Origin of the sequence: Helicobacter sp. 12S02232-10 (genome assembly GCF_002272895.1) — a bacterium.
Taxonomy (GTDB): Bacteria; Campylobacterota; Campylobacteria; order Campylobacterales; family Helicobacteraceae; genus Helicobacter_J.
In genome coordinates this window covers 1-57,671 of the sequence record NZ_MLAQ01000006.1, presented here as the reverse complement: position 1 = coordinate 57,671, position 57,671 = coordinate 1, and the positions used below count along the sequence as shown (strand labels likewise).

Genomic DNA, 57,671 nt, shown 5'->3' with positions numbered 1-57,671 from the left:
GGTCCCGATACAAAGAGATATGCCACCAAAAGTTCCAAACAACTTGGGCAAACTCAAAAATGCATAAGGGGCGTGAAGATTTAAAAAATGCTCGTAAAATGCGCCTAAAGATGTCGCCACAAAACAAGACAAAAAACCATAAAATGTAAAATGATGAAATATTTTTCTAAGACTAGAACGCTCATCTTTTGGGTATGTACACCCATCATTATTATGTCCTCCCAAATATTTCAAAGAAAATGCATCAAAAAAAGCTTGGCAAATAGAACTTGAGGTAATTTCTTCTTTTTTTTGAATATGAGAAAAAAATCTTACAAAACCCGCTCCCAAAGCGCAAAAAACAAATACCCCGACGATACCAAAAGTCCATACCATCAGATGATAAGGAACAATCCTGTAAAAATCTCCTTCATAGTCCCCTAAAGGAAAATCCGCACGATGCGATAAGAATGCCATAAAAAATACTGCAAAAATACAAGCAAGCAACACGATAGAGACAAAAAAGCCATTTTTTTCAAAAACTTTCCCAATCCATCGAGGATAAGCAAATTTTTGATAACTCATTGCCCTAATATCGCTAAATTGACTTGGTATATTCACATTAAATTCGTGCGGTGGTGCATATTGACAAGCATAGAAACACTCCCCGCACTGATGGCATAAATTTGCCAAATAATCAATATCTTTCCATTCAAAACTTCTTCTTTTTTCCATAGCCGGAAAAACGGCACAAAAACCTTCACAATATCTACACGAATTGCAAATAACACAAGAATTTTTCGCTGACTCATAAATTTCTTTTTCATCAAAACCAATTTGCTTCATTTTTTTCCCTCAAAAGAATTTTGCCGCATTTTCTCCGGCTATTTTTCCAAACACTGAACCTATAGACATTCCAAATCCTGCTACATACCCTTTGGATAAAATATTGCCAGCCATTATTTCTCCGGCTGCAAAAAGGTTTTTACACACACTCCCATCTTCTTTCACAATTTGAGCATTTTTGGTCACTTTAACGCCCAAATAAGTAAAGGTTATTCCTGGACGTAAGGGGTAACAATAAAAAGGAGGTGTATCGACTTTTTGCGCCCAATGGGTTTTTTCAATTTCCAATCCTTTGGTTTTACACCCATCCAAAATCATATGATCAAACTTAGAGGGGACTACGCTGTTATTATAATCAGATACGGTTTTTTCCAAAGCGTTCTTATCTAACTTCAAAATCTCTGCCAAATCTGCAATACTTGAAGCCACTATCGGCGGAAACAAAGAAGGCATATATTTATCCAAAACCTTTGAATCAGTTATACAATAAGCAATCTGATCTGGCTGATTAGCAACAAGTCTCCCCCAAATCGCATATCTCTTGGGCCAAAAATCTTCCCCTTCATCATAAAATCTTTGAGCATTCTTATTAACTACAATCCCCAAAGAAACGCAATCTACTCTTGATACAATCCCTCCATCATATTTAGGTGCTCTTGCATCAATGGCAACCATATGCCCTTGCGTAGGATCTCCTAGAATTTTGGCACCCTCTTTTTTCAAAACTTTAAGCATCAACCCTTGATTATACCGAGTCCCCCGAATCAAAAAATTATCTGCCCTTGCTCCCCACGCTTCTTTAAGCCAAGTGAGATTGGATTCAAAGCCACCTGAAGCGATCACATAAGATTTTGCTTTGATTTTTTTGGTTTCGCCTGTTTTTTTATTTCGAACCAAAATATATTTGCAAATATCATCTTGAATACACAAATCTAAAGCCTCACACTCATAAACCACCTCAATACCAAGCCGTTTGGCTGCGTGGTAATAAGCGTTAAGCAAAGCCTTTCCGCCTCCTAAAAAAAAAGCATTTGTCCTTCCCAACTGGAGAGTGCCTCCAAGACTAGGTTGGAATCTCACTCCGTAAGATTTGGCCCATTGAACGATCTTTGGAGTTTGAGAAATCACAAAACGGGCATATTCTTCATTCGTCTCCCCCTCGCTCACGCGATATACATCTTCATAAAATTCATCTTCAGTATAACTCCCGCTTAAAACATCTGTAGGTTCGGTATGCATCGAACGAAGATTTCTAGTATGCTGGGAATTGCCTCCTCTCCAATCCTTTGGCGCAGTTTCCAAAACAAGTACTTTGCCCCCGTTTTCTTTTGCCGATAATGCCGCACAAAGTGCTGCATTTCCTCCGCCTACAATCAAAACATCACAATCAAGCTGTTCCATAATGCTATCCTTGCTTTCAAGCACAATTTATGGCTTTTAAAATTCACACTGATAGATTAATATTTTTTAGCTTAATGTATTCTTTTGTATTCAATAAAATACAATTAATATTCACTCTCTTTGCGGCGGTGATAAACCCCACCTTTTCTAAAAAGTGTCCAACTTGCCAACAAGCTACACAAAGCCGCTATACTCAGCCAAATGCCAGGCATAGCACTATTACCTGTAGTATGAATCAGATAGGTTGAAATCGCAGGCGTAAAGCCTCCAAAAATTGCTACTGCAATCGAATACGAAAGCGAAAAACCAAGCGCCCTCACCTGAGGAGGCATAATTTCAGAAAGTCCGACAACCATAGCTCCGTTATAACTCCCAAAAATAAAACTGAACCATAACTCAACAATTACAAGATTGGTAAAGCTAATATGATGGACCAAAAAATACATCATTGGATAAGCGCTAATAAGGTTAAGAAACGTAATGACCATCAAAATCGGTTTTCTCCCGATTTTATCGCTCAAAGCCCCTGCAACAGGCAGCCAAAAAAGATTACTAAGCCCCACAATAGCAGTCACGATAAAACTATCAAGTCTAGAGAGATGCAACACTCTATTGGCAAAAGTAGGCGTGTAGGCAGTAATGAAATAAAAAGTAACCGTCGTCATCATTACAAATAAACTCCCCAAAACTACAACCTGCCAATTTTCGACCATATTTTTCAACATTGCGCTCAATTTTTTAGGGGCTTGATGCGCTCTTGCTTTGAATTCAGGGGTTTCTTCCAAAGTACGTCTAATGATGAATAAAAAAGGTACAACCAAGCAACCAAAAATAAAAGGAATCCTCCATCCCCACTCACTCACAATCTGATCACCCAAATAATAATGCAAGACAACTCCAAAAATTCCTGCTGCAATTGTGGCAACTTGTTGAGAAGCACTTTGCCAAGAAACATAAAATCCTTTTTTATCAGCCGGAGCAATTTCGGCAAGATAAACGCTTGCACCCCCTATTTCAGCTCCTGCACTAAACCCTTGCAAAAGCCTCCCGATAACCACAATCACAGGTGCCAAAATTCCGATTTGTTCATAACCAGGACAAACTGCTATTGTAAGCGTACCCACTGCCATTAAAGAAAGTGTTATTAAAAGTCCTTTTCTCCTCCCGTGCTTATCCATATACCCTCCGAGTATAATCGCTCCGACAGGTCTCATCAAAAATCCCACGCCAAATGCCATAAAACTCATCATAATAGAAGCAAACTGGCTGCTTGAAGGGAAAAAAACTTGCGCAATAAAACTGGCATAAAACCCATAAACTGCAAAATCATACATTTCCAAAAAATTGCCACTAGCAACCCTGAAAATAGATTTTGCATCCTTAATAGCTTTGCTTTGAGACTTATCCATTAAATACTCCTAGTGTATTGATTGATTATGATGTTGAAAAAAACAATCTATCAACTCTGATATTTTTTTACTTAAACTATTCTAAGAATACAAAAAAATAGCTATCTATATTTACCAAACTTTACATTTTTACAAGTAATAATCAAGCAAATTTCAAAAATTTAATCTGTATAATAAAACCAAAATAAATAAAAATGCTTTTAAGGAAAATAATGCCACACGAAACAAAAAAAGCAATGAATTCTGGCGAACAAGCTTATCGCTACATCATCGAATCCATAAAAAACGCAACACTACTGCCTGGATGCCGGATCAGAGAAAATGATTTAGTCCAAACGATAGGACTTAGTAGAACACCTATAAGAGAAGCAATCAATCTGCTGATCAATGAAGGATTGATTACAAATGACCAAAAACGCGGGTTTATCATCACCGAACTTGATCAAAATATGATTGCTCAGCTTTATGAAATGCGCGAAGTTTTAGAAGGAGCAGCCGCCAGATTGGCCGCTCAACACGCTTCAGATGTTGAAATCAGTATTTTAGAAAATATCGTCGAAGACCAAACCCGAGCAAAGACTCTCCAAGACATTGCCAAAAACAATAAAATTTTTCATAGCACCCTCTATCAGTGCGCTCACAATAAATTTCTTTTAAAAACCATTCAAGAACTTGAAAATTCTCTGCTCCTTTTGGGAAGCACAACACTCAAAGATCCCCAAAGACAACTCCAATCTCACCAAGAACATCTTGATATTTTAAATGCCCTTAAAAACAGAAACTTGCAACAAGCAAAAGAATGCGCCGAATTTCATATTAGACAAGCTTATAAAATCCGTTTAGATAGATTTTTGCTTAAAAAAAAATTAAGCTCTAAGCATTTTTAAGCTAAATTGCAAAGAATAAAATTACATTCAAAGGTTTTTTAATACAATGAAATACTTGCTCTCTCTTTTATATCCTTTGGTATTCTTCCTAATCTGGGGATGTGCGAGCTATCAAGGAAAAATCGAGCATTTCAATAAGCTCTATTATGAAGAAAATCAAGAAAAAGCTTATGACTTTTCAAAAAAATTCATCAAGAATGATTTATTATGGGAAATTCAAAACGGTATCAATGCCTTTGTCATCGGAAAATATGAAGAATCTCTAAAAACACTTGATGAAGCTGAAACATTATTAAATAAAAATCAAGCACAAAATATTTTTTCAAGCTCTTTCGATAATATCGGTGCGACTCTGATTAATGATAATGTCAAAAGCTATCACGGGAATATCTATGAAGGTATCTTGATCAACTATTACAAGGCATTAGATGCTATGGTTACAGGAGATGAGGCAAGAGCAAGAATAGAGTTTAACCGCGCCAACGACAGACAAAGGCGAGCCAAAGAATACTATCAAAAAGAAATTCAGGCCGATTTAAAGAAAAATAAAGACAATCAGACCAAAAAAAACACCTCATCTGAAAAACTCGATACAAATACCTCTCAAGAACAAGTTGATTCTATATTAAACTCACAATATTCAAATCTGAAGCACTTTAAGGCCTATGACGGATTTGTAAATCCACTCATATCCTATGTTTCAGGCTTATATTTTTCTCTTCAAAAAGACCCTAAAGGGATTGATTTGCTCAAAGAATCCTATGGGATTAATCATTCAGATATTATCGGAGAAGATCTTGTATTGTTTCAAACACATTCTGCTTCATCAAAAAAATATACTTGGATTATCATTGAAGATGGAAAATCCTCTTCAAAAAAAGAATTTACAATTGAAATGCCTCCTATTGTAGTGGATAAAAAAATTTATTATTTTAAGATATCTGTCCCTGAACTTGAAGACGGTGTCAATTTTTACACTTCTTTTAAATTGAAGGCAAAAAATGCCAAAAAATTTGATGAAATTTCGATATTTGATGGAGTCATTGCAAACGAATTTTCCAAACAACTCCCCTATATTCTCACAAGAGCAATTATTTCTGCAGGCTATAAAACTTCTCTTCAAATTACACTGAATGAGCTTTTTGGAGATATAGGCGGAATCGTAGGGGCATTGTTTTCTGCCACTACAACTTTTGCAGATACGCGAATTACGACCGTTTTCCCTCATAAAGTCTGGCTGACCCGACTTCAAAATTATCAAGGAAAAGTTATATTAAAAGGAAATGAGAAAAATATTTTTGATTTTGAATTGATTGATTGTAAGCAAAAAGATCCCTTAACCCAAACAGCACAAACAGATCATTTAAAAATTTGCAAAAATACTGACAATCTCATCTATATAAGAACTACAAAAAATAATATAATACCAAAATTACTTATCGGAGAAAAACAATGAATTCTAAACTTATTACCATTGCTTTTATAAGCGCATTTATCCTAGCAGGTTGCACTTCCAAAGTAAAATATATCGATCCAAAGGATTCCAAAGAATATACAGGCATCGGATTAGACTATCACGATATTGAGGATGCTGCAAGTAAAAGCGTTCAGTCTCTTTTGCAAAGCGGTTATGTTAAAAATCTAGGCACACAAAAAAGTCCGAAAGTCTTGGCAATCTCTGATGTCACCAACGATACAATGCAAAATTTCAGCACTGAAGAACTGACAAGAAAAATCACTCGCGATATGAGAAACAGTGGAAAATTTATCTTAACAATGGCAATGTCAGGAAGCGGAGGAACAACTGACAAAATGCTCAAACAAGCTAGAGATGCACGAGATAACTCTGAATTCAATCAATATACCGTTCAAGAAAAAGGAAATTTAATTGCGCCTGAACTCTCACTATCAGGAAAAATAGTTCAGCGCAACACAAAAATAGGTTCAAAACAACGCGTTGATTATTATTTTCTTTTGACGCTTACAGACATCAAAACCGGCTTAGTTGTTTGGGATGATGAAGTCAATATTATCAAACTTGGCAGCAATAAATCCGTTGCGTGGTGAGTTTTTTAATGCTCAAACCGCTTTCAAAACTTTTTTGCGTCGCTTTTTTTTTCGTCGGATGTATGAATGTGTCAGGCTCTCTCACGCCCCCTTCTTGGTTCGTCTCCATTCCCAATGACAATACAGCCCTTTATGGGAATGGAATTGGAAAGTCTTTGGAAGAATCCAAACAAAATGCCATCAATGATTTAGCTTCAAGCATCAAAGTTAAAATTAATTCAAGCATTTCTCTTACCAATACCCAAACAGATCAAAACGAACACTCTGAAATATTTCAAAATATTCACCTGTCTATAGAAACTATTGAGCTCCAAGATATTAAACTTGTGCATAGCGAATACAAAAATGCCCAATACTATTCCCAAGTCAAAATCTCCAAAAAGACCCTCCTTCAAACACTTAAAAAAGAATACCAAACTCTGTATGAAGAACTTCACACATTTCAAAACAGTCATTGCAAATCTCTGTCTATTAGAGATAAAAACACATTGCAAAGCTTGTTAGCAAAACTTGATTCTTTAGAACAAAGCATTATCGCACTAAACCCCACCTCCTCTCTTCCCTCATTTAAGATTTACAAAGATATTTTAAACCAAAACTCCCCACTTCCAAAAGCTGTTCTGATTTTTTCTCCAAATAGTGATCCTGAAATTGTCAATATCTTAAGTGCAGAATACGCAAAATTTATCAGGAATACCGATGAAAAAAATACTCACACAATTAAAAATAACATTTCAGTTCATCCTCAAGGAAATCAAATTAGCATTTCTTTGGAAGCAGATATTTATGATTGTCAAAATAATGTGATTTTTCACACCAAAATCCAATCTGTCCAAAACAACAAAACAGATGCCTTAAATCGGCTTAAAGTCCAACTCTATAAAAAACTTCAAGAATATTCTCAAATCAAAAAAAATCCAATTCCCCAAATTTAAGCTTATTTTTCCAAGCACTCAAATTCTGATATAATGAAAATAAAGGAAGAAAATGCAAGTTTTTCAAAAAACAATTCAAATTTTTTTTATGTGTGGGCTTTTTTTCGGATTTTTAAATGCTCAAAAAGCCCTTATGCTAGGCATAGATTTCGGAGACAATATCAATAACGAAAATTTTCTCAAAGCCACAAGCACACTTGATACCCAATCAGGTTTTAACCCCTCTATCGGACTCAAGATGGGTTACCAATATTACTTTAGAAATTTTTTGGGATTTAGAGCATATGTAGGGGCAAATTATGTCAATATGAAAAAATCAATTACCTACAATCACGCCGGCGGATTGGGTCCCATCTCAAGCAAAGGAAATATGGAGTATTCGGGTTTTAGTTTTAGCGGGAATATTGACGTGCTTCTAAAATACGACTTTACAAAAAATTTTGCTCTAGGCATTTATGGGGGTATAGGCTATGAAGGAACTTTTTTTAAAGACAGCAAAGTAGCCATCACAGCCGTTGATCCAGGTGCTCTGGAATTGTTTGGAAACGTTAATCATATCAATGGAAACGGATTGATTTATAATCTTGGCTTCCACACACTTATTGCTCAAAGCCATCAATTTGAAATAGGAGTTAAATTTGCCCCATATAACATAAACAGCCGTTCGAACCTATCCAACAGAATCGGTGATATAAACAATCTAGGTTTGCATTCGCAAGTAAAAATGGGAACCCTTGCATTTATAGGTTATCGCTACTTGTTTAATCTAGATTAAGAAATAAAATTTTTCAAATCTTAATCGGCATAAGAGATAGCTAGACTTTCCTAATTATCCCTGATATTCTCTGATCTTCTTGATGATTCCTACAGATGCACTCAACAACGCTTCATTCAATGCAGGATGGATATAAAGCATTTCTTTCAAATGTCTTATATCATTATCAATATTCATAACAGCCAAAATCTGATGTATCATCGTAGCACTCTCATAACCTATCAAATGTGCCCCCAATATCTCATAAGTATGCGGATCAACCAATAATTTCGTTCTACTGAAAGACTCTTTTAAGCTCATTGCTTTTGCACTAGCGAGCCAATTGTGTGTATAGGATATATATTTAATTCCAAGTTCTTCGGCTTTTTTAGCACTAAGCCCAACACTAGCAATCTCAGGATAACTGAAAATTGCGTGAGGAATGTATTTAAATTCTAAAGGAATATTTTCATTTTCCAATAGAACCTTTGCCAAATGATTTGCCTCATAAGCTGCAGTATGCTGGAGCATATTCTTACCGCTTGCATCCCCAATCACATAAACGCCTTTTGCATCCGTTTCAAAATATTTATTTCTTGTTATATATCCCCTAGAATCCAGCTTTATATCCGTATTTTCTAATTTTAAAATATCAGCATTACTCTCTCTGCCAATGGCATAAAGCAAAACATCAACCCTTAATTTATCCTTGATGCCATCAGTATTTTTCATAACGATATCAAACCCATTGTTACAAAATACTGCTTCATCAATAAAGGTTTTAAATCTCACATCAATATTTTCAGAATATTCTTTTGTAAAAATATCGATTATTTCTTCATCTTCATTTTTAAGCAATCCCTGACCCCTTACAATTTGAATCACTTTAGTTCCAACAGCGCTAAAAAAATTACCTAACTCACAAGCAATCGCTCCTCCCCCCACAATCACCATTGACTTTGGCATCTCTCTTTTAAAAGGAAAAATATCATCGCTTGTAAGAGCATTTTCAAAAGGTGGCTTCATTGGACGACTGCCCGTGTCAATGATGATTTTATCGGCACTCAAGGAAATATTTTTTCCAAAATTATCACAAATATTTATAATATGATTTTGAATAAAGCTCGCACATCCCCTATAAATATCAACATTTTTAAGGCGTTCTTGGTATCTGAAATCTACTTGTTCTATATAATCATTGACTTCTTCAAAAATTTTCTTAACATCAATATTTTCAATTTTTGCATCTATAAAATGTTTTTTACAGGATTTAATCTCTCTTATCTTGTTGGCATACCCAATCAAAAGCTTTGAAGGCACACAGCCTTTATTAGGACAAACTCCTCCGAGTTTATCTTTTTCTATAATCGCCACTTTTTTGCCCAATTTTGCCGCTCTTATTGCAAAATTACTTGCCCTTCCCGATCCGATAACAATAAAATCATAATGTTCCATACATATCCTTTGATGCCCAAGATTGGCATCTTTAAAAGTGGGATAAAACCTACTAAAGCTTGTTTTTAATAGCCATCAAAATCTACAATATTACTCTCTTTATTGTCTCTTTTGTTTATATTTGAAATCTTAAAATTTCAGGCAATGATTGGCAGATTTTATCAAACAAATCCTGCCATAAGGTGCAAAAAAATCAAGGGCATAAGAAGAATCAATAATCTTATCCTTTCCACCTAGATAGATTTCAATTTCAACGCCGTGATTGATTACCTCACGCAAGATTGACCCTTCCCAGACATATTCCAAAAGCTCTTCAAGCTCGCTTAAATTACCCAAACGGGTATAAGGCATTATCTTTTCATCTACTCCAGCTATACGCAAAAAATTTTCCACATAGCTTTTAGGATCCTTTTTAAAGGCATTGATTTGAAGTTTTTTGTAAGCTTGAGATTTATTTTGAAAAATTGCAGGAGAAAGCAAGATCAAGCGATTGACCCGTAAACACTCGCGTATTCTTTGGTAAGCCAAATCCATAGCTTTCTGTGCCCCAAAACTAAAGCCACAGATGTCATAAATACCTCTCTTGATGAGAAAAGATTCAAAAAGAACTTCCTCATTATGAAAACAAAACCCGCTAAAATACACGAATAATTTCCTTGATAGCATCCTTACTTAATTTTTCTTTTTCAAGCAATTTTTTAGCAAGCAAGAGAATGCTTTCTTTAGAGTTGGCAAGAAATTCGCGCTGTTCTTCATAAGCAAGCGTGAGGATTTCAGAGATATCTGCATCAGTAGTGATAATACGGCTTGCCATTGCGTATTCTTCGCACATTTCTTTGGCAATTCGGCGGGCTTTTTTGATGTCTTCGCAAGCATTCGTATGTTTTTCTCCAAAAATAAGCTCCGAAGCAATAATGCCACTTAAATAAACTTTTATTTTATTGTTCATTTCGCTTCTGCTTAAAACTTCTTTATCAATATCAAGAATAAAATCTCCTATAAGCGTCACTTTATCAAACTCAACATCAAGCCAATATGCACTGATGGCTTTGGCAGACTGATAAAGCGCAAGAATATTTTTTTCTTTTTCACTAAAACTTTGGATCTTTTTTTTGCCTAAGGCAACTTTATCTTTAGTCTCTAAAACATCTTTCAATTGAATGAGATCGCTTTCCCTTCTAAGGGCATTTAAGGCGCTTTCATTTACCAATGAAGCAATCATTGCCCCACTAAATCCCACGCACATTGCAGCGACTTGAGGCAAATCTAGATCGTGATTTTTATCCTGAAGATAAACTTGCAATATCTGAACTCTTTCTTCTAAATCAGGTAATCCAACATAAACCCGCCGATCAAACCTGCCACTCCTAAGAAGAGCTTCATCAATGACTTCGATTTTGTTCGTCGCTCCAATCACAATCACTCCCCCACTCTCTTCAAAGCCATCCATTTCAGTCAAAAGTTCATTGAGCGTGGCCTCTCTTTCATCATTACGATTGCCACCCCTTGCCTTACCAACCGCATCAATTTCATCAATAAACACAATTGATGGTGCCGTCGCTTTGGCTCGTGAAAAAAGCTCGCGCACACGCTTAGGTCCCATACCCACATAAATTTGAACAAAACTGCTACCACTCTGATAGAAAAACGGAACTCCAGCTTCTCCTGCCACTGCTTTTGCAATCATTGTTTTGCCCACACCCGGCGGACCAATAAGTAAAACCCCTTTAGGCAAAGAAATTCCTAATTCTTGATATTTCTTGGGATTTTTAAGATAATCAATGATTTCAAAAAGCTCTTCTTTAACCTCTTTAATCCCTGCGACATCTTTAAACCTTACTGATGAGTTGATGGGGACTCCTAACGAGTTAGCTTCTTCAATCTTTTCAGAACCCTCACTCAAGGAACTGGTTTTTGCAAGAGATGTCACAGAAAGAGATCGAGAGTTTTTTTTAAACGTCAAAAATAATGCCCTTACAAGGACCGAAACCCCGATCAATATTAAAATAAATACACCGATATCTGAAAAAATTTCACCAAAGGCGATATGATTTTTTAATTCTATAGGAATATTCTCAAGGTTTGAAAGCTTAAAGGCAATTTTAGCAGTTTTGTAGTATTTAGTTCCAGTGTCTAAATAGATATAATCATCATCAGCAGAAACGCTCTTAAAATTCCCACTTTTTAAAAATGTTTCAAAATCACTTGCACTTACAAGCTCAGAATTATCCTTAAATAACAGGAACACAACTAAAATCGTTGCAACCAATAAGCTGACAATTCCAATCAAGAGATTTTTAGATTTCAACGCTATTCACCTCATCTAAAACTTGATAATCTTTTGTTTCTAGCCATTTTGAGGCAAGAGGAACACGAGCACGTATTCTGATTTTGTTAAAATACTCATCTAGTCCGCTATAAACCCCATTTTCTCCACTCTCAACCAAAATACGAAGTGGTTTGTCTTGCTCTTTAAGATTTCTTCTAAAATCAAGATTTTTTGATTTTACCCAAGCATTCAAAAGATGTAGTCTTTCTTTAGCAACATTATGATTAACGACAGGTTTCATAAGGGCAGATGGCGTATTGGATCGAATACTATAAATAAAGGGATGTAGATGAGTCAAAGGCAAGGTTTTAGCATTTTCAAAAGCTCTTTGCCAAACCTCTTCATCTTCTCCAGGATGTCCTAGGATAAAATCCGTACCTAAAGCAAAGCCTTTTTGGGCGATACGCTCTAAAAGCTTGCAATCTTTTTCAAATCGATTGTGCCGATTCATTTTCTCTAGCATTGAATCTTCGGTATATTGAAGCGCGATATGGAGATGTTTTTCCAAAAAATCGCTGTCCAAAAGCTCTAAAAAATCCTCTCCGATTTGACTTGGCTCTAAGCTCCCTATACGGATGCGCTTTATTCCATCAATGCGCGCAATCGCCTTTATCAGCGCAACAATGTTACTTCCTCTGTCTGTCCCATAACTGCCGACATTGGTTCCTGTAAGCACGATTTCAGAAACGCCTGTATCACGTAACACTCTGACTTGCTCTAAAATTTTAGCTTCATTCATACTTCTGGCTTTTCCACGCACAGAGGGTATTATGCAATAACTACAGGCAAAATCACAACCCTCTTGAATCTTAATAAAAGCGCGCGATTTTCCGACAAATTCACTCACAATCGTCTCATCTAGATGCATTGCATTCAAATCATCATCATAAAAAAATTTCTCATTTTGAGTTAAAAAATAATCAATTTTTTCCTTTTGAGCGTGTCCGAAAACGCCAAAAACAATATCTTTTTGAAAAAGGTTTTTTCCCTGAGTTTTCACCCCACAACCAGTGAAATAAACTTTTTTGCCAATCGTGCGCAAACGATTGGCATAACTCCTCACACCACTATCAGCCCCGTTAGTCACAGTGCAGGAATTAATCACGACAATATCGGCACTTTCTTCGTTCTGGGCATAATCAAAGTTTTTAAGATTTTCTCTCATAACTTGGGTATCAAAAAGATTGGTACGACAACCAAAAGTTTTAAAAAATACCTTTTGCCTCATTCTCAATCCTTTTCTTCATCTTGGATCAAAGATGTTCCGGATTTGACAGGCTTATTCCCAAATCCATCGGTTCCATCTTTTATGAGTTTGGTAGTAGTATAGGAAATAAAAATATCGGGTTCTTTTAAGATATTTTCGATAATCTCGGTTGAAATCGTGCTTCGTAACGTCAATGTCGCATAAGCATTAGTCTGATACCAAACTGATATTTTGATCCCATTATTCTCAATCATACTGAATGTCTTTGGTTCAACGCTGTTATTCCTCAAAGAATACTTATCGCGCATTTTATTGAGTTGTTTGCGAGTAATTTCAGTATAGCCTCTCGAATATTTCGTTGCAGCATCAGAAGCAATTTCAAGAGCCTTTTTATAATTAGAATCAAAGGTAATGGTAAAATCAATCCCATCCCAAACAGTTTTCATTCCGCCGTGAGTGTAATTGGAAAACATCGTAGTAAAAATATAATTATTGGGAACAAAAACAATTCTACCTGCACGACGACTTTCCATATAAGTAGTTAGCGTAACATCCTCATACATCGTGATACGCAACATCGAAATATCAAGCACATCACCTACATAAACATTCCCATCTTTAGCAATACGAATACGATCGCCAACATGAACACTCCCACCGATGATAATCACAGACCATCCCAAAATGCTCATAAATAAATCTTTCATTGCTATCGCCAAGCCTGCAGAAGCAAAACCCAAAACTGCCACCAAATAAGTGACATTTTCCAAATAAGCAAATAAAAGAATCAAAATAATGATGCTGATATTGAAAAAGTTGATGATTTTACTTGCAGTATAAGCACGTTCGTTGTCGTGAATATAGCGACGCACAAAGACCTTTAAAATCAAAGCAAAACCAATGCTAATAAGAATAGCTAAACCAATATATATCAGCTTAAATATCTGTGTTTTAATCTGGTAAGAAATCTTTTGAATTGCTTCATCACTCTCTTTACTATAAATGTCTATAGTAGTTTTTAAAATATTTTGAGTGCTTTGAAGTTCAAATCTTTTGGTTTGAGTCTGATAGATCGCTTCGGCGTTTTCTTTGGATTTTTCTAAAGTATCAAGACTATTTAAAAGCGAATATTTTTTATCCAAATCTTTTAGAGCATTTTCAAGCACGCTTTGATTCTTTTTGAGGATTAATTTTTGATTCTCAAGGCTTTTGATGAAGGAAATACCTCCAATAATGGCGATAGGATTAGTTATATCGGGAATATTTTGAATCTGAGGTTTTTCGATCAATTCTTTAAAAGGATTTGTCCGATATTCTTCCAAAAGCTCTTTTTGGCGTTGCAACGTCTCAAGTCTATGGGTGAGTATGCTAATTTTAAACATATCAGGATTTTTAATACTTTTGAGATTCTTGAGTTCTTTTTGAATATTTTGGATTTCTGTATAAATTTGATTATAGGTTTCAAAATTTGCATATTTTTTAAGCCAAATATTATTATTTGAAGAAAGTTTTTTATCCAAAGCAGCGATTTGGGATTTGAGCGTATCAATTTCAGCAGGATTGGGCGTGGCATATAAAAAACCTATCAATAAAACAAATAAAAAAATAATTCTCACTTTTTACTCCATTTTTCCAATACCCTCATCACAACCTCTTTTGGTGCATTTTCGGTTATTATTAAATTTCCGATACCTGCAGGCAAAACGAACTTGATTTTTTGAAAACAGGATTTCTTGTCTAAAAAAAACTTATCATAAAACATTTGAATATCTTGAATTTTATAATCCAAATCCAAGCCATATTTCTTCAAAAGAGCAGCAATTTCAGAGGACTCTTCAAAACTAAGATAACCCAATGCAACAGCCAAATCATTTGCCATCAACATTCCAATGGCTACTGCCTCACCGTGCAAAAATAAAGAATAATTCGTTTCATTTTCGATCACGTGAGCAAAAGTATGTCCATAATTTAAGCCCGCTCTTACGCCTTGCTCTTTTTCATCAGAAGAAACTACTTTGGCTTTGATACGCACACTCTTTGAGATAGCAGTTTGTAAAGAATCAGGAGTGCTTAAATCGCAATTTTGCAACCAAAGAAAAAAATCTCTCTCAAAGCAAACTGCCATTTTAATGATTTCAGCAACACCTGCTCTAAATTCCCTTTCAGGAAGCGTAGATAAAAAGAAAGGATCAATATGGACGGCTTTGGGTTGGTGAAAAACACCTACTAAATTCTTGCCAAAATGATTATTAATACCTGTTTTCCCACCCACAGATGCATCTACTTGTGCCAAAAGCGTGGTGGGAATAGCAATAAAATCAATCCCTCTTTGATAAATAGCACTTGCAAAACCTGTTATATCGCTCACAACTCCCCCACCTAGAGCTATCATCAAAGATTTTCTATCAAGTCTTGAATTAAAAGCAGTTTCAAGAATTTGACCTAGTGTCTCAAAGTTTTTATAACATTCTCCATCAGGAATAATGCTGATATAAACCTCATCTGCAGAAATATTTTGGAGTAGCCTGTCCAAATGCAAGCCTGCAATTTTGGGATTGCTGATAATGAGAACTTTGCCTTGATGGATTATTTTTTGAAGCGAACCGATGAAAACAGGGTATTTAGCCTGTGAAGCATAAACAATTATTTCTTCCATCATTACTCCATAATCGGGATAAAAATTTGAGGGTTATTATCAAGCATAAAAGATATTTTTTCCACTTTTGTCGATAAAAACCAAAAAAATCTCGTGCGCGTGATGCATTCTTCAAATGGCAAAAACTGAAGTACGGGTCGTTTTGTTTCTTTTAAAAATAAAACAGGATTTTTGGAATTGGTGCGATTTACCCTAATTTTTTTATCAAAAATACGCGAAAGATTTTCATAATCTTGCGTGATCTGAACTTGATAATGTCCATCGGGTTCAAAATCATACAAAAGTACTTCCAAATTCATTTGAATGGAAATATCAAAGATAATCGAAGAAATGTTTTCCCCCTCATTCATCTCTTCATTGAGTACCACTACGCTTTCTTTGACCTCTTCTAAATCTCTTGAACTCGTCTTTAAAACGGGTGTAGCGATATTAAATAGAGCTTTACGCGAATGGCGGGTGTCAAAAATCTCTTTTCCTATCACAACCAAACCGATTTTTTTTTCACTATCTTCTTTGAGTTTGGTGATAAAATCCAATCCGCCATAGTCTAAAGATACGCTCACATCACTTTGATCCAAGCATTTTATCTTTTGAAGCAAGTCTAAATTAGCAGGGTTTAAAACCCGAATGTAAAGCTTGCCACTTTTTATATGGCGATGAAAATGCAATGCTTGCTCAATATCCCTCATAACAGCCTTTTCAGATTGCAAAAGCGTATCCACATAGACATAGACATCTCTGCCAAAAGGAGCGGGAAATTGACCAATATCACTTTTTATCTGGCGATAGACGTTATCTAAAACTTTAGGATCGCCTGCAACAAGCAAAATATCTCTTGGTTGGATTACCATCGAATAATTGCTCAAAAGAAACTCACCACGGCGATAAATCCCTACAATTTTATAATTTTTTTGCTGGATAGAGCCTACGTGACGATAAGCAAAAACGCTCCCGAAAGGAACGCCAATTTCCATAACTTCCCCTTGCTCCAATCCAAAACCTTGCGGTATCAAAGGAACATTAGGAAGCCTTGCTAATATCCTTCCAGCAATAATTTGAGCTTCCTCCATTAAAACCACTTTTTCATCTTCAAGAATTTTTGGGAGATTAATCTCATCTTCATAAGCACTCAAAACAATGCGGATATCTTTATACCTGCTTTTAATGATCTCATAAACGATTTCCCGCTCTTTAGGGTCTTCCATAATGATAAACACATCACTGACATCCGTATCCATTAAACTCAAAAGTCTGTAAGAAGAAGTTGGGTCAAAAACTTGAAAATTAAATGTGCTGGGGATTTTGACAGGAATGAAGCTTTCATCTTTTGAAACAACAATGTAGAGATTATTACTAAAATACTTCTCTAGCACTGTATTCAAAAACTTTTTTGCTACAATTCCATCAACAATCAAAACAATTTTTTTCAAAATACCCCTTTAAAATATTTTCCCTTGATTAAAAAAGCTTTATGATTATACCAAAAGGTTTAAAATATGAATTTCAGAATCGATGCTATTGATAAACAAGCGCGTGCTACCACCATCAAACTCCCACACTCCGAAGTCCAAACTCCTATTTTTATGCCTGTAGGCACGCAAGCGTGCGTGAAAGGCTTGGATGCTTTGGATATTAAAAATCATCTAGAAACCAGCATTATCCTTGCAAATACCTATCATTTATACTTAAGACCGGGTGAAGAAGTCATCAAAGCTTTGGGAGGCTTACATCAATTCACGCGATATAAAGGGAGTTTTCTAACTGACAGCGGGGGATTTCAAGCGTTCAGTTTAGGCAAAAATATGAAAAAATATGATGAGGGCATTGCATTTAAATCCCATATTGATGGAAGCGCACACTTTTTTACCCCTCAAAAAGTCCTAGATATTCAATATGCGCTCAACAGCGATATTATGATGGTACTAGATGATTTGATCGGTCTGCCTGCCCAAAAAGAAAGGATCGCTCTCTCGGTACAAAAAACCACTCGATGGGCAAAAGAAAGCTTAGAATATCACATTTCCCAAAAAAAACGCGGGCAAGGCAAGGATAATCGGCTATTTGCAATCACTCAAGGTGGGACGGACAAACAAATGCGAATTCAAAGTGCAAAAGAACTTTGTGCTTTAGGAGAATTCGATGGATATGCCATCGGAGGACTTGCTGTCGGCGAAGAAGCACAAGAAATGTATGAAACCATCGAATGTACAACAGAGCATTTAGATCCAAATAAACCCCGATATCTAATGGGAGTAGGCACACCTGAAAACATCATCGAAGCTATCGAACGGGGGGTAGATATGTTTGATTGCGTAATGCCTACGCGAAATGCTAGAAATGCAACCCTTTTTACCTCATCAGGAAAGATTAGCATTAAAAATGCCAAATATAAGCTTGATGATTCGCCCTTAGATGAAAAATGCGATTGCTACACTTGCAAAAACTATTCAAAAGCTTATCTAAATCATCTCTTTAAGGCAAATGAAATCACTTACCATAGACTTGCAAGTATCCATAATCTGAAATACTACCTCAACCTTGTCAAAGGCGCAAGAAAAGCGATAATTAAAGGAAAATTTTCTGAATACAAGAAAGAGTTTTACGCTCTTTTAAACCCTGAAAATTAATTGACTTTATCACTTTTTCCTTTACACAAAAGGCAATTTGTGTAAATGCAAATAGATTTGTCAATAGAATCGCTTAATTTTTCAAGCTTTCTAGCAATATTGATTAACTCATCACTCGATTGAATCGCGATGTATTCGCTCATACCAATTTGTTTTCGGATCTCTTCTCTATCTTCTTGACTGAAATTTTTTTCTTCTAAATGCTCCTTAATATCTGTGCTAATGTCAAGGATTTCATTATGAATCTGTTCGCTAAGTTGTTTGGCCAATAAAGAACTTTCTTTAGTCTTTTGAATGCGATTGATAAAATCATTAATATTTCTCTTGGCCTGGGCTAATTCGGTATTTTCATCAATCTGAATATTAGAAGTGCTGTTTATACTCAACTCTTTAAAGTAATTGACAAAATTCTTTATTTGATTCTTGACCCAAAAAGCTGTGAAAAGAAGTCCGAGAATTACGGATAAAACCATTATTACAGCAACATATTGGAAAATATTGAATATCCATTCAGTTTTACTACTTGCTTTCTCATAAATTTCATAAAGTTCTTTGAGATTTTGAGTGACCAAAGTTCCGTATTGCTTAGTGCGCTCTAAAGAGTTAAAAAGAGTGTTCTGATTGGCTATGACTTGACGGATATTAGTAGCATATTCCTGCCAAAAATCATAATTTGCCTTGATAGCATTATAGAGAGGTTTATTCTGTTTATAAGAAGAATGGGTATAAAAACTTGAAATAACGAAATTGTATTTTTCAAAACATTTCAAAAAATCCTTATAGATGCTTTCATCGTGACTCACATTATAAACTGCCAACTGATAGGAAATACGCTGGCTAAGCATCCTTTGCTTACCTGCAATGTTGATTTCTTCTTGAGAAAAATTTGCTTTGAGCATTTTTTTGACAACATCATCACTCATATCCAAAAGTTTTTTGTTATTTTCAAAAAGAAAATTTTTATTTTTGTACAAGCTTGTCGTAGCAATTTGATAGGTATCAATGCTGTTATTTAAAATCTGCCATTGGGTGCGTAAATCTTCAAAAAGCATTTGCGCCCTTTTTTTATCCAACCAAAAAAAACTATAAACCCCATTTCGATAATACAAAGCATTGAATTTTTCTTCAAAAATTTGTATTTCGCGATTGAGTTCATCAAAATTGCTGCTATTTTGATAATTGTTTAAAAACACTTCCTTAACCATTGTTTGAGACAAGCGTGTCTCAAAAGCAATTTGATTCAAGATACTACTGAGGGCAAGATTTCTTTTATTTAAGTAAATATTAATGATTATGACTAAAAAAACCACAACAAAAGCTACCACTGCGATCGCAGAAAGTCTTGAAGAAATGGGTCTCTTAAAAGATAATTTCATTTTTTCCTCTTATATTTTATAAATTTCTTGGAGTCTAATTTTATCTACAATCGTTACGTTTCCACCATCATCGGTCCCAATAATTTCATCTTGTTTGAGTTTCTTTAAAATTCTAGAGAGTGTCTCAGGCTGAATATTAAGCTGGTGAGCAATCTCTTGGCGCTGCGTTGAATTGAAACGATAAAGATATTTATCAAGCATATAGGCAAGCTTTGCCATCGCATCAAAAATAATATCACGATTGATGATTTGATTGAGTATTTGATTTTTGAAAATAATTTGCTTGGTTAGATTTTGAAAAAAAGTGACTTCGCGTTTAGCTGCTTCAAGGAGTTTTTTGGCATCAATGCTTAATATTTCACTATCTTCCAAAATAGAAGCATTTCCAAAGGTTTTAATTTCTTCAAAATCAATATCGTTAATAAGTGAAAAATCATCGTGATCATCGTGAGTGGAATGAATACTATAAAGATATTTTTTATTCCCGAAACGATCAAATTTATCAATGCTTACAGCTCCACTGAGTAAAAATAAAAATTGCTCTATTTTTTGTCCCTCATAAAATAAAATAAAATCCTTGGGATAAGATTTTATTTTACTGAAAGTATAAATTTCAGACAAAAAAGAATCGTTCATATTTTGGAATAAAGAAAGTGTCCTTAATTTTTCTATCAAATGATTAAGCTCCTTTATAATCATTTTTTAAAATAAAATCAAGGATATTTAAAATATCACCATAATCAGATGAATAGATTTTTGGAAAAAAAGATTTATTTTGAAGCTCGACAAACAAAAGTGATCTTAACATTTTATCTCCCTGTCTGCCTGATTCAAAAAAGAATTCAGGCGTTGATAACCATTACGATAAAATGAATTATAGACTAAAATCTTCCATCAAATTGAAATTCAAATATTTGTAAATATTTTCTTTCTTTCCTTGTAATTTTTCAGGTACTAATTTAAGATACTCCTGCGCGCTTGGTAATCTTCCCAAAAGCGCACAAACCGCTCCAAGTTCCGCACTTCCCAAATAAACTTGCGCTCCTTTTCCCATACGATTATCAAAATTTCTTGTAGAAGTAGAAAAAACAACCGCATTATCTTTAACTCTAGCTTGATTGCCCATACAAAGACTGCAACCAGGTATTTCCATTCTAGCCCCCGCAGCTCCAAATATAGAAAGATAGCCTTCTTTTGTGAGTTGTTTTTCATCCATCTTCGTAGGTGGGGCGATCCAAACTCTTGTCGGAGAAGCTCCTACTCCCTTGACTATTTCGCCAAATGCTCTAAAATGACCAATATTAGTCATACAACTGCCGATGAAAACTTCATCGATATGGTGAGGTCTTTGAGGGTTGGATAAAATTTCACTTAATGTCGCCACATCATCAGGATCATTGGGGCAAGCCAAAATTGGCTCTTTAACATCAGCCAAATCAATCTCAATCACAGCAGCGTAGTCTGCGTCCTTATCAGGTTGTAAAAGCACAGGATTATCTATCCATTCACGCATTTTATTTGCACGGCGTTTTAAAGTTTCTGCATTTTGATACCCATCTTGGATCATTTTTTCAATCAATTCGATATTGGAGCGCAAATATTCAATAATCGGTTCTTTATTGAGCAAAATACTGCAAGCTGCAGCACTTCTTTCCGCACTTGCATCACTTAATTCAAATGCTTGTTCAACCTTAATATCTCCTAAGCCCTCAATTTCTAAAATACGCCCGTTAAAAATATTTTTCTTGCCCTTTTTTTCTACGGTCAATAATCCTTGCTTGATCGCATAATAAGGAATGGCATTAACCAAATCCCTCAAAGTAATCCCAGGATTTAAGGTTCCTTTAAAGCGTACCAACACGGATTCGGGCATATTCAAAGGCATTGCACCTGTTACAGCAGCAAATGCCACAAGCCCGCTTCCAGCAGGAAAACTAAGACCTATGGGAAATCTTGTGTGGCTATCTCCTCCTGTCCCTAAAGTATCAGGCAAACACATTCGATTGATCCAAGAGTGGATAATACCATCTTTTGGACGAAGTGCCACACCTCCGCGAGAAGTCATAAATTCAGGCAAAGTAGCCTGCAAACTTACATCTGCAGGTTTTGGATAAGCAGCCGTATGACAAAAGCTCTGCAATACAAAATCTGAACTAAAGCTCAAACTTGCCAACTCTTTCACCTCATCTCTAGTCATCGCTCCAGTAGTATCCTGACTGCCCACAGTCGTTGCTTTAGGCTCACAATAAGCACCAGGACGAATCCCTGTAACCCCGCAAGCTTTACCAACAATCTTTTGAGCTAAAGTATAGCCCTTTCCGGTATCTTTAGGAATTTCAGGTTTGGCAAATACATCAGATTCTCCCAAGCCCAAAAATTTTCTTGCCTTATTTGTTAAACCTCTACCGATAATTAAGGGGATTCGACCTCCTGCCCTCATTTCATCAAAAATGGTATTGGGCGTAAGCTCAAAAGAACTGATTGTCTTTCCATCAAGCTCAATCACGCCCTTATAGGGATAGATTTTTATCACATCCCCTTCTTTCAAATTTTTGACATCTGCAATAATGGGTAAAGCTCCACTATCCTCGCAAGTATTGAAAAATATAGGTGCAATCACACCTCCAATCACAACACCTCCAGTTTTCTTGTTGGGAACATAAGGGATTTCGTGACCAAAATGCCACATAATTGAATTGCAAGCTGATTTTCTTGAGCTTCCTGTTCCAACAACATCCCCTACATAAGCAACAGGAATGCCTTTAGACTTAATGGCTTGCAGGCGTTTTTCGTATTCAGGCACACGACTTTTAAGCATTGCTTTAGCGTGCAAAGGGATATCGCTTCGTGTGAAAGCATCTGATGCCGGACTCAAATCATCAGTATTGGTCTCTCCATCAATCTTTAAAACACATATTTCCATCACTTCAGGCAATGCTTCCTTGTTCAAAAACCATTCTGCATCCGCCCAAGATTGAATGATTTCTTTAGCTAAAGGGTTGTTTTGGCTCAGCTTGGCTACTTCATCAAACGCCTCATACACAAGCAATGTATGTTTTAAGGCATTGGCAGCTTCTTGGGCTATTTTTTGATCTTTACTTTGAATGCCTTCGATTAAAAAAGCAACATTGTAACCTCCAAGCATTGTGCCTAGATATTTAATGGCTTCCAAAGCGGAGAAATCATCACATTTTATTTCTCCTTTAGAAACTTTTCCTAAAAATTCCGCCTTGATCTTTGCCCCTTCATCGACACCTGGACTTACGCGGTGGATCAAAAGTTCCTTTGCAAAATCCTTGTCTGACTTGGTGGCTGAAGTATTTGTCAAAATCCCAATAACTTCCTTTACCTGCCCCGCATTCAAAGGAAGCGGGGGAATCCCTTCGCGCTCCCTTAAATCTTGCGCTTGTTTGTAATCACTGATAAAATCTTGCATCGCAATCTCCTTATATTTTTAAGCCGATAATTTTTATTTTAGACGAGTATATAATAATCAAAATTTGCTTAATAATAAAACAATCGCAATGAAGCTCTTTTTGCTCAAAATGTATCAAATCGTTACATAAAATCTCTTGTCCTTTAACGCTCAAACGCCTGATGCTTTTCTTCTAATGCAAAATACCTTTGGATTTTACATTCCAAATCTTCTTTTGCCTTTTGCAAATCCAAAGCCATTTCTTCAATGGTTTTTAACGCATAAGTATCAGGATTTCCAAGAGTGTTTTCCAAAGACTTGATAATCTCTTCTAATTTTTCAATTTCAAAAGGAAGCACTTCAAGCTCTCTGGCTTCCTTGTAGCTTAACTTTGTCGCCTTTTTAGGCTTTATAGAGAGCTTTTGGTCTTTAAATTCTTTTTGCAAATCCTCATATTCCTCAAGTTCCTTACACATATCTAAATATTGACTATAATCTGTATAAATCTCCTCACAAATCCCCTCTCCCTTAAAAACAAGTAGCTTCTGGGCGATTTTATCGACAAAATAACGATCATGACTGACAAAAATCACTGCACCTTCAAAACTTCGCAGATATTCTTCCAAAATATTAATCGTCGCAATATCTAAATCATTTGTCGGTTCATCTAAAATCAAACAATCATATTTTCTTGCAAACAAGAGGGCTAAAGCAACTCTGTTTTTTTCTCCTCCACTCAAATAAGCAATCTTTTTATCCAAAAATTCCTTTGGAAATAAAAAATTTTTCAGATACCCAAAAACGTGGATATTTTTTCCCCTAACTTCAATATGATCGCCTCCATTGGGGCAAAAAGTCTCAAGCAGGTTTTTATCTTCATCAAGCATTTTTCTATGTTGGTCAAAATACCCAATTTTCATCTCCCCTCTTTTGATAATGCCCTCATCTTGCTCAATCTCACCCAAGAGAATTTTAAGCAACGTGCTTTTGCCACTGCCATTTTTGCCCACAATTGCAATTTTATCTTTTTGTAAAATTCTTAAAGAAAGATTTTTAATCAAAAATCTATCCTCTATTTTCTTAGAAATATTTTCACATTCAAAAAGCATCTTTCTAGCATTTATGCTTTCTTGGCGATTAAAATGCTTCTTTTCCCTTTCAAGCTCAAGGCGCATTTTGGCAATGATTGCAGGATTGCTCTTAGCTGTCTCTCTCATTTGCAAAACTCTGGCTTTCCGCCCTTCATTGCGTTTTCTTCTAGCTTGCACACCTTTTTGAAGCCACTCTTCCTCGCTTTTTAAGAGCTTAAGAAGATGTTCTTGTTCTTTGGCAAGATGATTTAAGATTTCCTCTTTTTTTCGTAAATAATTTCCATACCCCCCATCAAAACTCAAAAGTTTCCCCTCATCAATCTCTACGACCCTATGGGCAAGACTTTCAATAAAATAGCGATCGTGACTGATAAACACGACACTGCAAGCAAGATTTTTTATCATTTCTTCCAAAAACTCGACTGCCTGAACATCCAAATGATTGGTAGGCTCATCAAGAATCAGAATATCTGCATTTTTTAACAGCAATCCTGCAAGCGCTAAACGCTTCTGTTCGCCCCCACTTAAAGTATTTGCCAAACGATCAGAAATCGCTTTCATATCAAAACGCTCTAAAATTTCTTCCACCTTATTGTCCAAATCCCAAGCCTTATGTCCATCTATAAAACTGATAAGTTGGCCTTGTTCCTCTGAAATTTCGTTTTTAATAGCAGGATTTTGGGTCATTTCAAGATTGATCACTTCAAGTCTCTTGTGAGCTTCTTGAAGCTCTTTAAGGCTTTCTTGACAAACCTCTTTCACGCTCATTAAAGGATCAAAAATAGGATTTTGAGGTAAGCTTAAAATCTTAAGATTATTTCGAACAATACGCTCCCCGCTATCTTGCTCAATCTCGCCTGAAAGAATTTTAAGCAATGTGCTTTTGCCACTGCCATTTTTACCCACAATTGCAATTTTTTCGCCTTTATGAATCGAAAAATCAATATTTTTTAAAATCACTTTATAATCATATTGTTTGCAAATATCAAGCAAACTTGCCAATACCATTTAAAAACTCCAAATTTACTAAGATTAAATGAAAAATCATACCAAAATATAAATTGCTGCAAGATCAAATAATTTTTGAAAATCTCAAGTTTTATTATAAAATCTCATCAAAAAAAATTCTAAGTATAATAAAAATTTATCTCCTATATTCAAATGAATATAGGAGATAATAGCGTTATTTATTTTCCGTAACCTTATAACAATTTATACAATGATTATGATTCTTGGCTAAAATTTTCAAATCCAAGCCAACAGGAGGTCGTATGCGTTTTGGAAAAATAGATTATATCAATCTTTTACCTTTTGATGTTTTTATCAAGGCATACCCAATGAATTCGGGATTTAAAAAATTTTTACAATTAAAAAAATCGTATCCCGCTAAACTAAATAAAGATTTTTTGTTTCAAAGAATTGATGCTGGATTTATTTCTTCTATCGCCGGTTATTATTCAGCGCTTAAACATAAAACGACCAATTCCGCCATCATTTCAAAAGGAAGTGTATGGAGTGTCATCGTTATTCCCAATCCCCAAGCTGAAGATTATCAGTCTGCGACCTCAAACGCTTTATGCAAAGTCTTAGGACTAAAAGGAGAAGTACTTATTGGGGACAGGGCACTTGCCTACCGTTATCAAGGTGGCGAACATTTAGATATGGGTAAAATTTGGTATGAAAAAAAACATCTGCCTTTTGTTTTTGGCAGATTTTGCTTTAACACTTATGGGGATTTTTATCGACGCCTCTCAAAAGAATTTAATCAAAAAAGAATAAAAATCCCTCACTATATCTTAATGCAATATTCTAAAAAAACTTCCATACCCAAAGAATATATCCGCGAATACCTGAAACACATTTACTATAAAATAGGTCCCAAAGAACATCTCGGACTCAAGCGCTTCTATCGCGAATTACTCTTTAAAAAAATCAAAAAACCCTCTCGTTTCTAGCTTTCTTCTTTGAAACTCCGATACATCCACTCCCCGCACCAACCCAAAAAAGCTAGCATATAAAATGCCATACGTGCGTTGTAATAATTTTCAGCCTGAGAAAGAGTATTTGAACAAAACAAGCACACCAATACGCCCAATGCAAAAATCAAGATATTAGCGTATTCATAAAACCCAAAAAATTCCTTATGAGATAAAAAAACGCGCATAAACAAAACAAATCCGAGGTAAAACATAAAAAAATCAATGTATAAAAATAAATTACTTTTGTCATAATAAGCCTGAAATCCCGAGGCAAATAAAACAACTAAACAAACATTTATCGAAGGACAAAAAAATGCCAAATATTTACCAATTTTATTTTTTGTATTAAAATGAAAACCTAAACTAAAAAGTATTAAAGGAAAAAATAAAAAGAAAAAATAAAAAAATCCAGAAACAATGATATAACTAAAATTAATTCGCACTAAATTAAAGAAAGAGAGATTCCTCAATCCTTCTCCAACTACCAAACCTGATATTGTTGAATCCAAAGATTTCGTACCATCCAGACTAAAAATTAGAATAAAAATTAAAATAATACAAATCCCAAATGCGACTAGCTTCTGAAAAAAAATATCTTTTTTAATCCAAGAGGAAAAAATCAAATATCCCAAAGCCATCAAAATACCGCAAAAATAATAAAATTTGACAAGGTTATCATAAGCTCTATCATTTTTAGTAAGAATTAAGAATAATTGCGAAAAAGTATTGCTGAATTGAGAAACCAAAAGCGCCAAAACAGTAAAAACAAAAAGTAAAAAAAATATCGATGAAAAAATAACCTTATAAATGTTTGGTCTATTCATTGCGCTCCCTGATCAATAATTTTTGGCAAAATAACCCTCAATCCCATCTGCTATCCCTTTAACCAAAAACCTCTGATAGCGTTTATCATCAATTCTGCGAGCTTCAATGGGATTAGAATTATAGCCTATCTCAATCAAAACCGATGGCATTAAAGCGCCTGCCAAAACCCAAAAAGGTCCCTCTCTCACCCCGCCATCAACCACGCCTTGATAATGCTTACGGAGTTCTCTTAAAATTCCAAATTGAATATCAATAGCAAGTTTATTGGAAGCAATGAGACGATGTGAATTTAAAGAGTTCAAAAAGGAAAACTTAGAAAAATAATTCATTACATCCACATCATCTTTGTTTTCAAGTTCAGCCACCTTTCTAGCACGCTCACTCCTTGCAGTGGAAAGAAAATAAGTTTCAATACCTTGAGGACTATCGCTAGAAGTCTTAGGAACGGAATTGGCGTGGATAGAAACAAACAAATCGACATTCTTAGCATTGGCAAAATCGGTTCGTTCTTTCAAATTGATATAAACGTCTTTGTCTCTTGTCATATAAACAATATATCCTCTTTTTTTAAGCTCTTGCTCTAAAAACTTTGAGACACTCAAAACAATCACTTTTTCACATATCTTGCTCACACCCATCGCCCCACAATCCTTACCCCCGTGACCTGGATCGATTACGATTTTGTATTTTTTAGAAACCTTTGGAGCTTCTGGGGCAAGAGAAGATTTTGCTCGGGTATGAAGACTTGCTTTTGACCCATTCAAATGTGCAGAAGGTTGGGTCTTGCGAACAGGAGAAGCTTGAGGTTTTTTCGGAGAGGATGACTGGTTATTGTTAGACTTGTGAGAAACTTGAGAAGGTTTTTTTTGCACAGGAAGCTTTTTTTCCTCGCGCTTTGGCGGTTTCTTTATTTCTTGAGGTTCAGGAAGTTTATCAACAATACTGATGTAAAGATGTTTTTCTACGATTTTAGTGCGATAGGTGCTGTCTTTATTGGTTTTGATAACAATGCGGACAATTTCAGGTGTATTTTGCGCGATAGATATTTGGGTCTGATTAGAAAAAATATAATTTTTTCTTGAAACAACCAAAACTGCTTGGATATCTAAAAAACTTCTAAAATCTTTGAGCGAATGCTCTTTAAAAGATAATTTTGAAATATCTTGATTAAAAGTAATCCGAACACTACTTGTTCCAAAAGGAATGATTTGAAGAATTTTAAGATCTGAAGCAAACGCAAATCCCAATAGACAAAAAAATAAAATTAGGATTGAGCGCACACGATTACTCCTGTGTCAGCTCGTAAATAAGTTCTTTTACTGTGATTATTTTTTCTATTCTATATCCGTTTGCACCACTAAAATAAAGACCTTCGAGTTTATCCCCCAAATGTCCCTTTCCTAAACTATCGGCAATACAATACCCAACGGCTTTAGCTTCAATCCCGCGGTGGCAAGGAGAAACGCAGTTACTGATACAGCGAACTTTTGGAGCATTGCCTTCTTGAAGTCTTTGAAGAACGCCGATGTTGATCGCCCTTGCAGGATAGCCTACAGGGGATTTTATAAGCTTGATATCCTCTTTTTTTACAGAAGGCAAAATCTCTGCATAAGCTTTAGCATCGCATTCTTTTGTTCCTAAAAATCTAGTCCCCATCTGAACACCACTTGCACCTAAAGCAATCATCTTATTAATATCGGCCCTATCCCAAATCCCTCCAGCAGCAATCACGGGTATATCGCCCCATTTTTTTATTTCATCAGCAATTTGAGGGACAAGATTTTCCAATTGGAATTCTTCTTTAAAACAATCTTCATATTTAAAACCTTGATGCCCCCCACTTAATGGACCTTCCACAATAACTGCATCAGGAAGTCTTTGGTATCTTTCTTCCCAACGCTTGCAAATAATACGCAGAGCTTTTACCGAAGAAACGATAGGTACTAAAGCGACTTCAGGAAAATTCTTTGTGAATTCAGGCATATTTGTGGGTAACCCAGCGCCTGTAACAATAATATTAGCACCCGCTTCACAAGCATCTCTCACCACCCTTCCATATTCATTAATGGCATATAAAATATTTGCTCCTAAAGGATTGGAACCGCATATTTTTCTAGCATTTTTAAATATTTCATTCAAAGCCTGTTTGGAATAAAAATTAATTGCTTCAAAAGGTTTGGAAGAAACAATCTTTTCGACAAAATGCATTTTTTTATAATATCCTGTTCCAACGGCACTAATAATCCCTAAAGCTCCTTCCTTAGAAACATTGCCGGCAAGTTCATCCCAACTGATACCAACACCCATACCTCCTTGAAATATGGGGTATTTTATAGTATGTTTCCCAATTTTTAATGGTTTTAACTTCACATTCATCGATTATTTTCCTTAAATCATTTGATAATGGCTCGAATAAATTTTCTTTTTCCTATTTGTATAACATATTCTCCTGATTCAAATTTATAATTTTCATCCATAATTTTTTGTTTATTTATTTTGAGACCTCCCCCCTTGATATCTCTTCTTGCTTGGGAAGTAGAAGAACAAAGATCTGCAAGCTTTAAAAGTTCGCAGATCCAAATTCCTTTTTGAAATTCCATTTCAGGAATATCATCAGGCAATTCATCTTTAAGAAAAACACCATCAAACTCCCTTTTAGCCTCCAACGATGAGTCTAAGCTGTGATACCTAGCTGTGATTTCCAAAGCCAACTCTTCTTTAACAGCCTTAGGATGGAGATCTCCCTTATGAACGCCATTTTTTAAATCCTGTATTTCCTTGATGGTTTTAACGCTTAAAAGATCATAATATTTCCACATTAAATCATCGGAAATGCTCATTATTTTAGCATACATTGAATAAGGTTTTTCTGTAACGCCTATATAATTTCCCAAACTCTTGCTCATTTTATTTACACCATCCAGCCCCTCGAGCAAAGGAACCGTAAGTACAGACTGCTCCTTATTGAGCCCGTATGCCCTCTGAAGCGTCCTGCCTACAAGAAGATTGAATTTTTGGTCATTGCCTCCAAGTTCAATATCACAATTTAAAGCAACCGAATCATAACCTTGCAAAAGTGGATACATAAACTCAATAATGCTAATGGGGCGATTTTCTTTATAGCGTTTTTCAAAATCATCCCGTTCAAGCATCCTTGCAACCGAAAATTTAGAAGTCAGATTTACCAATCCTCCAACGCCTAATTCATTGATCCACTTGGAATTGAAACAAATTTCAGTATATTTGGGATCTAATATTTTAAAAACCTGTTCTTTATAGGTTTGGGCATTATCAAGAACTTCTTGCGAACTCAATTGCTTCCTAGTCTCACTTTTACCACTAGGATCACCGATAGTCGCAGTAAAATCCCCAATCAAAAACTTCACATTTCCACCATATTTTTGAAAAGTTGCTAGTTTTTGAATCAAAACAGTATGCCCCAAATGCAAATCTGGTGCAGTTGGGTCAAACCCAGCTTTCACAACAAATCTCTCTGCACTAAGATAATATCTTGCTACCAAAGAAGCGATATAATCTGAACCGATAAATTCACTCGCCCCTCGTTTAATTTCAGCCATCGCATCTTGGATTTTTCGTTCGATTTGAGGCTCAAGATTCAAATTATTTTGATTATCCATTCTTTAATTCCTCAACTTTGATATGCGTCTTTTAAGCTTGAAAATTCTATCACCTTATATTTTCTCATCATTAACTCTTTAAATGGTTTAATATCTTTTAAATCTGCTTCAAATAAAATTTCACAATGCGTTGAAAATTGGCTTTTATACCCCAAATAAGATACCCCAATCACATTGCAACCATTTTTTGCCAAAGTAGTTAAAAAATTCGCCAACGTACCTTTTTTATCCTCTAAAGCAACAATCACTTTATAGGCGGTTTTGATTTTCTTTGCCCATTCTACAAACACCATTGGTATGCCAGAATCAATATCTTCACTGAGTTTTTCGCATAACTTATGATGCACCACTGCTTTTTGACCCGTAATGATAGCTAAAATTTCATCTCCATATTTAGGATGGCAACAATAATCAAATAAGACTTCATTTACATTTCGATTCGTATAAATCACAAAGTTTTCCAGTTCAATTTTTTTAAGCTTGAGCAGATTCATACGGATCTTAGCAAAGAAACTCGATTCAGTATTAAAACTTTGTTTGATTTTATTTTTTAAATCTTGCAAGAATCCTATATCTTTGGTGACTTTAAAAAGGGAATTATCAAAGCCTTTTATAGAAAGATATCTCTCAAAGGTCTTATGATTCTTCCCAAAAATCGTGGCTAAAATATTAACAGCACTTTTTCTCTCAATCTCTCGAATCTGATTTTGACGCTGCAATCTCAAATGACTTTTTGCCCTAGAAGTTTTCACTGCATCAACCCAAGTGCATTTAGGCACGCTCTGTTCTCCAGAAACAATCCTGACGATATCCCCGCTTCTAAGCGTCTGGAGTAGAGAAACTTTTTGATTATTGACATAAGCTTCTTTGGCATTGTCTCCAAGCTCGCTATGAACTGCATAGGCAAAATCAAGGGCAACTGCCCCTACAGGAAGTGCATAAGTGTCTCCATCGGGTGAAAATACAACGATATCTTCCTGATACAAGTCATTTTTGGCAAGTTCGTAAAACTCTTCGATCGTGTTATTTTGATATTGCAAATTATGCAACCATTCTAAACTTGGAATCATACCGCCGGTTTTATATTTCCAATGAGCAGCAATTCCATATTCTGCACTTTTGTGCATATCAAAAGTACGGATTTGAATTTCATAAACTAAAGCCTCATCAAAAATAGTTGTATGGATAGTTTGATAGCCGTTTTCCTTGGGCAAAGCAATATAATCTTTAAATCTTGATACAATTGGCTTGAAATTCAAATGAACGATTCCTAAAACTTTATAGCAATCAATGGGATTTTTGACGATAATCCTGACTGCAAGCAAATCTAGAATCTCATCAACGCTTACACCTTTTCTTTGCATTTTTAAATAAATAGAATAAGGTCGCTTTACCCTGCTTTCTATACGGAAATCAGAATCGGAAAAACCCATATTTAAAATCATTTTATTAAGTTTATCAATAAAATGATTCAGTCTCAATGATAAAGATTGCCTGTTTTCTTTCAGATAGTTGTGAATTTTTTCATATTCTTGGGGAAAAATATAATGAAAACTTTTATCTTCAAGTTCATTCTTAATTGATGAAATACCCAAACGATGTGCTACGGGAGCATACACAACCAAAGTTTCTTCTGAAATTCGAATTTGTTTTTCATAGGGCAACACTTCAAGCGTAAGCATATTATGAAGTCTGTCGCTAATTTTTATCACTAATGCCCTAGGATCTTTAACTGCTGCAACAAGCATTTTTCTAAATGACAAAGCTGAAATAATCAATCTTTGACTGGAATGATTGGACACCAATTCTTCTTTTCTGATTTCAGTAATCTTGGTAAGCGCATCTACCAAAATAGCTACATCATTCCCAAATTCACGCTTGATGACGTCAATATCGCACAGCGTATCTTCTACTACATCATGAAGCAAAGCTGAGCAAATCATTGCCTCATCCCCGCCATAAAAAGCAACGATACACGCCACACAAATAGGATGGACAACATAAGGTTCGCCACTTTTTCTTTTTTGACCGGCGTGATATTTTGTAGCAATATCCAAAGCATTATGAACTTTTGAAGTAATTTGCGTCAAAGTACCTAGAGTTTGGATTGCCTCTTGGGGATCGGTAATTTTTTTTAAGGTATCAAAAAATTCCAAGTTTAAATAGACCTTTTAACTAATTTTGTTCATCGATTCTATCAATGCCTACTTTTCCCTCCGCAATCTCTCTCATTGCAATATCAGCAAGCTTATTTTTTTTTAAATCCATATCCACTAAAGGTTTTGCCCCTGCACTCAACTGCTTAACTCGGGAAAATACCAAGTTTGAGAGTATATATCTGTCATTACCTATTCTTTCGAGTGCTTTTGCTACAATTTCTTCAGTTCTCAATTTTAATCCTTTCTTTAAAAAATAAAATACCAAGTGTTATTTTACCATAGAGCAAATGCCCGCATTATCTCTTATGATTTTTAACAAATTCTCCTGCTTAAACATATTGCATACGGCAATAGGAAGTTTATTATCTTTTGCCAAAGCAATAGCGGTATCATCCATCACTTTAATATCATCTCTCAACGCCTCATCATAACTTAACTTATCTATTTTCTTAGCATCTTGAAATTTTTGAGGATCCTTATCATAAACCCCATCCACCTTTGTAGCTTTTACAATCATATCCGCACCTATTTCCACCGCTCTTAAGGTAGCAGCCGTATCGGTAGTAAAAAATGGATTCCCTGTTCCTGCACCAAAAATTACAATTCTTCCTTTTTCAAGATGCCTGATTGCTTTTCTGTAAATATAACTTTCACAGATTTCTTTTATCTCAATCGCGCTTTGCACCCTCACATCCATACCGATATGCTCCAAAGCTTCTTGCATTGCCACAGCATTGATCACTGTTGCAAGCATTCCCATATAATCCCCACTTGTGCGTCTGATAATCCCTCCTGCAGATGCGCTCACGCCTCTAATAATATTACCTCCTCCGATCACAATCCCCACTTCTATATCATTTTGAGCCAAAGATTTAATTTCCCCTGCAATATAAGCAAGAATAGTGCTATCAATGCCAAACCCATTTTCTCCCGCCATTGCTTCACCTGAAAACTTTACCAAGACGCGCTTTTTTTTGGCTTCCATAAAAAATTCCTTCCATCATTTTGAGTTTATGAAATTTTATAAAATTCTTACTTAATATTGGATTTGTTTTAAGATAGTCTTTAAAGAATCAAAAACATATTTTATTTCTTCTTGAGTGATTACATAAGGAGGCATAAAATAAATCGTATTGCCTAAAGGACGGAGCAAAAGACCTTTTTTCAATCCTTTTTCAAACACTTCAAGCCCCACTCTTCTATCAGGGGCGAAACCTATCAAGTCAAAAGCAAAAATCATCCCTTGATAACGAAAACCAGATACGAATTCAAATTCTTTCAAGTCATCCATCATTGAAACAATGAAGCTACTTAAAACCTTATTTTTTTTAATAACATCTTCAGATTCAAAAATATCCAATACCGCATTCGCACACGCACACGCCAAAGCATTTCCCGTATAACTGTGAGAGTGCAAAAATGCCTTATGTTCTTCATAAGGAGCATAAAATTTCTCATAAACCTTATCACTTGTCATCACAACCGATAAAGGCATATATCCGCCACTCAATCCCTTTGAAAGACATAAAAAATCAGGAGTTATCCCGCATTGTTCATAAGCAAATAAACTCCCGCTCCTGCCAAATCCAACCGCAATTTCATCAAAAATGACATAAATTCCTCGTTCTTGACACATTTTCGAAGCTTTTAAAACATATTCTGCAGAATACATATGCATATTCCCTGCACATTGAATTAAAGGTTCCAAAATAAAAGCAGCAATATTCTCACCTTCGGCTTCTAAAATACTCTCTAATGCCTTCAAAGCATCAGGTATGTCTTGATTATTTTTAGGAACAGGCGTTTGCAAGCATTGAATCAAAATCCCCCCGTAAGTGTTTTTATAAAGCTCCACAGCTCCGACTGAAAGCGCACCAATGGTCTCTCCGTGATAAGAATTAGTTAAGGACAAAAATTTTACTCGTTTTTGTCCATCCAATAAATGAGCGTGATAACTCATCTTTAAAGCCACTTCAACACACGAAGATCCGTTATCAGCATAAAAACATTTCTCCAAACCCTTTGGAGTCAGTCCAACCAAACGATTTGAAAGACGCACAATCCCTTCGTGGGTAAATCCCGCAAAAATCACGTGTTCAAGAATATCTGTTTGTTCTTTTAACTTCCTATTAATATAATCATTTCCGTGTCCAAATAAATTAACCCACCAGCTACTCACGCAATCAATATACGCATTCCCATCAAAATCATATAAATAAACTCCCTTACCCCTCTTAATCGGGATTAAAGGAAGTTTTTCGTGGTCTTTCATCTGTGTGCAAGGATGCCAAATAGTTTTAAGATCTGATTCTAATAATTCTTTGCTAGTCATAAAAACTCCTAAGTTTCGCTTTTAAATAAGCCTAATTTTAGCCATTATTAAATATAATCCACTGCGTAATGGCTTTAAGAATGGTATAATGTTCTAACGATATCTTTTTAAACTTTAAGCAAAAATTATATAGGGAATTATCAAACAATGATAGAGTGGATGCAAAAACATAAAAAATATCTTGTTGTCACAATATGGATCAGCACAATAGCATTTATAGCTGCAGGAATGATTGGATGGGGTCAATACAATTTTTCGATTTCAGGAGATAGTGTCGCAAAAGTCGGTCAAATCAAAATTTCTAGTCAAGAACTTGCTCAAGAATATAATAGATTTTATGAAGCATACGCTCAAGCTTTTCAAGATTTCAATGAAGAACAAGCAAAAGCAATGGGGCTTGAAAACTCTGCTCTCAATTTTCTGATCAACCAAGCTCTACTTAGAAACTTCGCTCTTGATTTAGGTCTGCGGGTAGAAGACTCTGAAGTTATTGATGAAATCACCCAAAATGAGGCCTTTCAAAATAATGGGCATTTTGATGAAAATCTATATAAAAATACCTTGAAAGAAAATCATTATCGCCTTTCAGATTTTGAAGAAAATGTAAGAAATGCTCTTTTGTTGCAAAAAATCACTGCTTTGCTCCCTAAAACGATCACTCCGTTAGAATTATCTGCAGTTTCTTCTGGACTCAAACTCCAAGATAAAATCGAAATCTTGATATTAGATGCAAAAAACATCAAACCAAAAATTTCTCCAACAGAACTCAAAGAATTCTGGGAAAAAAATAAAACCAAGTATCAAAAACCTACAGAATTTCAGATTCAATCCATCTTTATTGATTCAAAATCACAACCCTTTACTCCTGAAGAAATCCAAGAATATTACAATCAGAACAAAAGCCTCTATCTCAATGATAAAGGCGAACTTGAAAGTATCCAAACCGCAAGAAAAAAGATCCAAAAAGACGTCCAAATGCAAAAAGCTCAAGCTCAGGCACTCAAAGAATATTTAAAGCTGAAAAAAGGTGAAGCCCAAAAAGTTAAAAATCAAACTTTTTCAGATACAAGTCATCAATATTCTCCGATTATTATGCAAGAACTTCAAAAAGCTAAAATTAACGATACTATAAAACCACAACCCTATGAAGATGGCTATATTGTCATCAAACTTGCAGGCAAAAAAGATGCGCGTCCGAAAGATTTTGAAGAGGCTAAATCTGAAGCTTTAACCCAACTTCAAAGCTTAAAAAAAATACAACTTTTAAAAATCGAAGCCCAGAACAAGCTTGATACCTTTAAAGGCAAAGATATTGGTTTTGTCTATCCAAACTTCAAAGGTAAAATAGAGGGATTAGATGAAAAAGAAGTCGCTGAACTGATGGCGCATATTTTTAATAGTAATAAAAAGTCAAATTTTGCTATAATAAACAAAAAAGCCGTTTTGTATAAGATAAACCAACAAAATTTTAAAAATAAGCTTCAAGAAAATGATGAAAGTTTTATGGTTAATGCAACAGAAAATCTAAAAACTAATTATCTTGATCAAACCCTCATTGATTATCTTAGACAAAAATACGCTATCAAAAGATATTAAAAACATTAGGAGGCAAATTTGAGTCACACAATTTTGGGAGTGGATATAGGTTCCAGCAAAATTTGCTCCATCATCGCTGAAGTCAAAGAAGGCATTCCTCAAATCATCGGAACCGGCACGCAAAAATCTCAAGGTATCAAAAAAGGGGTAATTGTCAATATTGAGCTTGCAAGCAGAGCGATCAAAAACTCCATTGCCGATGCCAAAAGAATGGCTGGACTCGATAATGTCAATAAGGCCATTGTTTCTATTTCAGGAGCCTATACCAAAAGCGTAAATAGTTCAGGTGTAGTCAATATTCCAAGCAGTGAGATTGGCATCAAGGAAATAGGAAGAGTTTTAGAAACCGCATTATACAACGCTTCAATTCCCTCTGAATACGAAGTTATTCACGTTCTTCCTTATAAATTCAAGCTTGATGATCAAGATTTTATCGAAGACCCGATGGGAATGAATGGAGCAAGACTAGAAGTCTTTGTGCATATCGTAACCGTCCAGCGTACAAGCTTAGAAAATCTTAAAAAATCCGTGCGACTTGCAGGTGTTGAAATAGAAAATGTTGTGTTATCTGCATATGCAGCTTCTATTGCGGTTTTAAGCGATGATGAAAAAGAACTTGGGGTAGCCTGTATTGATATTGGCGGAAGCACTTGTGAATTGATGATCTATGAGGGCAACTCAATGAAATATAATGATTTTTTAGGGGTTGGTTCTCATCATATCACAAGCGATTTGGCAATGGTATTAAACACGCATATCGCAGCTGCTGAAGCTGTAAAGATTAATTACGGCAATCTGACTCCAGCAGAAGAAAATCCACAAAGGATAGAAGTCCCATCTATAGGAACTGATGATACAAAGCATTTTATTTTGCTTGAAACCGCTCAAGAAGTAATCCATTCAAGAGTTGTAGAGACTCTTAGTATTTTAGCAAAATCCATTATAAGAAGCGGTCTTAAAGATCAACTTGGAGCTGGAGTAGTCCTCACAGGAGGAATGATTAATATGACAGGCATTCGAGAAATTGCTGGAGCGATTTTTCAAAGAATGCCCATCAGGATTGCCAAACCCATTGAAACAATCGGTCTGTTTGAAGAGCTTAAAGATCCTGCAAGCTCAGTTGCAATTGGGCTTATTTGGTATGGTGCGGGAAAATATACTAATTACGAAAAAGATTCTGAGAAAAATATTCGTTATAAAAAAGACAAAGTAAATACAGAACCAAATCTTCCTTACTCCCAACAACGAAGTTTTATAGGAGCAGATTTGACAAATCTTAAAGAAGAAGTTATAAAAAATGATCATAAAATTCAAAAAAAAGATATAATTGACGATACAAATAATGTTAAAAACAATAAAGTGGCCAATTTCTTTACGCGATTGGCATCGAAGTTATTTTGAAAGAAAGGCGAGAGAATGGCATACGAAAATATGAAAATAGATATACAAGAGATCCATACAACGAATGGAGCAAAGATTACGGCTGTAGGTGTTGGGGGCGGTGGTTCAAATATGATAGCCCACCTCATTGCGACCGGAACTCACAAAGATATCATATTGGCAGCTGCCAACACTGACATACAACATCTAGAAACTTCGCCTGCTCAAATTAAAATAAAACTTGGCGAAAAACTCACTAAAGGACTTGGAGCTGGAATGCTTCCAGAAATTGGAATGCAGGCAGCTCAAGAAAGCTTTGAACACATCAAAGAAGTCCTTAGTAATTCAGATATCGTCTTTATTTCTGCAGGTCTTGGTGGAGGAACTGGAACTGGAGCAGCACCAATCATTGCACAAGCTGCAAAGGAAGTTGGAGCACTGACTATTTCCATTGTAACCAAACCTTTTAAAATGGAAGGAAAAAAACGTGCAAAAATTGCAGAAGAAGGACTTAAGGAACTTAAGAAAACAAGTGATACTATCGTTGTGATTCCAAATGAAAAACTTCTTTCTATTGTCAGTAAAAATGCTGGAATCAAGGAAAGTTTCAAAGAAGTCGATAGCATTCTTGCAAGAGCGGTTAATGGCATTTCAGGTGTAATTCTTAATCACGGAGAAAACGATATTAACGTTGATTTTGCTGACCTCAAGACAGTTATGGATCATAAAGGACTTGCCCTAATGGGAACAGGTGAATCAAGTGGTGAAAGTTCAGCCCTTGAAGCAGTCAAAAATGCTATCGAATCTCCATTGTTTGATAATCTTTCTATCAATGGAGCAATGGGTGTCTTGGTAAATTTTGAAATCAATCCCAATTATCCCTTATTAGAAATTTCAGATGCTATGGGGCTTATTGAGGAAGCAGCCAATGAAGATGCCAATATTATATTTGGAACACGCACCATTGCAGATCTTCCCCTAGATCAAGTCAGGGTAACTATCATTGCAACCGGATTTGAAAAAGAAATTATGGACAGCCATCCCAAAGAAGAAAATCATTTTGAACCCTCATATTCAATGTCTAAAATTTCAATAGATGCTATGAGAATTGCAAGTAGTGGGGAAGACTTCAGGCAATCTGAACTTGATATTCCTACTATTATGAGAAACCAAAAAGACTAATTTTAATTTCTCATCAGTTTGCAATATCTAATCCTTTTTGATAATCTTTAGTTTGAATGTCAAGAAGATCAAGCAATGTATGAAAAAGATAATCTTGATTTAAAAGTTTATCTTTATTGATAATCAATTTTTTATAATCTGCCTCAAATCCCTTCCCAAGCCAAATCATTGAAGGAATATGTTTTTGCACATCTGGAGAAATAGCATAAGGCAATCCTCCGTGCATATATTGACCATATTCGCCTAGGCTTTCTCCATGATCACTCAAATACCACATAGCTGAAGAAAATTTTTTATTTTTATCCAATGCTTGAACAATTTGGTATAAAAGATAATCTGTATAAATAATTGAATTATCATAAGCATTCACAAGACTTTCGTGAGAACATTTTTGAAGTTCTTTTTGCCGACAAACCGGAGAGAAAAATTCGAAATTCTTAGGGTATCGCTCATAATAGCTTGCGCCGTGACTTCCGTGTAAATTCAACACGATAAACGAATCTTTCTTTGCATTTTTAATCAAATCCTCAATCTCTTCAAGCATAGCGCCATCTAAACGCCCATCATTATAATATTTAACATTTTTGATCCTAGCACATACATCACCCATACATCCACCCCCATTATTGCTGATCCAATAAGTTTCATAACCGACTCTTTGAGCAATATCCAAAATATTATCTATATATAAAGCCTGATTCCTACTTTTATAAGTCTGATGAGTGTAATTTGTAAGCATACAAGGAATTGAAATAGCCGTAATAACCCCACAAGAATAAAAATTTGTAAAATTCACCAAAGAATCTAATTTTTCCATATAAGGATTTGTGTTTCTATCATAACCATCTAAAGAAAAATTTGCCGCTCTAGCACTTTCTCCGATCACCAAAACAAATATTTCAGGGTGCAAACGGGTTGGTTTCAATCTCGCATCCATACCCACATAAACAAAATGCGGCAAAGGTTTGAGTAAATCTAAAATCAAATGAACACTAGAGCGAATAGGAGCGATCGGATTGGTTGTGTAAATGATTACTTTAGAACTCTTAAAAGCAAAAATAATATCCCCACCTTTATAAAAATACAAACCACCAATAATTGCAATATACAAAATGATGATTCCTAACTTTTTACAAGAAGCGTGAAAAAATGAAGCATAAGGTTTTAATTTGATAAAATACAACAAACAAATCGGTAATATTACATAAGCTATCAGAAACCAAAACAGCCCTAATGTTAAGAAATCCCTTATTTCAGTCAAATTTGTATGCAGCAAGCTTTCCATTACCATATTATTAATGGTAATATCCAAGGACTTCATATAATATTGACTCACCCCTGCAATCACAATCAAAATACCAATAATCCATTTGGCAATCAGTCGCACACTTAGCAATTCAATTGCTAAAGCAACAATCAGAACATATGCGACAAATAAAAAAGCAACGAAAAAATAATCTCCTTTTTTATCATTCTCTACATAAGAATAAATCTTCAGCCAAAAAACATCGTTATAAAAACCGACCAAAATAACCGAAAAAAGAAAAATAATCCAATGATAAGAAAAATAATGAGAAAAAATATTCTTCACATTCATTCTTCAATATAATTTTTGAGCTTCCTGCCAACTTTAGGGTGTTTGAGTTTCTTGATTGCACTTGATTCTATCTGTCTGACACGCTCTCTAGTCACATTCAATTCTTTTCCAATCTCTTCAAGCGTACGATCACTTTCATCATCCAAAAGACCAAAACGCATTCTGATGACAGCCTTTTCTCTATCATTGAGCTGATCAAGAACTTCATCAATCTGAACTTTCAAATCCTCTTTCATAATATAATCCATTGGACCCATCGAATTCTTATCTTCCACAAAGTCACCAAACTTTCCATCATCATCATTTCCAATAGGAGCTTCCAAGCTGATAGGTTCTTTGGTGATTTTGATTACATTTTTCACTTTATCCACAGGAAGACCGACTTCTTGAGCAATGATCTCCACATCTGGTTCTTTACCACTTTCTTGCACGTGCTTTCGCATAATCTTATGAATACGATTGATCGTTTCAATCATATGAATGGGAATTCTGATTGTTCGAGCCTGATCGGCAATCGCTCTTGAAATTGCTTGCCTGATCCACCAAGTGGCGTAAGTGGAAAATTTAAAGCCTTTTTTATATTCAAATTTATCCACAGCCTTCATCAATCCAATATTCCCCTCTTGGATTAAATCTAAAAATGGCAAACCTCTGTTTGTGTATCTCTTGGCAATACTCACTACAAGCCTCAAATTTGATTTTGCCATCTTATTTTTAGCTTTATCAGAAATAGATTTTCCTCTCTTGATTTGCTCTAAAATCTCTTTGAGTTTTTCAGGCTCCAAATTAAATCCATCTTCACTGGCCTCTTTGGTCTGAAAAAGCTTTTTAAGCTCTACATAAACGCTTACCATTGTTGTTTCAGGAACTGCTGCAACAATGTCTTCTCTAGACATATTTGTAATATTATCAAGAATGCGCCTATGATTCTCTATCAATATTTCATTAAAAAGCGGGAGTTTATATTCAAGCCTTTTGAGCTCTCTCTCAAAGCCATCTCCGCTCTTGAGGGTATTTTCCATCGCTTTAACAAGTTCATTAATCAATTTGCTCGTTGGTCCAAGATCCAACAGCCTATCTTTCAAAATTTGCTTTTTATGGGCCAATGTCAGAATATAAATCAATTCATCTTCTTTAGGATCAGATGGGATATCTAAAACCTTCAGCCAATCTTTTTTTGCCTTATCTAAAGCTTTGAAACTTTCTAAAACTTTCTCAACACGCTTTTGATCCTTTTTGGAAATAGGCTTTTTAGCTTCGCCCTCCTCTTCATCACCACTCTCCTCTTCCTCATCTTCAATCTCTTCGCTCTCTTCGCTATCATCATCAAAACTTTTAAAAAGTTCTTTAACACGCCTCTCACGATTGATCAAAGCCTCTTTGTAATCATAAATAAAATCTATCAAATAAGGCACCGAACAAATTGCGTCCAAAATCGTATTTTCTCCAAGCTCAATCTGCTTGCTCAACTCAATTTCTTCATCTTTTGTTAAAAGAGCTATTTGTCCCATTTCTCTAAGATACATTCTAACAGGACTATCGCTTCTACTCCACTCTAAAAGCTCTCTTTCTTTCATAAAATCAAATTCATCTTCAAGCTCTTCGTCCAAAACCTTTCTTTTTTCTTCAGCAAGCTTGATTTCATCTCTGGTATTGAGTTTTTTTGCCAATTCTGAGGAACTCACAAGAGTCCTCTTGTATTTCTGAGCTAATTCCCTAATTTTTTTAATTTGGGCAAGTGTCGGGGCTTTCTGAAGCGTCTGAGCTATTTTTTCATAAGATACAAAACCGCTTTCAGCCTCTTTAAATAAATTTTCCAATTCTTCATTGACTATTTTTGCAGACATAATTTCCCTTGTTTGGTAGAATAACTAAAGAGGTGAATTTTTTCTAAAGAAAAAGGATTATACCCAAATTTGTTAAATTTTCTGAACAAGGGATTCAACTTCCCTAAATTTCCATTCTTTTACAAACTCTTCAATTTGGGATTTTTCTATTTCTGCACATAAAACTTCTTCTTTGTTGCCCAAACTATCCTCTATTTTTCCATTGGGCAAAGCAATAAAGCTATCCCCGTAAAAATTCCACTGGAAACCCTCGTGAGTATATTCCCCGATTCGATTCGCCCTCACGACCACACAAGAGTTAAAAAATGCTCTTGCTTTGCACAAATCTCGCCATCTCTGATTAGAATCAAACGTGCAAGCAGTACATAAAAGCACAATATCCACACCGGCATTTTTCATTTTTATCCATATCTCATCAAAATGCAGTTCAAAACCAAACAGAACTGCAATTTTTAAACCTTCTTTTTCAAATACATAAGGAAGTTTCAAAGTTTTAACCTTAGAATTTCCAAAAAATGCCTCTTCATCCCAATGAGGATAGGAGATCAACTTTTGTTGGGTATAAAAATCAATTTTCTTCCCATCAATAATGGCTATTTTTTTATAAATTTTTTTTTCATTTCCGCATAATACGGGTGCAACGATAATCAAGCTATATTTTTTAGCCAGCTTTGTAAGTTCAGAAAGTTTGCTTTGGGTGGTTTTATTGATAATATCCTTAGGAACATCGCTGATTTCGTGAAAAAAAAGATTCAAAACATACTCTCCAAGCACAACTATCGAACCTTTTTTGATTGCTTTCAAATAAGAAGCAAGTTTATTTTCCTTAAAGGGAAGCGAAGGCAGTTGAAAGATTGCTAGATTCATTCTTTTTCCTTTGCTTGAGCATTATTTGATTTTAACTCCTGATACTCCAATTTAGCTTCTTCAAGCATTTTTTGCGCCAATTCAAGCTCTTCCATTCCTTCTTTATAAAGGCTTAGTCCTTCTTTAAGATTTAGATTTTGGGCATTGAGTTTTCCAAGAATTTCCTTGGCTTTATCTATCCTTGCTTCAAAACTTATTTCTTCCATAAATACTCCCCATCTAACTATTATAAACTTTCTTATCTAAAGTGCCAAGCTCTTTATCTGCACAAACTGCAGAAGTCATAGCACCAGAAACATTGCTTAAAGTGCGTGCCATATCAAGAATAGGATCAATAGCAAGAACAATGGACAAAAGACCAAAATATTCACCAAAACCAATTCCTGCAAGCATAATAGAAGCTGCCATAGTTGCCACTCCTGGAATTCCTGCTATACCCAAAGATCCCAAAACAGCTACAACCACTACCATCACCATAAAACTAAAATCAATCTGCACACCCAATAAATTCGCAATAAAAACTGCTGTCATTGCCGGAAAATATCCCGCACACCCATTTAACCCCACAGTGCTACCCAAAGACGCTGTAAAATTAGCTGTTCCTGCATTAACTCCAAGCTTATTAGTCAATGTGGAAATCGTTAAAGGGAGCATTGCCACTGAAGACCTGCTAGTAAAAGCAAGTAGCCACGTATCAAGAGCCTTTTTAAAATAAATCCAAGGGTTGAGACCGTGAAAACCTACCAATATCAAATGGATAGCAAACATAATCACCATTGCTAAATAAATCAGCCCCACAAAAAGCATTGCGTCCTTAATTGCTCCAAAACCATTTGAAATCAATGTGTTTGCCATCATACAAACAACTGCATAAGGCATAAAACGAATGATAAACAAGGTCATCCACATCACGATTTGATAACCTGCTTCAATCAAATCAGAAAAAATATCAGAAGCCTTTTTAAATTCACTCTTTTTAGCAATAATCCTTGCTCCAAAACCTACGAAAAATGTCAAGATAACTACCCCGACAATATTATCACCACTCATTGCTGCAATCGGATTAGCAGGAATTAAACCTAATAAAACATCTGCAAATGTTTTTACCTCTCGAATTGCCTTATCTCCTACATAAGCATTAAAATTTTCTCCTAGACCAAAACAAACAGCCAAGGTAATGCCTAAACTCGCAGCAATCGCAGTCGTAAATAAAAGCCAAAAAAGCGAACGACTCAAGAGTGCTTTTAAATTAATCCCATTATCAATATGCAAAATAATTCGAATCATTGAAAACAAAATGATAGGGATAACAAGCATTTTGATAAAACTTACGAACGCTTTGCCAAAAAATCCAAACCATATTTTTATTTCAAACAACCAAGGAATATTTTGCATTTGATCGTACTGAGGAAACCCTGCCATACTCTGAAGCACTACTCCAAAAGTCACTCCCATCACCAAAGCTATCAGCATTCTTACAGAAAAACTGAAATTTTTCTTCTGCAAAACCCAAAGTAAATAAAAACAAATCCCCAAGACTATTAATATAGCCCACGTAAAAGGCTCTGAAAGTGCTAAAAAATTTTTTAGAAAAGTTTTATCGTTCATTTTATCGTTTCATCCCGATGAGTAAAGTCGAAATACCTGCACTATAGGTCTTGGCAAATTTGGTCTCAATCCCAACCTTGTTCAATTCCTCCTTAAGCCGCTCAACACTCAAAAATTCTCCTATGGAATCGGGCAAATATCTGTAAGCCTTATAGTTTCTTGATACTGCCGCCCCGATTAAGGGAAGTACTTTTTTTGTATAAAAACCTGTTATTTTATCCAAAAAATTCTCTTTTTCTTTTTTTGTAAATTCAAGCACTATTAAAATTCCATTTTTTTTCAAAACTCGTGCAAATTCTTGCAATGCCTCTTTCAGATCCACGACATTCCTAAGACCATAAGCGATAGAAAGAATATCAACACTTTCAGATTCTACTGCCTTAAGATTCTTGGCCTCCCCTAACAACAACTCCACTTCTTGAGATTGCAAATATTTTTCAAGTTTTTCCTTAGCAATCTCAAGCATACCCTCTGAAGGATCAATACCAATGATTTTTTGGATTGATTTGCCAAATCCAGAAGCATTTTTACGCCAATGCAAAATCATATCTCCTGTACCGCAAGCAACATCCAAAATAACTGCCTTGTTTAAATCAGGCGCATATTCAAAAGCCTTTTTGCAAGCCTCTTTCCTCCATTTTACATCAATCCCTAAACTCAAAATACGATTAGCACTATCATAAGTAGGTGCTATTTGGTCAAACATTTCTATGATTTGTTTTTGTTTATCCATTTTTATGCTCTTTTATCCATTTTTGAAGAATATCTATCTGCTCGCAAGTTCTTTTACTAGCTGTTCCCCCAAAGCTGTCGCGGGCGTTCATTGATGTTTTTAAATTTAAAACTTCCTTAACTCCTGAAATTTCTAAAGATGCAAGGGTAAAAATCTCTTCCTCTTCAAGCTCGCTGATATCAACACCTTTTTCTTCAGCAAATGCAACGATTTTACCTGTAATCTGATGTGCCTCTCTAAAAGGAAGTTTATTTTTTCTAACCAAAAAATCTGCCAAATCCGTTGCAGTTAAGTGCCCTATTTTAGCCATTTTTAGCATATTTTCAGGATGAATATTCATTGTAGCAATAACTTCTTGTAAAATATCCAAAGAAATCAAAGCCGTGCTAACGCTATCAAATACCCCTTCTTTGTCTTCTTGCGTATCTTTATTGTATGCTAAGGGCAATCCTTTCATCACGCTTAAAAGTGCCATTAAATTCCCAAAAACCCTACCACTTTTGGCGCGCAAAAGTTCAGGAACGTCGGGATTTTTCTTTTGAGGCATAATGGAACTTCCTGTAGAATAGGCATCTGAAAGTGTGATGAATTTAAACTCATAGCTACTCCAAAGCACAAGCTCCTCAGCAATCCTAGAAATATGCATAAATAACATTGAAATATCATAAAGCAAATCTAATGCAAAATCTCGCTCACTCACCGTATCCATCGCATTCAAAGTGGGTGCTTTAAAACCTAATGCTTTTGCCATCATTTCACGATCGGTCCCATAAGGAGTGCCCGCCATTGCCCCCACTCCTAAAGGCAAAAAATTATTGCGCTCATAGCTATCGCTCAAACGTTCGTAATCTCTTTTAAAATTTACACACCAAGCCACCATATGAAACCCAAAATTAATAGGTTGGGCGTGTTGCAGATGTGTCATTCCGGGCATAATGGTTTCAGTATGGAGTTGTGCAATTTTGAGTAAAGCTTCCATTAGATTTAAAATCTTACGCCTAATGATTTGATTGTGATCCAAAACATACATCCTAAAATCTAAAGCAACCTGATCGTTTCTGCTTCTCCCTGTATGCAGTTTTTTGCCTGCTTCTCCAATGAGATCAGTAAGAGCTGCTTCAATTGCCATATGAATGTCTTCATCTGAAATTCTAAACTCAAATTCACCTTTTTCAATTTGAGTTCCAATGTGCACAAGCCCTTCAATAATCTTGCAATACTCTTCATCATTCAAAATTCCAATGCTTAAAAGCATTTTAGCGTGAATTTTAGAACCCTCTATATCGTATTTCCAAAGCTGCTGATCAAACCCTATTGACGCATTAAAACGATCCAATAAACTGCTACTTTCTGCACCAAATCTTCCACCCCACAATTTTGCCATCACATCTCCTAAAATGACTTAGTAACCGCACAAATTACAATTACAATCAAACATAATGTCGGCACCTCATTAAAAATCCTAAAAAATTTTCCACTTTTTTTACATACCCCATATTCAAGAGTCTTTACATAATGCCCGCATAAAAAATGATAAAACAGCAATATAACTACAAACAATAATTTCAAATGCAGCCAACCTCCAGTTGAGAAAAGCTCGGGATGAATGCTTATCATCAGTGCCCCTGTTATCACAGTAAGTATCATAGCAGGCTGACCGATAAAAGAATAAAGTCTTCTTTCTTGAAGCTTGACAATCTTTACATAGTCTTGCGTTTGAGAATTTTCAATATGATAGACAAAAAGACGCGGTAAATAAAAAAGCATTGCCATCCAAGAAACAAAGGCAATCACGTGAAGCGCCTTAATCCATAAATAATATTGGCTTAAAAATTCCATCTCAACTCCTAAATTTCAAATCCTGCTCATATTCACTCAAAAAAGTATCCACATTCTTCAGGCTCCCAAAAATCCTCAACCGAATGCTTTTTTCCAAAAATTCTTCTTTTTCCAATGTAACAGAAAGTTTTTTTGCTAAATATTCCACTCTTCCAAGCAAAGGATAGGGACATTCCAAAAAAATACTTTTGCAAAATTCAAAAGGAATGATTGCTTCCTTTTTTTTGCCCGATTCTACACATAAAAGCGCACTTTTTCCATAAGCCCTCACAAGCCCTCCAACCCCTAAAAGAACGCCTCCAAAATAGCGTACAACCACCATTGCAACATCTGCCAAATCCTCTCCCCTCAAAACATTCAAAACCGGCATCCCTGCACTTCCTCTAGGTTCGCCATCATCGCTAAAACGCTCACAAATTTGATTGCTTTGGACAAATCGATAGGCATATACAAAATGAACCGCCTTAGAATGAGAGTTTTTTAAATCTTTTAAAGTGATTTCAAAAAGCTTGCGGGGTATCAAAAATCCTAAAAATCTTGACCCCTTGTTTTGAAAATCCGAATAAATGATTTCACGCACCGTATTCATTGAAGATATATCTGCATTTTACCATTATCTAATACCATCGAAGATTTCTCTCTTTTGACATTGAACAATCCATTAAAATTTCTCATCAAACGGAGCTCAAAACTCATCAATTCATCAGGATGACAGAGTTTTCTTGTCATACCCGAATTTGCAATCTCAAGATGTTGGCTATCTTTCCAAGTATAACTAGCAAAGTAATTATTACAACCTGCAATTCCATAAATTCGATGTTGGGACTGATCAAAAACCATTGTAGCAACTTCTTTAATATTTAAAAATTCCTCATCAGGAGTCTGCTTCTTTGGATCTTCTGATGATTTTGGCAAAGCCGTATTTTCACTAATTCTATCTTTGGATAAATCTTCATTTGAAGCACTTTGATCTTTATCCTCCTCTGTCACTTTTTCCTCTTTCGTTTCTAAATCTTGGATAGCTTGAGCTTTCAACATTTGGGGTGAAAGATATTCTTTCCCATCCACAACTATTTTTTGTATTTCCCAATCAGTGCGAGAAATTTTTCCCTCAAGGATGTTCCAAATTGAACAACCGCTTAAAAATATAACTCCCAACGCCAATAAAACAAATTTCATCGATTCAAAAACCCCTTTATAAACAAGTCTGATTTCTTTAAAAATAATACCCAAACCTTGATAACAAACCAAAGTTTTTATCAATTCTTCAAAGACTTAGCCAATCAAAAAATAATCTGAAAATGAATAAATTTTGTACAATAATTAATTGTTTTGATAACCCCACACAATGTGTGAGAGATCATATTTTATTGCTATTGCCACAATCTGCGTTCTGCCCCACTAGGAAAAATTCTGCTTTATTGCACTTACAAATTTTCTCTACTCTCCCAACCAAGAACTTACGCTTCCTTTATATCGAATTTCTTTGGCATCTTCTGATTTTTCAATGTTTTTTGAAACCTCTTGTGCCGAAAGGATTTTAAACTCTTCTTCAGAATAGCTGTAATGCATATTTGCACTCAATACGCCTTGAATTTGTTCAATATCTTTAAGACGGGCGATTTCTTTCCCAACATCTTCAGCAGTAATGGTTAAGATTATAATCGTGCTTTCCTTATCACAAATATGCACCTCAACGCCATCAAGAAGCCTCAAATCCGAAATAACTTTCTCCCAATGATTCAAATCCACTTTAACAATAATGCTTGAAATATTCATTGTATTCCTTTCAAATTCCAAAAAAATATTTTTCTTCCATCGCAGCTTGCAATGACTTCTTGATGATAAAATAAAATCGTATTGACAATACAATTCCCGCCTTTTAAAAACGCATTTATTTTATAAGAATTCAAATCAATTATGGCAATACTGCCCTCTTCATCATACATCATAGCACCATATCTTGCATCTTTGCTGATACCGACAGAATAAACCAAAAACTTTCCTTCTACCCCTATACCTGTGTCTTTTCCAAGTTTATAAATGCCCATTTTTCTATCTTGCCCTGCACTTAAAACAATATTTTTAGCACTTGCAAGCTGGTAATTGTTGTCTTTATTTACACCTTCTAATTTACTAATAATCTTCCCTGCCAACGTATCAATAACATAAATAACTCCCGATTCAGCAGTAGAATACGCAAATTTCTTGTCTTCACTCAAAATAAGATCAGAAAATGAAGCCGTGCTTGGATGAATTTTATACACAAAAGTTTGAGATTTCAAATCATATAAAGCAATTTCATTTCCCATAAAACCTAATAAAATCCTATTTTCATCAACCCAAAGAGCCTTAGAAATCGAAAGTTTATCTTTCTCATCAAAAATAACTTTATTTTGCGAAGGAGACAAAATCCTCAATTCTCTACCTCCATTGCCGCCTTCACTCAAAACCAATATATTCTGCCCATCAAGCGTATCGGAGTTATAAATTTTAGGTTTTTTCTTTTCGCCAAAAAAATCAATCACTTCAGGCAAAACAAAACGATGTACAAATTTTTTGCGCACCAAATCATAAACCCTCACAGAACCATCATTTTGAGGAATATAAATATTGTCTTTATAAAGATTGAGAGAAGAAATACTAGAATCGCTTTCCAAAATAAAATCAGGCAAAAATTCCTTTGAAAACAGAAATAAACATAACACTGATAAGACAAATAAACCCTTCATCTTTACTCCCGAGCTAAAATACTTATAGAATCTTTCGGGCATACACTCACACAAAGCCCACAGCCTGTACAAGTTTCCAAAACCTCAGGGTAAAACATCCCGCTAAATTTTATTGCATCCTTACATCGATCTCTGCAAGAGGAACAAATCACTTGATGATAAGCCAAACAACTCAATACATCAATTCTAGCATAGGCTTGAATTTTATCTTCCAAAGAAGGATCTAAAACGCTCTCTTCCCCATAAGTCTCATAACAGACTTGTGCGCATTTTTTACAAAATACACAACCGCTTGTATTAAAGTTTAAATAAGGTGGAATGCCTACTTTTTTGATAATAATCTCTTCTTTACAAACACTTGTGCATTCTCCAAAACATTCGTTGCAAAAATCATTTGATGCCCTTTGGTAGGGCAAAAAAACAGGCAATTCCTTAGTCTTGGATTTAAAAAAACGCTTGAAGGGCATTTATTTTACACCTTCATTGATTACATCTAACAAATTAGATTTGGACTTTGCCCCCTCGCTTGTAAAATCAGGTTTAAAGCTATTTTTAACCAAAGGTTTTGCATTTGCTTGAGGCACGTGGCACTGAGTACAATTATAACGGCTTTCTGCTATCCCATCTTTAATCGCTTTATGATTTCTCAAGTCATAAGTATGGGATTTTGGCACTGGAGTTGCCCCAACAGATTTAGCAACATCAGGAGCGTGACAACTCAAGCACATATTATTGTCTTGAGAAATATCAAGCATTCCATCAGTATCATGAGGAATCAAGGGCGGAGCATTTTCATAAGAACGTTCAATCTTTTGACTCTCGCCTGCAGGGGAAGTGCTATATTGATAATCATTCAATTTGACATCTTTTTCATCTTGGACAGGAATTTTTCTAAGACCCAAAGATTCATCTTCAATCCCACCTGATTCTGATGAACAAGCAGCCATCAACCCAACCATTACTATTAAGCCCAATATTTTAAACTTCATTTTGTCTCCTTTTAATTAAGTTAGCTATTCCATAAGTGAGCGCATTATCATTGCACACCTCAATACATCTGCCGCATTTAATGCAAGCCATTCCATCAATCACAGCACTCTTTCTGCCGACATTATGCAAAACCTGATTTTCAGGACATATCTGCACACACTGCATACATTGTGTACATTTTTCAAAATTATATTTCACACGCCAAATGCTGTATTTCCCAATCAGACTAAAAGTTGCCCCCAAAGGACAAATATGCCCGCAAAAACCATTTTTTAAAAGCAAAAAATCAAATAAAAACACTGCCAGTATTCCAAAAAAACCCGCACCCATTCCAAAAACAATCCCTCGATGAAGCATTGAAATCGGACTGATCATTTCAAAAACAGCTATGCCAAAAATAAAACAAAGCACTAAGGTCAAAAATAAAATCCCATATTTAGCATTTCTTCCAATATGAATTTGCTTAACCAAAGTATTCAACCCAAACTTTCTCCTTAAATACGCTGCAAAATCAACCACCAAATTCACAGGGCATACATAAGCACAATAAGCCCTACCCAAAAACAATCCATAAATTACAAGTACAACAATTAGCCCTATATAAATGTCTAAAGCCAATGCGCCCCCTGCCAAAAAAAGCTGGGCTACTGCAAGCGGATCACTCATCGGAATAACACCAAAGATTTTAGAGCTGCTCAAATTGCCTTGAAAAAAATGCATTGCACGATTTGTAATTTTACTCTCCCCTGCAGCAAGGTTTCTAGAATCTTCAATAAAAACACTCGTATCTCCCTGATAAACTCCATAATTCTTGCCCGCAATACTCACCCAAGAAAAATTTCCTACAAAAAATAAAACTAAAATTCCCACTTGAACAACCCGTCTGAGTATCAAAAAACGATATTTCATCATAGATCTCCACCGCTATTGAGATAATCAGTTGCCTTATCTTTTGATGTTTTGTTTATTTGAGTGGAAGCGTCTTTTAAACGGCTTTCATCCTGCTTATCCCAACCCTTGATATAATTCGTACCCATTTTTCCAAGCACAACATCACGAGGCAAGACCGTAATGGAAGCAATCTCAGTGACACACGCCCGCTCACATTTTCCACATCCTGTGCAAACATCATTATCCACCATTGGTAGCAAAAAGGAATGCTTGCCGGTCCGATCGTTTCTTTTGTATTCAAGATACAAAGCCTTATCAATCAAAGGACAAGCCCGATAACACGCATCGCATTGGATACCTGCATACGCAATGCAATTTTTTGTATCAACAATGGCTACTCCCATTCTAGACTTATTGACATCCAAACGCCCATTATCTGTAAGCAACTCTTTATCCAATGCACCACTAGGGCATACATTGACACAAGGAACATCTTTACACATATAACAAGGAATATCTCTAGGGGTAAAATAAGGAACTCCCACAGGAAGATTATCCAAAGGCTTGGCAAGCTTAAGCGTATAATAAGGGCAAGCCTCCACACACATACCGCATTTAATACAACTTTTAAGAAACTCATCTTTTTGCTTAGCTCCAGGCGGAAGCAACAAAAGACTTGTAGCTTTCGCTTCATAGATATAAGCGCTCCATATCAAACCGCCCACAGCAAGCATTCCTGCTGCTTGAGTCATTTTGAGCAAGCTTCTGCGTCTGCTTTCATCAAAGCCCATATTTAACCCTTAAGCTTTATAAACTTTTACGGCGCATTTTTTAAAATCTGTTTGTTTAGACAACGGACAAGTTGCGTCCAAGCAGACTTTATTGATATAAACATTTTCATCAAACCAAGGGATATAAACAAGACCTTTAGGAGGTCTATTTCTTCCCCTTGTATCAATCCTTGCTTTTACTTTTCCGCGTCTGCTTTCCACCCAAATCACTTCATCTTGTTTGAAGTTGTTTTTAGTGGCATCATCAGGATGCATATAACACAACGCTTCAGGCACTGCACGATAAAGCTCGGGAACTCTCATCGTCATTGTTCCACTATGCCAATGCTCAAGCACCCTGCCTGTAGCAAGCCACATTGGATATTCTTTATCAGGCATTTCACAAGGATCCATATAAGGACGGAAAAATATTTTCGCCTTATTGTGAATAGAAACTTTTTCTTCAGATGCCTTAAACAAATCCCCTTTAGCTAAGGAAGCATTTTTATGGCCATAAAAAGCAAATTCTTTGCCATCACCGAATTTTCTAGCGTAAGGATCATACTTAGCATTAAATCTCCATTGGGTTTCCTTGCCATCAACAACTGGCCATCTTAAGCCGCGAACCTTGTAATAAACATCAAATTCTGCCAAATCGTGTCCGTGTCCGATTCCAAACTTCCTATATTCTTCCCAAAGGTATTTTTGAATAAAAAATCCATATCCCTTAAATGGCTTGCCATCGCTCCCAAGAACATTCCTTTCATCACCAAAAACCTCTGAATTCAACGTTCCATTTTGGAGCAATTCTTCTTTTGTGGTAAATTTTTTAGCATTTTTATTTGCAAAAAGAATGTCAAATAAAGAATCTTCAGGACTATATCCCATTGCCTTAGCTTCTGCTAAAACAGATTTCATACCCAAATCTGCATAATCTTTGTCCCAAACATCTTTAATTTTGAAGCGTTTAGAAAATTCCATTATCTGCCAAGTATCGCTCATCGCATTTCCTTGAGGCAAAACTTGCTGTTTCCAATGCTGTGTTCTTCTCTCAGCATTTCCATAAGCACCCCATTTTTCATAAATCATCGCCGTAGGTAAAATCAAATCAGCCACTTTAGCACTAATGCCTGGATAGCAATCACTCACGATAATAAAATTATCCATTTCACGCGCAGCTTTTATCCAATGATTTGCATTTGCAGTATTTTGCCAAGGATTATTTACTGCCACCCAAAGCCATTTTATCTTGCCATCTTCCAAATCCCTCATCATCGTCAAATATGGAGATCCGGGTTTTGGATTAATAGTACCCTTAGGCAAATTCCAAATTTTTTCTGCAATTTCTCGGTGTTTAGGATTGGCAACCACCATATCAGCAGGCAAACGATGAGAAAAAGTTCCTACTTCTCGAGCAGTTCCGCACGCACTTGGTTGTCCAGTAAGCGAAAATGCTCCGTTACCAGGCTTGCTTTGTTTGCCAAGAAGCATATGCACCATATAACTTTGCTCATTGACCCACGAACCTCTTTGATGTTGATTGAATCCCATTGTCCAAAAACTCACTACTTTTCGATTTTTTTCAATATAAAGATTGGCAAGGCTTTGAAGTTTCTTTTTGAAATCTTCCAAACTTTCATCTTCATTTCCTTTTGCGAGTTTGGCAACAAAATCTAAGGTATAAGGTTCCAAAGCCTTTTTAAAATCTTCAAAACCTATTTCCCAATGGGCATCGGCTTTTGAAGCATTGTCCATTTTCATTTCATACCCAGCCTTAAGACCTAAATATTGAAGAGAAATTGCCTCATTTTCACTTAAAGACTTGCTGACTTCTTTGGCAACAACTTCTTTTTCTTTGGGATTGAATCCTTTATGGTTGGGATCATTTCTCATTCCATAGCCGATATTGACAAATCCTGTGCTAAAAACGCAGTGTTCTTGAACAAAATGCTTATCAATCGCTTCAGGATGATTATAAACAATCTCCCTAGCAATATAATTCCAAATCGCCAAGTCAGTAGAGGGTTTGAAAACAATCTCAATATCAGCAAGATCGGAGGTTCTATTGGTAAAAGTTGTGAGATTAACAACTTTTACTTTAGAAGCATTGCTAAGTTTTCTATCGGTCACGCGACTCCAAAGTATGGGGTGCATTTCAGCCATATTTGATCCCCAAGTAATCACAGTATCAGTAAGTTCAATATCATCATAGCAACCTGCAGGTTCATCAATTCCAAAAGTCTGCATAAACCCAATAACTGCACTTGCCATACAATGTCTAGCATTCGGGTCAATCATATTGCTTCTAAACCCAGCTTTCATCAGTTTAACAGACGCATAACCTTCTGGAATGGTATATTGACCGCTTGCCATTAATGCGACGCCCTTAGGTCCCATTTCGCCATAAGTCTTTTTGAATTGTTTTTCCATCTCATCAAATGCGCGTTGCCAACTTATCGGAACAAATTTTCCCTTCTTGTCAAACTCACCTTTGGCATTCACGCGCAAAAGGGGTTGTGTGAGTCGATCCTCACCATACATAATCTTGGCACAAAAATAACCTTTAATACAATTCAAACCTCGATTTACAGGAGCTTCGGGATCCCCCTTGACAGCTACAATTTTTTTATCTTTTGTAGCGACCATAATCCCGCACCCAGTTCCGCAAAATCTGCAGACAGCCTTATCCCATTTCCAATTTTTTTGAGCAGTATCAGCTTCTGCAGACAGCGATGTAGGAATTGCGATACCCACACTTGATGCAGCAGAAGCGACAGCTGCAGCCTTAATAAAATCTCTTCTTGATAAGCCTTTTTGTATCAAAGTCATATAGTCTCCTTCGGGGTTGATATAGCAAAAATGCTTGGCAAAAATTGTATATCGAATCCCATTTGCAAAACTTGATATATATCAACTCATCGCCTCCTTCAAACTGACTTTAAATTTAAAAATCTCATTCTTGCTAAGCATCCATTTCCAACTTCAACAAAAGACTTACAGCTAGAACTCTACTAAAGTTTGATTACAAAGTAAAATTAAATTGACTAAATTAGGCTACAGATAAAAATTATAAACCGTATTTTTTCATTATCATCACTGGATTATTTTAGTAAATGGAAACAAAATCGATTATGCATAAAAATATACTTAACTTATGGAATGAAATTTGTTTTCATTCCTCTAATTATGAATCTGAATAAAATTTTAAGGATCGAGTAGGTAAAGAAAGAATGCGCATTGTTTTGATCATCATTATTGCATTTATTCTTTTCAAGCCTCTTTACTTAAACGCTGCTGTTTATGATAAAGATACAAACATCTTGTTTGAAGAAGAAGCTTGGCCAGGAGGTATTTTGCCCGATGAAAATATGCAAATCAATAACAAAGCTGTTGTTAATATTGATTTTTTACCCACAAAGAATTTTCCTGATAATTGGTTTTTTGCGGCATTTTTACGAGGCAATGGTTCAAACATTACATTTCAGGGTGATGGAGATTTAAATTTCTTTTTAGATGGTACCAAATTTTCAGGCTATCAATGGGGAGCATTTCTTTATAAAGATTGGAATACAGGTCAAAGCAATATCGCATTTAATGTCAATACCACATTTTTGGCAAAAGATAATTCTTCTATCGGCAGGGGTGCATTTGTCGAAAATGGAGCAGCAGGGGGTTATGCACGAGGTTCTTTTTCTTTTACTAAGAATTTATTTGTAGATGTCAATAATACAATACCAGTAAATTCATCACGAACCATATTGTTTATTGAAAGATACGGAAACGGTTATATCAATTCTGATCCTGCAAATAAAATAATCAATATTCACAATATCATTCAACTCAAAGGTGACATCAAGGTAGGAGTAGGATCAAGATTTGCTATGAACCTAACCAATCCTGAATCTTTTTTTATGGGAAAAATTTCAAACAATGCTTCTGCTAATCTCACTCTTTTAAATGGTGCTAAATGGTATATGACTAATAGTTCCCAAATCAGTGTTCTTGATATTTCAAATTCCTTTGTCCCTGATACTTCCTCAAATGCTAAAGGTAGTCAAATATTTTCTTTTGTTGATCTTGCCAAATATGCAACTCCAAATACCTCTGGGATTTATTGCCCCAATGATAATTGTCCCAGAATTCACGATCCCTTCTCTCCCCGCACCCTCAAAGTGAGTACCATCAATGGAGAAAATGGTGTCTTTCGTCTGATGTCTGATTTATCTTTAGGAAAAACAGATACCATTACAGCAGGCAATGTCAATGGCTTAG

Annotated in this window: 51 protein-coding genes (1 of these 51 running past the window's edge); 11 read left to right on the top strand and 40 right to left on the bottom strand. The window is 35.5% G+C overall.

Annotation, left to right across the window (positions count from 1 at the left end):
* The 3 genes from tcuB to BKH41_RS06015 all read right to left on the bottom strand — a co-directional run.
* Nucleotides 1-825: the 5' portion of a tricarballylate utilization 4Fe-4S protein TcuB gene (tcuB, locus tag BKH41_RS06025; RefSeq protein WP_095298007.1), read on the bottom strand. The gene continues 279 nt to the left of window position 1, outside the view; 825 of the gene's 1,104 nt are visible here — the first part of the coding sequence; its start codon is at nucleotides 823-825; its stop codon lies off the left edge, out of view.
* A 9-nt stretch (nucleotides 826-834) separates the two neighbouring features.
* The gene (gene tcuA / locus BKH41_RS06020) at nucleotides 835-2,226 is read right to left on the bottom strand and encodes an FAD-dependent tricarballylate dehydrogenase TcuA (RefSeq protein ID WP_095298005.1); all 1,392 of its coding nucleotides are present in this window, start codon (nucleotides 2,224-2,226) and stop codon (nucleotides 835-837) included.
* Nucleotides 2,227-2,330: 104 nt separating this feature from the next.
* A complete protein-coding gene (locus BKH41_RS06015) occupies nucleotides 2,331-3,635 on the bottom strand; it encodes an MFS transporter (RefSeq protein WP_095298003.1) in 1,305 nt (434 codons plus the stop codon).
* 212 nt (nucleotides 3,636-3,847) lie between these two features.
* Here BKH41_RS06015 and BKH41_RS06010 point away from each other — a divergent pair, with 212 nt between their 5' ends.
* Genes BKH41_RS06010 through BKH41_RS05990 form a run of 5 tightly spaced genes read left to right on the top strand, consistent with a single transcriptional unit; the run spans nucleotide 3,848 to nucleotide 8,299 of the window.
* Nucleotides 3,848-4,522 carry a GntR family transcriptional regulator gene (locus BKH41_RS06010; protein WP_180762757.1) on the top strand — a complete coding sequence of 225 codons (675 nt, stop codon included), beginning with the start codon at nucleotides 3,848-3,850 and terminating at the stop codon, nucleotides 4,520-4,522.
* Nucleotides 4,523-4,568: 46 nt separating this feature from the next.
* On the top strand, nucleotides 4,569-5,978 hold the full coding sequence (locus BKH41_RS06005) for a hypothetical protein (RefSeq protein WP_095297999.1): 1,410 nt from the start codon (nucleotides 4,569-4,571) through the stop codon (nucleotides 5,976-5,978).
* Complete coding sequence (lpoB, locus tag BKH41_RS06000) at nucleotides 5,975-6,589, top strand: penicillin-binding protein activator LpoB (protein ID WP_095297997.1); 615 nt, start codon at nucleotides 5,975-5,977, stop codon at nucleotides 6,587-6,589. The genes BKH41_RS06005 and lpoB overlap by 4 nt, the downstream gene beginning before the upstream one ends.
* An 8-nt stretch (nucleotides 6,590-6,597) precedes the next feature.
* Nucleotides 6,598-7,524 (top strand): LPP20 family lipoprotein, encoded by a 927-nt coding sequence (locus BKH41_RS05995; protein WP_095297995.1) that lies wholly within the window; start codon nucleotides 6,598-6,600, stop codon nucleotides 7,522-7,524.
* Nucleotides 7,525-7,576: 52 nt separating this feature from the next.
* A complete protein-coding gene (locus BKH41_RS05990) occupies nucleotides 7,577-8,299 on the top strand; it encodes an outer membrane beta-barrel protein (RefSeq protein WP_095297993.1) in 723 nt (240 codons plus the stop codon).
* Between the two features lie 54 nt (nucleotides 8,300-8,353).
* Here the strand turns inward: BKH41_RS05990 and BKH41_RS05985 are convergent, their stop codons facing one another.
* The 7 genes from BKH41_RS05985 to BKH41_RS05955 all read right to left on the bottom strand — a co-directional run bounded on the left by BKH41_RS05985 (nucleotide 8,354) and on the right by BKH41_RS05955 (nucleotide 17,355).
* A complete protein-coding gene (locus tag BKH41_RS05985) occupies nucleotides 8,354-9,733 on the bottom strand; it encodes an FAD-dependent oxidoreductase (RefSeq protein WP_095297991.1) in 1,380 nt (459 codons plus the stop codon).
* Between the two features lie 129 nt (nucleotides 9,734-9,862).
* On the bottom strand, nucleotides 9,863-10,378 hold the full coding sequence (gene bioV, locus BKH41_RS05980) for a pimelyl-ACP methyl ester esterase BioV (protein WP_095297988.1): 516 nt from the start codon (nucleotides 10,376-10,378) through the stop codon (nucleotides 9,863-9,865).
* The gene (locus tag BKH41_RS05975; protein ID WP_095297986.1) at nucleotides 10,368-12,041 is read right to left on the bottom strand and encodes an ATP-dependent metallopeptidase FtsH/Yme1/Tma family protein; all 1,674 of its coding nucleotides are present in this window, start codon (nucleotides 12,039-12,041) and stop codon (nucleotides 10,368-10,370) included. Before BKH41_RS05975 ends, bioV begins: the two co-directional genes overlap by 11 nt.
* On the bottom strand, nucleotides 12,031-13,290 hold the full coding sequence (mtaB, locus tag BKH41_RS05970) for a tRNA (N(6)-L-threonylcarbamoyladenosine(37)-C(2))-methylthiotransferase MtaB (RefSeq protein ID WP_095297984.1): 1,260 nt from the start codon (nucleotides 13,288-13,290) through the stop codon (nucleotides 12,031-12,033). Before mtaB ends, BKH41_RS05975 begins: the two co-directional genes overlap by 11 nt.
* 2 nt (nucleotides 13,291-13,292) lie before the next feature.
* Nucleotides 13,293-14,879: a mechanosensitive ion channel domain-containing protein gene (locus BKH41_RS05965; protein WP_257875428.1), complete on the bottom strand. Its 1,587-nt coding sequence runs from the start codon at nucleotides 14,877-14,879 to the stop codon at nucleotides 13,293-13,295.
* Between the two features lie 2 nt (nucleotides 14,880-14,881).
* A complete protein-coding gene (gene aroB / locus BKH41_RS05960) occupies nucleotides 14,882-15,925 on the bottom strand; it encodes a 3-dehydroquinate synthase (protein WP_095297980.1) in 1,044 nt (347 codons plus the stop codon).
* A gap of 2 nt (nucleotides 15,926-15,927) precedes the next feature.
* Nucleotides 15,928-17,355: a TrkA C-terminal domain-containing protein gene (locus BKH41_RS05955; RefSeq protein WP_095297978.1), complete on the bottom strand. Its 1,428-nt coding sequence runs from the start codon at nucleotides 17,353-17,355 to the stop codon at nucleotides 15,928-15,930.
* Between the two features lie 66 nt (nucleotides 17,356-17,421).
* Here BKH41_RS05955 and tgt point away from each other — a divergent pair, with 66 nt between their 5' ends.
* The gene (tgt, locus tag BKH41_RS05950; protein WP_095297976.1) at nucleotides 17,422-18,552 is read left to right on the top strand and encodes a tRNA guanosine(34) transglycosylase Tgt; all 1,131 of its coding nucleotides are present in this window, start codon (nucleotides 17,422-17,424) and stop codon (nucleotides 18,550-18,552) included.
* On the opposite strand, the gene BKH41_RS05945 is transcribed toward tgt, so the two are convergent.
* From BKH41_RS05945 to abc-f, 5 genes are all read right to left on the bottom strand, one after another.
* The gene (locus BKH41_RS05945; protein WP_095297975.1) at nucleotides 18,549-19,928 is read right to left on the bottom strand and encodes a methyl-accepting chemotaxis protein; all 1,380 of its coding nucleotides are present in this window, start codon (nucleotides 19,926-19,928) and stop codon (nucleotides 18,549-18,551) included. The two genes, tgt and BKH41_RS05945, sit on opposite strands and share 4 nt — an antisense overlap.
* Before the next feature lie 9 nt (nucleotides 19,929-19,937).
* On the bottom strand, nucleotides 19,938-20,603 hold the full coding sequence (locus BKH41_RS05940; protein WP_180762756.1) for a Crp/Fnr family transcriptional regulator: 666 nt from the start codon (nucleotides 20,601-20,603) through the stop codon (nucleotides 19,938-19,940).
* Between the two features lie 4 nt (nucleotides 20,604-20,607).
* Entirely contained in the window at nucleotides 20,608-20,736 is a 129-nt protein-coding gene (locus tag BKH41_RS10130; RefSeq protein ID WP_257875426.1) for a hypothetical protein, read from the bottom strand.
* A gap of 66 nt (nucleotides 20,737-20,802) precedes the next feature.
* Nucleotides 20,803-23,364, bottom strand: a complete 2,562-nt coding sequence (gene acnB, locus BKH41_RS05935) for a bifunctional aconitate hydratase 2/2-methylisocitrate dehydratase (RefSeq protein ID WP_095297971.1) — start codon at nucleotides 23,362-23,364, stop codon at nucleotides 20,803-20,805.
* Nucleotides 23,365-23,507: 143 nt separating this feature from the next.
* Complete coding sequence (gene abc-f / locus BKH41_RS05930; protein WP_095297969.1) at nucleotides 23,508-25,442, bottom strand: ribosomal protection-like ABC-F family protein; 1,935 nt, start codon at nucleotides 25,440-25,442, stop codon at nucleotides 23,508-23,510.
* 263 nt (nucleotides 25,443-25,705) lie between these two features.
* On the opposite strand from abc-f, the gene BKH41_RS05925 reads away from it, so the two are divergent.
* Nucleotides 25,706-26,389: an MqnA/MqnD/SBP family protein gene (locus BKH41_RS05925; RefSeq protein ID WP_095297967.1), complete on the top strand. Its 684-nt coding sequence runs from the start codon at nucleotides 25,706-25,708 to the stop codon at nucleotides 26,387-26,389.
* Here the strand turns inward: BKH41_RS05925 and BKH41_RS05920 are convergent.
* The 8 genes from BKH41_RS05920 to BKH41_RS05885 are packed head-to-tail and all read right to left on the bottom strand — an operon-like array spanning nucleotide 26,386 to nucleotide 35,367.
* Entirely contained in the window at nucleotides 26,386-27,237 is an 852-nt protein-coding gene (locus BKH41_RS05920) for a hypothetical protein (RefSeq protein WP_095297965.1), read from the bottom strand. The genes BKH41_RS05925 and BKH41_RS05920 overlap by 4 nt on opposite strands.
* A 12-nt stretch (nucleotides 27,238-27,249) precedes the next feature.
* Nucleotides 27,250-28,518 (bottom strand): N-acetylmuramoyl-L-alanine amidase, encoded by a 1,269-nt coding sequence (locus BKH41_RS05915; RefSeq protein ID WP_095297963.1) that lies wholly within the window; start codon nucleotides 28,516-28,518, stop codon nucleotides 27,250-27,252.
* A 4-nt stretch (nucleotides 28,519-28,522) separates the two neighbouring features.
* Complete coding sequence (locus tag BKH41_RS05910; protein WP_095297961.1) at nucleotides 28,523-29,614, bottom strand: nitronate monooxygenase; 1,092 nt, start codon at nucleotides 29,612-29,614, stop codon at nucleotides 28,523-28,525.
* A 17-nt stretch (nucleotides 29,615-29,631) separates the two neighbouring features.
* A complete protein-coding gene (gene tyrS, locus BKH41_RS05905) occupies nucleotides 29,632-30,840 on the bottom strand; it encodes a tyrosine--tRNA ligase (RefSeq protein WP_095298132.1) in 1,209 nt (402 codons plus the stop codon).
* 47 nt (nucleotides 30,841-30,887) lie between these two features.
* Nucleotides 30,888-33,032, bottom strand: coding sequence for a RelA/SpoT family protein (locus BKH41_RS05900; RefSeq protein ID WP_095297959.1), 2,145 nt, complete (start codon nucleotides 33,030-33,032; stop codon nucleotides 30,888-30,890).
* Nucleotides 33,033-33,051: 19 nt separating this feature from the next.
* Nucleotides 33,052-33,300, bottom strand: a complete 249-nt coding sequence (locus BKH41_RS05895; RefSeq protein ID WP_257875425.1) for a DNA-directed RNA polymerase subunit omega — start codon at nucleotides 33,298-33,300, stop codon at nucleotides 33,052-33,054.
* A gap of 3 nt (nucleotides 33,301-33,303) precedes the next feature.
* Nucleotides 33,304-34,020, bottom strand: a complete 717-nt coding sequence (gene pyrH / locus BKH41_RS05890) for a UMP kinase (RefSeq protein ID WP_095297955.1) — start codon at nucleotides 34,018-34,020, stop codon at nucleotides 33,304-33,306.
* Nucleotides 34,021-34,071: 51 nt separating this feature from the next.
* Nucleotides 34,072-35,367 carry an adenosylmethionine--8-amino-7-oxononanoate transaminase gene (locus BKH41_RS05885; protein WP_095297953.1) on the bottom strand — a complete coding sequence of 432 codons (1,296 nt, stop codon included), beginning with the start codon at nucleotides 35,365-35,367 and terminating at the stop codon, nucleotides 34,072-34,074.
* Nucleotides 35,368-35,514: 147 nt separating this feature from the next.
* Here BKH41_RS05885 and BKH41_RS05880 point away from each other — a divergent pair, with 147 nt between their 5' ends.
* Genes BKH41_RS05880 through ftsZ form a run of 3 tightly spaced genes read left to right on the top strand, consistent with a single transcriptional unit; the run spans nucleotide 35,515 to nucleotide 39,525 of the window.
* The gene (locus BKH41_RS05880) at nucleotides 35,515-36,963 is read left to right on the top strand and encodes a peptidylprolyl isomerase (protein ID WP_095297951.1); all 1,449 of its coding nucleotides are present in this window, start codon (nucleotides 35,515-35,517) and stop codon (nucleotides 36,961-36,963) included.
* Between the two features lie 18 nt (nucleotides 36,964-36,981).
* Nucleotides 36,982-38,364 carry a cell division protein FtsA gene (gene ftsA, locus BKH41_RS05875; RefSeq protein WP_095297949.1) on the top strand — a complete coding sequence of 461 codons (1,383 nt, stop codon included), beginning with the start codon at nucleotides 36,982-36,984 and terminating at the stop codon, nucleotides 38,362-38,364.
* 15 nt (nucleotides 38,365-38,379) lie between these two features.
* A complete protein-coding gene (ftsZ, locus tag BKH41_RS05870; RefSeq protein ID WP_095297947.1) occupies nucleotides 38,380-39,525 on the top strand; it encodes a cell division protein FtsZ in 1,146 nt (381 codons plus the stop codon).
* A gap of 13 nt (nucleotides 39,526-39,538) precedes the next feature.
* Here the strand turns inward: ftsZ and BKH41_RS05865 are convergent, their stop codons facing one another.
* The 17 genes from BKH41_RS05865 to napA form a co-directional block, all read right to left on the bottom strand.
* Nucleotides 39,539-41,116, bottom strand: coding sequence for a sulfatase-like hydrolase/transferase (locus BKH41_RS05865; protein ID WP_180762755.1), 1,578 nt, complete (start codon nucleotides 41,114-41,116; stop codon nucleotides 39,539-39,541).
* Nucleotides 41,117-41,118: 2 nt separating this feature from the next.
* Nucleotides 41,119-42,969 (bottom strand): RNA polymerase sigma factor RpoD, encoded by a 1,851-nt coding sequence (rpoD, locus tag BKH41_RS05860; RefSeq protein ID WP_095297943.1) that lies wholly within the window; start codon nucleotides 42,967-42,969, stop codon nucleotides 41,119-41,121.
* Nucleotides 42,970-43,041: 72 nt separating this feature from the next.
* Nucleotides 43,042-43,836 (bottom strand): carbon-nitrogen hydrolase family protein, encoded by a 795-nt coding sequence (locus BKH41_RS05855; RefSeq protein ID WP_095297940.1) that lies wholly within the window; start codon nucleotides 43,834-43,836, stop codon nucleotides 43,042-43,044.
* Nucleotides 43,833-44,042 carry an exodeoxyribonuclease VII small subunit gene (xseB, locus tag BKH41_RS05850; RefSeq protein WP_095297938.1) on the bottom strand — a complete coding sequence of 70 codons (210 nt, stop codon included), beginning with the start codon at nucleotides 44,040-44,042 and terminating at the stop codon, nucleotides 43,833-43,835. The genes BKH41_RS05855 and xseB overlap by 4 nt, the downstream gene beginning before the upstream one ends.
* A 13-nt stretch (nucleotides 44,043-44,055) precedes the next feature.
* Complete coding sequence (locus BKH41_RS05845) at nucleotides 44,056-45,444, bottom strand: cation:dicarboxylase symporter family transporter (RefSeq protein ID WP_095297936.1); 1,389 nt, start codon at nucleotides 45,442-45,444, stop codon at nucleotides 44,056-44,058.
* A gap of 1 nt (nucleotide 45,445) precedes the next feature.
* Entirely contained in the window at nucleotides 45,446-46,177 is a 732-nt protein-coding gene (gene ubiE, locus BKH41_RS05840) for a bifunctional demethylmenaquinone methyltransferase/2-methoxy-6-polyprenyl-1,4-benzoquinol methylase UbiE (protein WP_095297934.1), read from the bottom strand.
* A complete protein-coding gene (gene argH, locus BKH41_RS05835; RefSeq protein ID WP_095297932.1) occupies nucleotides 46,170-47,561 on the bottom strand; it encodes an argininosuccinate lyase in 1,392 nt (463 codons plus the stop codon). Before argH ends, ubiE begins: the two co-directional genes overlap by 8 nt.
* A gap of 8 nt (nucleotides 47,562-47,569) precedes the next feature.
* The gene (gene hemJ / locus BKH41_RS05830) at nucleotides 47,570-48,016 is read right to left on the bottom strand and encodes a protoporphyrinogen oxidase HemJ (protein WP_095297930.1); all 447 of its coding nucleotides are present in this window, start codon (nucleotides 48,014-48,016) and stop codon (nucleotides 47,570-47,572) included.
* A gap of 1 nt (nucleotide 48,017) precedes the next feature.
* Complete coding sequence (locus BKH41_RS05825) at nucleotides 48,018-48,596, bottom strand: YigZ family protein (RefSeq protein WP_180762754.1); 579 nt, start codon at nucleotides 48,594-48,596, stop codon at nucleotides 48,018-48,020.
* Nucleotides 48,597-48,601: 5 nt separating this feature from the next.
* Nucleotides 48,602-49,195 (bottom strand): META domain-containing protein, encoded by a 594-nt coding sequence (locus BKH41_RS05820; RefSeq protein ID WP_143428714.1) that lies wholly within the window; start codon nucleotides 49,193-49,195, stop codon nucleotides 48,602-48,604.
* Between the two features lie 261 nt (nucleotides 49,196-49,456).
* A complete protein-coding gene (locus BKH41_RS05815; RefSeq protein ID WP_095297924.1) occupies nucleotides 49,457-49,795 on the bottom strand; it encodes a chaperone NapD in 339 nt (112 codons plus the stop codon).
* Nucleotides 49,792-50,748, bottom strand: a complete 957-nt coding sequence (locus BKH41_RS05810; RefSeq protein ID WP_143428713.1) for a WD40 repeat domain-containing protein — start codon at nucleotides 50,746-50,748, stop codon at nucleotides 49,792-49,794. Before BKH41_RS05810 ends, BKH41_RS05815 begins: the two co-directional genes overlap by 4 nt.
* A gap of 2 nt (nucleotides 50,749-50,750) precedes the next feature.
* Nucleotides 50,751-51,215: a 4Fe-4S binding protein gene (locus BKH41_RS05805; protein ID WP_095297917.1), complete on the bottom strand. Its 465-nt coding sequence runs from the start codon at nucleotides 51,213-51,215 to the stop codon at nucleotides 50,751-50,753.
* Nucleotides 51,216-51,737 (bottom strand): nitrate reductase cytochrome c-type subunit, encoded by a 522-nt coding sequence (locus tag BKH41_RS05800; protein ID WP_095297915.1) that lies wholly within the window; start codon nucleotides 51,735-51,737, stop codon nucleotides 51,216-51,218. It abuts the gene before it with no gap.
* Nucleotides 51,727-52,647 carry a quinol dehydrogenase ferredoxin subunit NapH gene (gene napH, locus BKH41_RS05795; RefSeq protein WP_257875424.1) on the bottom strand — a complete coding sequence of 307 codons (921 nt, stop codon included), beginning with the start codon at nucleotides 52,645-52,647 and terminating at the stop codon, nucleotides 51,727-51,729. Before napH ends, BKH41_RS05800 begins: the two co-directional genes overlap by 11 nt.
* Entirely contained in the window at nucleotides 52,647-53,420 is a 774-nt protein-coding gene (gene napG, locus BKH41_RS05790; RefSeq protein ID WP_095297911.1) for a ferredoxin-type protein NapG, read from the bottom strand. Before napG ends, napH begins: the two co-directional genes overlap by 1 nt.
* A gap of 9 nt (nucleotides 53,421-53,429) precedes the next feature.
* Nucleotides 53,430-56,228: a nitrate reductase catalytic subunit NapA gene (napA, locus tag BKH41_RS05785; RefSeq protein ID WP_095297909.1), complete on the bottom strand. Its 2,799-nt coding sequence runs from the start codon at nucleotides 56,226-56,228 to the stop codon at nucleotides 53,430-53,432.
* Nucleotides 56,229-56,629: 401 nt separating this feature from the next.
* On the opposite strand from napA, the gene BKH41_RS05780 reads away from it, so the two are divergent.
* A partial coding sequence (locus BKH41_RS05780) for a hypothetical protein (RefSeq protein ID WP_143428712.1) occupies nucleotides 56,630-57,671 on the top strand: 1,042 nt, incomplete at its 3' end.

Bases quoted from the DNA above. Each gene is read 5' to 3' on its own strand.
- pyrH (WP_095297955.1), bottom strand. From the start codon at position 34,020: ATGGAAGCCAAAAAAAAGCGCGTCTTGGTAAAGTTTTCAGGTGAAGCA.
- BKH41_RS05880 (WP_095297951.1), top strand. From the start codon at position 35,515: ATGATAGAGTGGATGCAAAAACATAAAAAATATCTTGTTGTCACAATA.
- mtaB (WP_095297984.1), bottom strand. From the start codon at position 13,290: ATGAGGCAAAAGGTATTTTTTAAAACTTTTGGTTGTCGTACCAATCTT.
- BKH41_RS10130 (WP_257875426.1), bottom strand. From the start codon at position 20,736: ATGTTAAGATCACTTTTGTTTGTCGAGCTTCAAAATAAATCTTTTTTT.
- BKH41_RS05800 (WP_095297915.1), bottom strand. From the start codon at position 51,737: ATGAAGTTTAAAATATTGGGCTTAATAGTAATGGTTGGGTTGATGGCT.
- ubiE (WP_095297934.1), bottom strand. From the start codon at position 46,177: ATGGATAAACAAAAACAAATCATAGAAATGTTTGACCAAATAGCACCT.
- BKH41_RS05820 (WP_143428714.1), bottom strand. From the start codon at position 49,195: ATGAAATTTGTTTTATTGGCGTTGGGAGTTATATTTTTAAGCGGTTGT.
- abc-f (WP_095297969.1), bottom strand. From the start codon at position 25,442: ATGGTATTGGCAAGTTTGCTTGATATTTGCAAACAATATGATTATAAA.
- acnB (WP_095297971.1), bottom strand. From the start codon at position 23,364: ATGCAAGATTTTATCAGTGATTACAAACAAGCGCAAGATTTAAGGGAG.
- BKH41_RS05810 (WP_143428713.1), bottom strand. From the start codon at position 50,748: ATGAAGGGTTTATTTGTCTTATCAGTGTTATGTTTATTTCTGTTTTCA.
- BKH41_RS05910 (WP_095297961.1), bottom strand. From the start codon at position 29,614: ATGAATGTGAAGTTAAAACCATTAAAAATTGGGAAACATACTATAAAA.
- xseB (WP_095297938.1), bottom strand. From the start codon at position 44,042: ATGGAAGAAATAAGTTTTGAAGCAAGGATAGATAAAGCCAAGGAAATT.
- BKH41_RS05885 (WP_095297953.1), bottom strand. From the start codon at position 35,367: ATGACTAGCAAAGAATTATTAGAATCAGATCTTAAAACTATTTGGCAT.
- BKH41_RS05990 (WP_095297993.1), top strand. From the start codon at position 7,577: ATGCAAGTTTTTCAAAAAACAATTCAAATTTTTTTTATGTGTGGGCTT.
- BKH41_RS05995 (WP_095297995.1), top strand. From the start codon at position 6,598: ATGCTCAAACCGCTTTCAAAACTTTTTTGCGTCGCTTTTTTTTTCGTC.
- napH (WP_257875424.1), bottom strand. From the start codon at position 52,647: ATGAAATATCGTTTTTTGATACTCAGACGGGTTGTTCAAGTGGGAATT.
- ftsZ (WP_095297947.1), top strand. From the start codon at position 38,380: ATGGCATACGAAAATATGAAAATAGATATACAAGAGATCCATACAACG.
- napG (WP_095297911.1), bottom strand. From the start codon at position 53,420: ATGGGCTTTGATGAAAGCAGACGCAGAAGCTTGCTCAAAATGACTCAA.
- BKH41_RS05845 (WP_095297936.1), bottom strand. From the start codon at position 45,444: ATGAACGATAAAACTTTTCTAAAAAATTTTTTAGCACTTTCAGAGCCT.
- BKH41_RS05815 (WP_095297924.1), bottom strand. From the start codon at position 49,795: ATGAATATTTCAAGCATTATTGTTAAAGTGGATTTGAATCATTGGGAG.
- tgt (WP_095297976.1), top strand. From the start codon at position 17,422: ATGAATTTCAGAATCGATGCTATTGATAAACAAGCGCGTGCTACCACC.
- BKH41_RS05920 (WP_095297965.1), bottom strand. From the start codon at position 27,237: ATGAATAGACCAAACATTTATAAGGTTATTTTTTCATCGATATTTTTT.
- BKH41_RS05925 (WP_095297967.1), top strand. From the start codon at position 25,706: ATGCGTTTTGGAAAAATAGATTATATCAATCTTTTACCTTTTGATGTT.
- argH (WP_095297932.1), bottom strand. From the start codon at position 47,561: ATGGCAAAATTGTGGGGTGGAAGATTTGGTGCAGAAAGTAGCAGTTTA.
- tcuA (WP_095298005.1), bottom strand. From the start codon at position 2,226: ATGGAACAGCTTGATTGTGATGTTTTGATTGTAGGCGGAGGAAATGCA.
- BKH41_RS05805 (WP_095297917.1), bottom strand. From the start codon at position 51,215: ATGCCCTTCAAGCGTTTTTTTAAATCCAAGACTAAGGAATTGCCTGTT.
- BKH41_RS06005 (WP_095297999.1), top strand. From the start codon at position 4,569: ATGAAATACTTGCTCTCTCTTTTATATCCTTTGGTATTCTTCCTAATC.
- BKH41_RS05945 (WP_095297975.1), bottom strand. From the start codon at position 19,928: ATGAAATTATCTTTTAAGAGACCCATTTCTTCAAGACTTTCTGCGATC.
- BKH41_RS05855 (WP_095297940.1), bottom strand. From the start codon at position 43,836: ATGAATCTAGCAATCTTTCAACTGCCTTCGCTTCCCTTTAAGGAAAAT.
- hemJ (WP_095297930.1), bottom strand. From the start codon at position 48,016: ATGGAATTTTTAAGCCAATATTATTTATGGATTAAGGCGCTTCACGTG.
- aroB (WP_095297980.1), bottom strand. From the start codon at position 15,925: ATGGAAGAAATAATTGTTTATGCTTCACAGGCTAAATACCCTGTTTTC.
- lpoB (WP_095297997.1), top strand. From the start codon at position 5,975: ATGAATTCTAAACTTATTACCATTGCTTTTATAAGCGCATTTATCCTA.
- napA (WP_095297909.1), bottom strand. From the start codon at position 56,228: ATGACTTTGATACAAAAAGGCTTATCAAGAAGAGATTTTATTAAGGCT.
- BKH41_RS06015 (WP_095298003.1), bottom strand. From the start codon at position 3,635: ATGGATAAGTCTCAAAGCAAAGCTATTAAGGATGCAAAATCTATTTTC.
- BKH41_RS05985 (WP_095297991.1), bottom strand. From the start codon at position 9,733: ATGGAACATTATGATTTTATTGTTATCGGATCGGGAAGGGCAAGTAAT.
- rpoD (WP_095297943.1), bottom strand. From the start codon at position 42,969: ATGTCTGCAAAAATAGTCAATGAAGAATTGGAAAATTTATTTAAAGAG.
- BKH41_RS06010 (WP_180762757.1), top strand. From the start codon at position 3,848: ATGCCACACGAAACAAAAAAAGCAATGAATTCTGGCGAACAAGCTTAT.